At 57.2% G+C, this 56,358-nt stretch carries 57 protein-coding genes and 3 tRNA genes (1 of these 60 only partly in view); 42 read left to right on the forward strand and 18 right to left on the reverse strand.

All coding sequences use genetic code 11. From position 1 onward, the window contains the following. Positions 1–66: 66 nt before the first annotated feature. From E5C26_RS02895 to E5C26_RS02910, 4 genes are read right to left on the reverse strand one after another with little or no spacing between them, the layout of a single operon-like run. Complete coding sequence (locus E5C26_RS02895; protein WP_135314980.1) at positions 67–1,176, reverse strand: DmpA family aminopeptidase; 1,110 nt, start codon at positions 1,174–1,176, stop codon at positions 67–69. A gap of 2 nt (positions 1,177–1,178) precedes the next feature. Continuing rightward, positions 1,179–2,543: an APC family permease gene (locus tag E5C26_RS02900; protein ID WP_135314981.1), complete on the reverse strand. Its 1,365-nt coding sequence runs from the start codon at positions 2,541–2,543 to the stop codon at positions 1,179–1,181. Between the two features lie 3 nt (positions 2,544–2,546). After that, positions 2,547–4,055, reverse strand: a complete 1,509-nt coding sequence (locus E5C26_RS02905) for a CoA-acylating methylmalonate-semialdehyde dehydrogenase (RefSeq protein WP_135314982.1) — start codon at positions 4,053–4,055, stop codon at positions 2,547–2,549. A 15-nt stretch (positions 4,056–4,070) separates the two neighbouring features. Beyond that, entirely contained in the window at positions 4,071–5,411 is a 1,341-nt protein-coding gene (locus tag E5C26_RS02910) for an aspartate aminotransferase family protein (protein ID WP_135314983.1), read from the reverse strand. 135 nt (positions 5,412–5,546) lie between these two features. On the opposite strand from E5C26_RS02910, the gene E5C26_RS02915 reads away from it, so the two are divergent. Next, a complete protein-coding gene (locus E5C26_RS02915; RefSeq protein WP_135314984.1) occupies positions 5,547–6,476 on the forward strand; it encodes a LysR family transcriptional regulator in 930 nt (309 codons plus the stop codon). A 102-nt stretch (positions 6,477–6,578) separates the two neighbouring features. Then, positions 6,579–7,148: a GNAT family N-acetyltransferase gene (locus E5C26_RS02920; RefSeq protein ID WP_135314985.1), complete on the forward strand. Its 570-nt coding sequence runs from the start codon at positions 6,579–6,581 to the stop codon at positions 7,146–7,148. Between the two features lie 284 nt (positions 7,149–7,432). Here the strand turns inward: E5C26_RS02920 and E5C26_RS02925 are convergent, their stop codons facing one another. Then, a complete protein-coding gene (locus tag E5C26_RS02925; RefSeq protein ID WP_135314986.1) occupies positions 7,433–8,560 on the reverse strand; it encodes an iron-containing alcohol dehydrogenase in 1,128 nt (375 codons plus the stop codon). A 266-nt stretch (positions 8,561–8,826) separates the two neighbouring features. On the opposite strand from E5C26_RS02925, the gene E5C26_RS02930 reads away from it, so the two are divergent. From E5C26_RS02930 to E5C26_RS02940, 3 genes are all read left to right on the forward strand, one after another. Further along, a complete protein-coding gene (locus E5C26_RS02930) occupies positions 8,827–9,585 on the forward strand; it encodes a helix-turn-helix transcriptional regulator (RefSeq protein WP_135314987.1) in 759 nt (252 codons plus the stop codon). A gap of 100 nt (positions 9,586–9,685) precedes the next feature. Continuing rightward, positions 9,686–10,987 carry an NAD(P)/FAD-dependent oxidoreductase gene (locus E5C26_RS02935; protein WP_135314988.1) on the forward strand — a complete coding sequence of 434 codons (1,302 nt, stop codon included), beginning with the start codon at positions 9,686–9,688 and terminating at the stop codon, positions 10,985–10,987. 21 nt (positions 10,988–11,008) lie between these two features. Beyond that, entirely contained in the window at positions 11,009–11,374 is a 366-nt protein-coding gene (locus E5C26_RS02940) for a cupin domain-containing protein (RefSeq protein ID WP_135314989.1), read from the forward strand. A gap of 39 nt (positions 11,375–11,413) precedes the next feature. On the opposite strand, the gene E5C26_RS02945 is transcribed toward E5C26_RS02940, so the two are convergent. The 4 genes from E5C26_RS02945 to E5C26_RS02960 form a co-directional block, all read right to left on the reverse strand. Further along, the gene (locus E5C26_RS02945) at positions 11,414–12,220 is read right to left on the reverse strand and encodes an alpha/beta hydrolase (RefSeq protein WP_135314990.1); all 807 of its coding nucleotides are present in this window, start codon (positions 12,218–12,220) and stop codon (positions 11,414–11,416) included. An 89-nt stretch (positions 12,221–12,309) separates the two neighbouring features. Continuing rightward, positions 12,310–13,422 (reverse strand): class II histone deacetylase, encoded by a 1,113-nt coding sequence (locus E5C26_RS02950; protein ID WP_135314991.1) that lies wholly within the window; start codon positions 13,420–13,422, stop codon positions 12,310–12,312. Positions 13,423–13,435: 13 nt separating this feature from the next. Further along, a complete protein-coding gene (locus E5C26_RS02955) occupies positions 13,436–14,608 on the reverse strand; it encodes an MFS transporter (RefSeq protein WP_135314992.1) in 1,173 nt (390 codons plus the stop codon). A gap of 140 nt (positions 14,609–14,748) precedes the next feature. Then, on the reverse strand, positions 14,749–15,396 hold the full coding sequence (locus E5C26_RS02960) for a LuxR C-terminal-related transcriptional regulator (RefSeq protein ID WP_135314993.1): 648 nt from the start codon (positions 15,394–15,396) through the stop codon (positions 14,749–14,751). 502 nt (positions 15,397–15,898) lie between these two features. Here E5C26_RS02960 and E5C26_RS02965 point away from each other — a divergent pair. From E5C26_RS02965 to E5C26_RS02995, 7 genes are all read left to right on the forward strand, one after another. Next, complete coding sequence (locus E5C26_RS02965) at positions 15,899–17,611, forward strand: arylsulfatase (RefSeq protein ID WP_135315135.1); 1,713 nt, start codon at positions 15,899–15,901, stop codon at positions 17,609–17,611. After that, the gene (locus tag E5C26_RS02970) at positions 17,608–18,792 is read left to right on the forward strand and encodes an anaerobic sulfatase maturase (protein ID WP_135314994.1); all 1,185 of its coding nucleotides are present in this window, start codon (positions 17,608–17,610) and stop codon (positions 18,790–18,792) included. The genes E5C26_RS02965 and E5C26_RS02970 overlap by 4 nt, the downstream gene beginning before the upstream one ends. Before the next feature lie 132 nt (positions 18,793–18,924). Next, on the forward strand, positions 18,925–20,418 hold the full coding sequence (locus E5C26_RS02975) for an APC family permease (protein ID WP_135314995.1): 1,494 nt from the start codon (positions 18,925–18,927) through the stop codon (positions 20,416–20,418). Next, a complete protein-coding gene (locus tag E5C26_RS02980) occupies positions 20,393–20,980 on the forward strand; it encodes a DUF3156 family protein (RefSeq protein WP_135314996.1) in 588 nt (195 codons plus the stop codon). Before E5C26_RS02975 ends, E5C26_RS02980 begins: the two co-directional genes overlap by 26 nt. Next, positions 20,973–21,755 carry an SDR family NAD(P)-dependent oxidoreductase gene (locus tag E5C26_RS02985; protein WP_135314997.1) on the forward strand — a complete coding sequence of 261 codons (783 nt, stop codon included), beginning with the start codon at positions 20,973–20,975 and terminating at the stop codon, positions 21,753–21,755. Before E5C26_RS02980 ends, E5C26_RS02985 begins: the two co-directional genes overlap by 8 nt. A 10-nt stretch (positions 21,756–21,765) precedes the next feature. Then, entirely contained in the window at positions 21,766–22,563 is a 798-nt protein-coding gene (locus E5C26_RS02990; RefSeq protein WP_135314998.1) for a MoaF C-terminal domain-containing protein, read from the forward strand. A 4-nt stretch (positions 22,564–22,567) separates the two neighbouring features. Further along, entirely contained in the window at positions 22,568–23,350 is a 783-nt protein-coding gene (locus E5C26_RS02995) for an SDR family oxidoreductase (RefSeq protein WP_135314999.1), read from the forward strand. Positions 23,351–23,387: 37 nt separating this feature from the next. On the opposite strand, the gene hpaR is transcribed toward E5C26_RS02995, so the two are convergent. After that, positions 23,388–23,843: a homoprotocatechuate degradation operon regulator HpaR gene (hpaR, locus tag E5C26_RS03000; RefSeq protein WP_135315000.1), complete on the reverse strand. Its 456-nt coding sequence runs from the start codon at positions 23,841–23,843 to the stop codon at positions 23,388–23,390. A gap of 324 nt (positions 23,844–24,167) precedes the next feature. On the opposite strand from hpaR, the gene E5C26_RS03005 reads away from it, so the two are divergent. The 11 genes from E5C26_RS03005 to hpaC all read left to right on the forward strand — a co-directional run bounded on the left by E5C26_RS03005 (position 24,168) and on the right by hpaC (position 34,699). Continuing rightward, the gene (locus tag E5C26_RS03005; RefSeq protein ID WP_135315001.1) at positions 24,168–24,800 is read left to right on the forward strand and encodes a fumarylacetoacetate hydrolase family protein; all 633 of its coding nucleotides are present in this window, start codon (positions 24,168–24,170) and stop codon (positions 24,798–24,800) included. Next, positions 24,797–25,561: a fumarylacetoacetate hydrolase family protein gene (locus E5C26_RS03010; RefSeq protein WP_135315002.1), complete on the forward strand. Its 765-nt coding sequence runs from the start codon at positions 24,797–24,799 to the stop codon at positions 25,559–25,561. The genes E5C26_RS03005 and E5C26_RS03010 overlap by 4 nt, the downstream gene beginning before the upstream one ends. After that, positions 25,558–27,012, forward strand: coding sequence for a 5-carboxymethyl-2-hydroxymuconate semialdehyde dehydrogenase (gene hpaE, locus E5C26_RS03015; RefSeq protein WP_135315003.1), 1,455 nt, complete (start codon positions 25,558–25,560; stop codon positions 27,010–27,012). The genes E5C26_RS03010 and hpaE overlap by 4 nt, the downstream gene beginning before the upstream one ends. A gap of 183 nt (positions 27,013–27,195) precedes the next feature. After that, positions 27,196–28,053, forward strand: a complete 858-nt coding sequence (gene hpaD, locus E5C26_RS03020; RefSeq protein ID WP_135315004.1) for a 3,4-dihydroxyphenylacetate 2,3-dioxygenase — start codon at positions 27,196–27,198, stop codon at positions 28,051–28,053. A 9-nt stretch (positions 28,054–28,062) separates the two neighbouring features. Continuing rightward, on the forward strand, positions 28,063–28,449 hold the full coding sequence (locus tag E5C26_RS03025; RefSeq protein WP_135315005.1) for a 5-carboxymethyl-2-hydroxymuconate Delta-isomerase: 387 nt from the start codon (positions 28,063–28,065) through the stop codon (positions 28,447–28,449). A gap of 10 nt (positions 28,450–28,459) precedes the next feature. Continuing rightward, entirely contained in the window at positions 28,460–29,263 is an 804-nt protein-coding gene (gene hpaH / locus E5C26_RS03030; protein WP_012005083.1) for a 2-oxo-hept-4-ene-1,7-dioate hydratase, read from the forward strand. A 9-nt stretch (positions 29,264–29,272) separates the two neighbouring features. Further along, on the forward strand, positions 29,273–30,067 hold the full coding sequence (gene hpaI / locus E5C26_RS03035) for a 4-hydroxy-2-oxoheptanedioate aldolase (protein WP_135315006.1): 795 nt from the start codon (positions 29,273–29,275) through the stop codon (positions 30,065–30,067). A gap of 30 nt (positions 30,068–30,097) precedes the next feature. Next, positions 30,098–31,468, forward strand: a complete 1,371-nt coding sequence (gene hpaX / locus E5C26_RS03040; protein WP_135315007.1) for a 4-hydroxyphenylacetate permease — start codon at positions 30,098–30,100, stop codon at positions 31,466–31,468. 59 nt (positions 31,469–31,527) lie between these two features. Beyond that, positions 31,528–32,424 (forward strand): 4-hydroxyphenylacetate catabolism regulatory protein HpaA, encoded by an 897-nt coding sequence (hpaA, locus tag E5C26_RS03045; protein ID WP_135315008.1) that lies wholly within the window; start codon positions 31,528–31,530, stop codon positions 32,422–32,424. 179 nt (positions 32,425–32,603) lie between these two features. After that, the gene (hpaB, locus tag E5C26_RS03050) at positions 32,604–34,166 is read left to right on the forward strand and encodes a 4-hydroxyphenylacetate 3-monooxygenase, oxygenase component (RefSeq protein WP_135315009.1); all 1,563 of its coding nucleotides are present in this window, start codon (positions 32,604–32,606) and stop codon (positions 34,164–34,166) included. Between the two features lie 17 nt (positions 34,167–34,183). Then, positions 34,184–34,699 (forward strand): 4-hydroxyphenylacetate 3-monooxygenase, reductase component, encoded by a 516-nt coding sequence (gene hpaC / locus E5C26_RS03055; protein ID WP_017891532.1) that lies wholly within the window; start codon positions 34,184–34,186, stop codon positions 34,697–34,699. A gap of 38 nt (positions 34,700–34,737) precedes the next feature. Here hpaC and ampH read toward each other — a convergent pair whose 3' ends face one another. Then, positions 34,738–35,880 carry a D-alanyl-D-alanine-carboxypeptidase/endopeptidase AmpH gene (gene ampH / locus E5C26_RS03060; protein ID WP_135315010.1) on the reverse strand — a complete coding sequence of 381 codons (1,143 nt, stop codon included), beginning with the start codon at positions 35,878–35,880 and terminating at the stop codon, positions 34,738–34,740. Between the two features lie 160 nt (positions 35,881–36,040). Further along, positions 36,041–36,799: a FadR/GntR family transcriptional regulator gene (locus E5C26_RS03065; RefSeq protein WP_135315011.1), complete on the reverse strand. Its 759-nt coding sequence runs from the start codon at positions 36,797–36,799 to the stop codon at positions 36,041–36,043. A gap of 235 nt (positions 36,800–37,034) precedes the next feature. Here E5C26_RS03065 and E5C26_RS03070 point away from each other — a divergent pair, with 235 nt between their 5' ends. The 7 genes from E5C26_RS03070 to fucP are packed head-to-tail and all read left to right on the forward strand — an operon-like array spanning position 37,035 to position 43,204. Further along, positions 37,035–37,775: an SDR family oxidoreductase gene (locus tag E5C26_RS03070; protein WP_135315012.1), complete on the forward strand. Its 741-nt coding sequence runs from the start codon at positions 37,035–37,037 to the stop codon at positions 37,773–37,775. Positions 37,776–37,826: 51 nt separating this feature from the next. Next, positions 37,827–38,672, forward strand: a complete 846-nt coding sequence (locus E5C26_RS03075; RefSeq protein ID WP_135315013.1) for a fumarylacetoacetate hydrolase family protein — start codon at positions 37,827–37,829, stop codon at positions 38,670–38,672. Between the two features lie 13 nt (positions 38,673–38,685). After that, entirely contained in the window at positions 38,686–39,963 is a 1,278-nt protein-coding gene (locus E5C26_RS03080) for an L-fuconate dehydratase (RefSeq protein ID WP_135315014.1), read from the forward strand. 14 nt (positions 39,964–39,977) lie between these two features. Next, positions 39,978–40,841, forward strand: coding sequence for an amidohydrolase family protein (locus tag E5C26_RS03085; RefSeq protein WP_135315015.1), 864 nt, complete (start codon positions 39,978–39,980; stop codon positions 40,839–40,841). Next, positions 40,819–41,595 (forward strand): SDR family oxidoreductase, encoded by a 777-nt coding sequence (locus E5C26_RS03090; protein WP_135315016.1) that lies wholly within the window; start codon positions 40,819–40,821, stop codon positions 41,593–41,595. The genes E5C26_RS03085 and E5C26_RS03090 overlap by 23 nt, the downstream gene beginning before the upstream one ends. Continuing rightward, positions 41,592–41,951, forward strand: coding sequence for an L-rhamnose mutarotase (locus E5C26_RS03095; protein ID WP_135315017.1), 360 nt, complete (start codon positions 41,592–41,594; stop codon positions 41,949–41,951). The genes E5C26_RS03090 and E5C26_RS03095 overlap by 4 nt, the downstream gene beginning before the upstream one ends. Before the next feature lie 23 nt (positions 41,952–41,974). Continuing rightward, positions 41,975–43,204: an L-fucose:H+ symporter permease gene (fucP, locus tag E5C26_RS03100; protein ID WP_135315018.1), complete on the forward strand. Its 1,230-nt coding sequence runs from the start codon at positions 41,975–41,977 to the stop codon at positions 43,202–43,204. A gap of 18 nt (positions 43,205–43,222) precedes the next feature. Here the strand turns inward: fucP and E5C26_RS03105 are convergent, their stop codons facing one another. Then, on the reverse strand, positions 43,223–44,296 hold the full coding sequence (locus E5C26_RS03105; RefSeq protein ID WP_135315019.1) for a diguanylate cyclase: 1,074 nt from the start codon (positions 44,294–44,296) through the stop codon (positions 43,223–43,225). Between the two features lie 263 nt (positions 44,297–44,559). Between E5C26_RS03105 and E5C26_RS03110 the strand changes: the two genes are divergently transcribed. Continuing rightward, positions 44,560–44,844, forward strand: a complete 285-nt coding sequence (locus E5C26_RS03110; RefSeq protein WP_135315020.1) for a DUF1435 family protein — start codon at positions 44,560–44,562, stop codon at positions 44,842–44,844. An 82-nt stretch (positions 44,845–44,926) separates the two neighbouring features. Here the strand turns inward: E5C26_RS03110 and E5C26_RS03115 are convergent. The 4 genes from E5C26_RS03115 to E5C26_RS03130 form a co-directional block, all read right to left on the reverse strand. Then, positions 44,927–45,013 (reverse strand) — tRNA-Leu (locus E5C26_RS03115). A 43-nt stretch (positions 45,014–45,056) separates the two neighbouring features. Then, a tRNA-Leu gene (locus E5C26_RS03120) sits at positions 45,057–45,143 on the reverse strand. Between the two features lie 34 nt (positions 45,144–45,177). Continuing rightward, positions 45,178–45,264 (reverse strand) — tRNA-Leu (locus E5C26_RS03125). 72 nt (positions 45,265–45,336) lie between these two features. Further along, positions 45,337–46,281, reverse strand: coding sequence for a LysR family transcriptional regulator (locus tag E5C26_RS03130; RefSeq protein ID WP_135315021.1), 945 nt, complete (start codon positions 46,279–46,281; stop codon positions 45,337–45,339). Positions 46,282–46,411: 130 nt separating this feature from the next. On the opposite strand from E5C26_RS03130, the gene E5C26_RS03135 reads away from it, so the two are divergent. Next, a complete protein-coding gene (locus tag E5C26_RS03135; protein WP_135315022.1) occupies positions 46,412–47,404 on the forward strand; it encodes an aldo/keto reductase in 993 nt (330 codons plus the stop codon). 59 nt (positions 47,405–47,463) lie between these two features. Here the strand turns inward: E5C26_RS03135 and rsmC are convergent, their stop codons facing one another. Continuing rightward, the gene (rsmC, locus tag E5C26_RS03140) at positions 47,464–48,507 is read right to left on the reverse strand and encodes a 16S rRNA (guanine(1207)-N(2))-methyltransferase RsmC (RefSeq protein WP_135315023.1); all 1,044 of its coding nucleotides are present in this window, start codon (positions 48,505–48,507) and stop codon (positions 47,464–47,466) included. Positions 48,508–48,663: 156 nt separating this feature from the next. Between rsmC and E5C26_RS03145 the strand changes: the two genes are divergently transcribed. From E5C26_RS03145 to E5C26_RS03190, 10 genes are all read left to right on the forward strand, one after another. Next, positions 48,664–49,101: a DNA polymerase III subunit psi gene (locus E5C26_RS03145; RefSeq protein WP_017891542.1), complete on the forward strand. Its 438-nt coding sequence runs from the start codon at positions 48,664–48,666 to the stop codon at positions 49,099–49,101. After that, positions 49,046–49,489, forward strand: a complete 444-nt coding sequence (gene rimI, locus E5C26_RS03150) for a ribosomal protein S18-alanine N-acetyltransferase (protein WP_135315024.1) — start codon at positions 49,046–49,048, stop codon at positions 49,487–49,489. The genes E5C26_RS03145 and rimI overlap by 56 nt, the downstream gene beginning before the upstream one ends. A gap of 127 nt (positions 49,490–49,616) precedes the next feature. After that, entirely contained in the window at positions 49,617–49,922 is a 306-nt protein-coding gene (locus E5C26_RS03155; protein WP_135315025.1) for a helix-turn-helix domain-containing protein, read from the forward strand. A 3-nt stretch (positions 49,923–49,925) separates the two neighbouring features. Continuing rightward, positions 49,926–51,191 (forward strand): type II toxin-antitoxin system HipA family toxin, encoded by a 1,266-nt coding sequence (locus tag E5C26_RS03160; RefSeq protein ID WP_135315026.1) that lies wholly within the window; start codon positions 49,926–49,928, stop codon positions 51,189–51,191. 157 nt (positions 51,192–51,348) lie between these two features. After that, a complete protein-coding gene (gene prfC, locus E5C26_RS03165; RefSeq protein ID WP_135315027.1) occupies positions 51,349–52,938 on the forward strand; it encodes a peptide chain release factor 3 in 1,590 nt (529 codons plus the stop codon). 531 nt (positions 52,939–53,469) lie between these two features. Next, the gene (gene osmY / locus E5C26_RS03170) at positions 53,470–54,084 is read left to right on the forward strand and encodes a molecular chaperone OsmY (protein WP_135315028.1); all 615 of its coding nucleotides are present in this window, start codon (positions 53,470–53,472) and stop codon (positions 54,082–54,084) included. Positions 54,085–54,241: 157 nt separating this feature from the next. Beyond that, the gene (locus tag E5C26_RS03175) at positions 54,242–54,403 is read left to right on the forward strand and encodes a DUF1328 domain-containing protein (RefSeq protein ID WP_004857650.1); all 162 of its coding nucleotides are present in this window, start codon (positions 54,242–54,244) and stop codon (positions 54,401–54,403) included. Between the two features lie 58 nt (positions 54,404–54,461). Continuing rightward, a complete protein-coding gene (locus E5C26_RS03180; RefSeq protein WP_012005108.1) occupies positions 54,462–54,647 on the forward strand; it encodes a CsbD family protein in 186 nt (61 codons plus the stop codon). Positions 54,648–54,657: 10 nt separating this feature from the next. Continuing rightward, complete coding sequence (locus tag E5C26_RS03185) at positions 54,658–55,779, forward strand: patatin-like phospholipase family protein (protein WP_135315029.1); 1,122 nt, start codon at positions 54,658–54,660, stop codon at positions 55,777–55,779. Continuing rightward, positions 55,776–56,358, forward strand: the 5' portion of a protein-coding gene (locus E5C26_RS03190) for a TatD family hydrolase (protein WP_206194231.1). The gene runs 194 nt beyond the window's last position; the window shows 583 of its 777 coding nt (coding positions 1–583); the start codon lies at positions 55,776–55,778; its stop codon lies off the right edge, out of view. The genes E5C26_RS03185 and E5C26_RS03190 overlap by 4 nt, the downstream gene beginning before the upstream one ends.

Here is a 56,358-nt window from a genome sequence, read left to right on the forward strand (position 1 = left end):
CGATGTAACCCATTGATTATGCTACAGGGCGCGGCATGCAGCGCCCCTACCTTTGGCGTCGCCGGATTATGCGCGCCAGCCGGCTTGTTCCAGCGCGGTCAGTAACTGCTCCGCGCTTAGTCCTTCCGCCCGGTGGCCGTTACCGGAAATAGTATTGGCCGCCAGCAGCGCATTGATAATCGCCTCTTCCACCGCTTCGGCCGCCGCCGCAAACAGCGCGGAGATGTAATCGTTATTCACCATGCGCAGTGGGGTCGTAAAAGCCCCTTTATTGGCGTAGTCGGCGGGTGGCAGCCCGTCGTTGCCGGTGGCGAAAGCAATAAAGATATCGCCGCTTGAGTCTTCGGTGCCGCCGCCGGTACGCGCAATGCCGATGCTGGCGCGCTGGGCCAACCTTGTGCATTGGTGCGGCAATAGCGGCGCGTCGGTGGCCAGCGTGACGACGATTGATCCCATGCCCGGATGCGGCAATTGCGGGGTGAATGGCGAGTGAATATGGCCCAGATGGCGGCCTACCGGATAGCCGCCAACTAGCAGCGACGCACGTTTGCCGTGGTTGGCCTGCACGATGGCACCGACCGTCCAACCGCCGCTGTCGGCTGGCAGGCGACGGGATGCGGTGCCGATGCCCCCCTTGAATTCATGGCAGATCATGCCACTGCCGCCACCAACCGCGCCTTCCTGCGGCAAACCGTTATGTGCCGCTTGCTGCGCCTGCCGAACATGCTCGGGCTTGACGTGAAAGCCGTTGATATCGTTGAGCAGGCCGTCGAAGGTTTCCATCACCACCGGCATGTTCCAGTACACCGCCTTGTCGTCAGCGGGTAGCGCTTCACGTTCCAGCGCGATCAGCGTGTCGCGCACTACGCCGACGCTGTGGGTGTTGGTAAAGGCAATGGGGCTGGTGAGCAGACCTGCTTCGCGGATCCACTCCAGCCCGGTGGCATCGCCATTACCGTTGAGCACGTGTACTCCGGCAAAGCTGGGGGATTGCCGGGCCTGACCGGCACGCGGTTCGATCACGGTGACGCCGGTGCGCACGCTGCGGCCGTCGGCCAAATCGGCGTGAATACTGGCATGACCGACGCGGACGCCGGGCACGTCGGTAATGGCGTTCAGCGGGCCGCTAACGCCGTGGCCAATCTTAATCCCCAAATCCTGGGCGCGTGGCGACATGGTTATTCTCCTTCAATTGAGGGTTCAGCGAGCGGGACGGCCTGCCGGTTGCGCATGTAGCTCAGCACCAGACCGAAGCAGAAGATGCCGGCAATGATAATAAAGTCTTTCAGGCTGCTGGCGATCAAAATTGTCCATAACACATACAGACAGCCGATCAGCGCGATCGCCACCGGCAACGGCCACAGCGGCATCAGATACGGGTGGTGGAAGTGCACCCGGCGGCGGCTGATCAGCGCGGCGATGGCCATGATGATGTACACCAGCAGCAGCAGGATCACGGTAAAGGAGGTCAGGTCGCCAAGGTTGGAGCAGAAGGCCAGCAGCGCCGAAGGAATGCCGAACAGCAGGGTGGCGATCCACGGGGTGCCGAAGCGCGGGTGGATTTTTTTCAGCGCGCGGTTCACCTGCGGCAGCCAAAAACCGTCGCGTCCGCTGGAGAACATCATCCGGCTGAACTGCGCCACGATGGCGATAATGGCGTTGAACACCGACAGGTAAATCGCGCCGCTAACTACCCGCGCCAGCGTCGGCCCGCCCAGTTGGCTGACCACGTAGCCGACCGGATCGGCCTGTTTGGCCATTTCAACCAACGATGGCGCACCGATCAGCAGGGCAGTGAAGGGCAACAGCTCGACCAGCACCACAATCACCAGCGTCAGCATGATGGCGGTGGCCATGGGTTTCCCCTGCTCACGCATATCTTCCGCCATATACACCGCCGCGCCGTAGCCGTTATAGGAAAACAGCGCCACGCCGACCATGGCAACGATCAGCGGCACGGAAACCGGTGCCAGTTCACCTGCGGAACTGAGCATCACCGGCGAGGTGAGTATCTCCGCGCTTTGGTGCGGGTTGCTAAACCCCAACCAGGCGATTAAGCCCAGCACCGCGACTTCTACCACCAGAAAAGTCCCGGTCAACAGCGCGTTGGCCTTGATGTTGAAAATGGCGCAGGCACCGCCGATCAAAATGGTGATCATACCGGCGGTGGAGGCGTCGAACTGGGTGCCCAGCGCAGTATTTAAATAAGGCACTGCGCCGGTGGCTAATACCGCCGGTACAAACAGCGCGGCGCTGAGGATAAACAGATAGGTCTGCAGGCCGCACAGGGTGCCGAACAACCGTTTGATAATGCTGTACTCGCCGCCGGCGCTGGGGTGAGCGGCACCCAGTTCGGCGTAGCACAGCGCGATGGTGGCGGCGATAAAGGCGGCGATCAGGAACGAAATAAAGGCTCCGCTGCCGGCGCTGGCGATGGCCAGTGGGGCAATGACGAAGATCGAACTGGCCGGTGTGACGCCGGAGGCGGTGATCATCACCACGTCGAGGACGCTGAGATTGCCTTTGAATTTATGTTCTGTCATGGCTTAACCCTGCCCGGATGGGAAACTGAAGCTGGCATATTGGGCATCGCTGGATGAGGGCCAGCGCTGGGTGATGGTTTTGCGTTTGGTGTAAAAGCGCACCGCATCCGGGCCGTAGGCGTGCAGGTCACCGAACAGCGAGCGTTTCCAGCCGCCAAAAGAGTGGTAGGCCACCGGCACCGGCAGGGCGACGTTAATCCCCACCATGCCGACCTGAATATGGCTGGAGAAGTAGCGCGCCGCCTCGCCGTCGCGGGTGAACAGGCAGGTGCCGTTGCCGTATTCATGGGCATCAATCAGCGCCATCGCCTGTTTCAGCGAGCTGACTCGCACCACGCCCAACACCGGGCCGAAGATCTCTTCCTGATAAATCCGCATGCCGGGTTGTACGTGGTCAAACAGCGTCGGGCCGAGGAAATACCCCTGACGGGTTTGTCCGCTGTCGTCCCGCACCTGTAGCTCGCGGCCGTCGACTACCAGGCTGGCACCTTCATTAACGCCCTGGCTGATATAGCCTTTTACCTTTTGGTAATGATCGTGGGTCACCAGCGGCCCCATATCATTGCGGTTGTCGCTGCCTGGGCCCACCCGCATGTTGGTCATTTGCTGTTGCAGTCCGGCGATCAGTGCATCGGCGGTGTCATCGCCTACCGCCACCACCAGCGGGATCGCCATACATCGTTGCCCGCAGGAGCCGAATGCTGCGCCCATCAGTGCGCTGACACTACCGGCGATGTCGGCATCCGGCAATACCACGGCGTGATTTTTCGCGCCGCCGAGTGCCTGCACTCGTTTGTTTTGGCCGCAGCCGGTGTGATAAATATGCTCCGCTACTGGCGTCGATCCGACAAAACTCACCGCTTTAACACGGGGATCGTGCAGCAAAGTGTCTACCGCCTCGCGGTCGCCATTGACCAGATTCAGCACGCCCGGCGGCAGCCCGGCCTCTGACGCCAGTTGGGCGATATACAGCGTAGAGGAGGGCACGCGCTCCGAGGGTTTCAGCACAAAGGTATTGCCGCACACCACCGCCATCGGCCACATCCACAGCGGCACCATTGCCGGGAAGTTAAACGGCGTGATGCCCGCCACCACCCCCAGCGGCTGGAATTCGCTCCAGCTGTCGATACCCGGCCCGGCATCCTTGCTGTGCTCGCCTTTCAGCAACTCCGGCGCATAGCTGGCGTACTCGATATTTTCGATGCCACGCTGCAGTTCACCCATGGCATCGCTGAGCACCTTGCCGTGCTCGGCGGTAATCAACTGACAGATGTGGTCGGCGTGCTGTTCCAGCAGGGCTTTAAGGCGGATCATGATCCTGGCCCGCTTTAGCGGCGGGGTATCGCGCCAGGCCGGGTAGGCCTGTTCGGCAGCATCGATGGCGCTTTCCACCGTGGCCCGGTCGGCCAGCAACACTTCCTGTTGTGACTGCCCGGTCGCCGGGTCGAATACCGGCTGGCTGCGGCTGCCGCCGATGGCGGTCTGACCGTTGATCCAATGTGCAATAGGCATGGCATTCGCTCCTGATTATTCGGTTGCGTTGATGGCGTCGCCCAGGGCGTTGATCAACGAATCGATCTGCGCCTCGCTGCTGATAAACGGTGGGGCCAACTGCAGGGTGTCGCCGCCGTAGCGGACATAAAAGCCTTTTTCCCAGCAGCGCATCGCCACCTCATACGGCCTGCGGGCCACTTCCCCCGGTCGCGCCGCCAGCGTGATGCCGGCTGCCAGACCAAAGTTGCGAATGTCGGTGACGTGACGGCAACCCTGTAAACTATGCACTGCTTGCTCGAAAGAGGGCGTTAGTGCCTGCACCCGTTCAATCATCTGCTCGCGCTCAATGATATCCAGCGTCGCCAGCCCCACGGCGCAGCTGACCGGGTGGGCGGAATAGGTGTAGCCGTGCGGAAACTCGAGCAAATACTCAGGGTCATCGGTGGTCATAAAGGCTTGATAAATCTCTGGCCGTACCACCACCGCACCCATAGGTTGCGCGCCGTTGGTCACCTGTTTGGCGATATTCATGATGTCGGGCGTGACGCCGAAGGCTTCGGCCCCGGTCAGGGCGCCGCAGCGGCCGAAGGCGGTGATCACTTCGTCAAAAATCAGCAGGATGTTGTGTTGAGTGCAGATCTCGCGGATGCGTTGCAGGTAACCGACCGGTGGCACAATCACCCCGGCAGAGCCGGAGAACGGCTCGATAATCACCGCGGCAATGGTTGAGGCATCGCGTAGCGTGATGATCCGGTTCAGTTCTTCCGCCAGTTCGGCCCCCTGTTCGGGCATGCCGCGTGAAAAGGCGTTACCCGCCAGCAGGGTATGCGGCAGATGATCCGCTTCGGCGCTGGCGCCAAAGGCTTTCCGGTTGCCGGCGATGCCCCCTACCGCAATGCCACCGAAGTTAACGCCGTGGTAGCCCTTTTCGCGGCCGATAAAGCAGGTTTTGCCTGCCTGACCTTTAGCCCGCCAGTAGGCGCGTGCCATTTTTAGCGAGGTGTCCGCCGCTTCAGAGCCGGAGCCGGTGAAAAACACATAGTCCAGCCCGGCAGGCGTCATGGCTTTAATCTTGTTGGCCAGTTCGAAAGATAAGGCATGGCCAAACTGAAACGCCGGGGAATAATCCAGCCGGGAAAGCTGTCGGTAAGCGGCTTCGGCAATTTCCTGGCGGCCATGACCCAAGCCGCAGCACCATAGTCCGGATAAACCGTCAAAAATTTTGCGGCCGTCCTGGCTGGTATAATAAACGCCTTCTGCGTGGCTTATCATTCGTGGGTTGGCTTTAAAATTGCGGTTGCCGGTAAAGGGCATCCAATGGGCTTCTAACCATTCAGGATCGTTTTTATTTTCAGGGTAATTTAAATCAGCCATTTTTCCCTCCGAGGGGGAGAATCGATGAGGTTAATTAAATAATCTGACGTGTTAATGAATTGTTGCTTTAAATTGACTATGTGCCGCTTCTTCACTAATGTGAATAATCAAATATCGAAACTTACTTAAGGTTTTATGCAAGTAAAAAAGCGTGCGATTTTAGGGCAGTTATCGGATATGGATCTGCGCTTGCTGCGGGTGTTTAAGGTAGTGGTCGACTGTGGTGGCATGAGCGCCGCCGAACTGGAGCTGAATATCAGCCTGTCGACCATCAGCAAACATATCAAGGATCTGGAGCAGCGGCTGGGGCTGACGCTATGCCACCGCGGGCGCGAAGGGTTTGCGGTCACTGACGAAGGGCTGCTGATTTACCAGGAAACCATTAACCTGCTGGCGGCTACCGAGGCTTTTCGTCGTGGGGTGGATGACGTACACCAGCGCCTGGGCGGGCAACTGCACGTGGCGATATTCGATCATACCGTCAGCAATCCGCAGGCACATATTGGCCGGGCGATTGCCTTATTTAGCGAGCAGGCACCGGAGGTGTCTTTGCAAATGTATGTGGAGCCAATAAATACCATTGAACGTGGCGTTATTGACGGTCAATTTCAGATTGGCATTATTCCCATGCACCGCAGTGCGGAAAGTTTATCTTATAGTTCATTATTTAGTGAGAGGATGTTCTTATATTGCGGTGCGCAACATGAATTATTTTCCGCTAATCACGACGGGCTGAATTGGGATCTATTGCACAATTATGCCTTTGCCGGTTTGGGTTATCATTCGCCAAATATGGAACTGAGCTTGCAGCAACATTTGCAGCGCAAGGCGACGGGCTTTGCTCAGGAGTCTATCGCCACCTTGATCCTCTCCGGCAAGTACGTGGGTTTTCTGCCCGACCACTATGCGGCGTTTTTTGTCGCGCAGAATATGATGCGGGCGATCAAACCATCGCTGTTCTGCTATCACTGCGAGTATTCCAGTGTGCTGCGGCGTTCACCCAGCCCACAGCGGGTCGTCAAGCTGTTCCACGAATGCCTGCTGGCGACTCATGGAACGGCCTGAGTAATCTGCGTCCTGCCAAAAGCCCGCGAACAACCTATGCTTTGACATCCTCACAGGCGATTGAAATACAAGCAGTTAATTGAGTGACACAGGGACATGAAAATGAACACGGGAAAAATAAAGCTCTTCTCTACCGCCAGAACCGAGGTCTATTGTTTGACGGAAGATTTCGTCCCGGCGATGCAGACTTTCTTGCTGAGCAATAAACAGAAATTTGCGCCTTTTGAGCCACTGCGCACTGAGGACTATTATTCCCACGCCAGTATCAGCCAGCGCATTGCCGCATCCTGGCCCGATTATCAGGATAAGAAATGCCTGCTGTTGGTTTTCTCATTAAAGGGTTCGGATGAAATTGCAGGAAGCGTCAATTTTACCAACTTTGTCTACGGGGTTTTTCAGGCAGGTTATCTGGGATTCTCTCTGGATCAACAACATGAAGGACGAGGATTGATGTCTGAAGTGTTGGCAGCGGCCCTCGATTATGTCCATCAGCAGTATGGCTTACACCGTATTATGGCCAATCATCTGGCGGATAATCAGCGCAGCCAAAATACGCTGGCGAAACTGGGTTTTGTACAAGAAGGTTTTGCGCGGTCTTATCTGAAAATTAACGGTAAATGGCAGGATCATGTACTGAATTCGTATGTTTTTCCGGTGAGCGAGCACGAGTAATCATGGTGAGCAGCACCCGTCCTGGGTTTATTTGAAGCACGGACTTTTCAGGGGGCGTTGCCTGCTCGAACTGGAAATATACCGCCGTTACCTGTTGCATAAAGAGGGTATTGTCGAGCAGGCATTCGGTGCGACTCGCCTTTGAAAGGCTGTTTACTGGTCTTTCTTCTTGCCAAAAATCTTGATCAACACGCCGACCAGGATGCCGATGGCGATGCCGGTGAAAATCCAACTGACGATACCCATTTCCCATCTCCCGCTATTACTTTGGCCGAATTATATAATTATTCGACGCGGAAAGCGCCTTCGATCATTAGCTGCCGCTGCGGCGCGCTGTAGTCGATCAGCGAGTTTTTGCTGTTGGATTTTGCCAGCGTGACAGCCAGTTCATCGGCGGTGATCGGCAGGTCGTCCTGCCAGAAGCTGGCGATGGCGTTACGGGTAATAAAGTCGATCAGATAGCGTTCCGGGCTGTCCTGCTGGTCAGGGAACAGACGGGCGGCAAGTTCGGCCATCAGGGCTCGTTGCTGCGGTTGGTCGCTTTGCGCCAGCAGTTCGAGGAACGGCAACAACAGGCGGCCACAGACCTGGCCGTGGTGATAATCACGCAAGGCGCCTATCTCGCCGGCAATGCCGTGGATCACCCCCAAACCTGCGGCGCTCAGCGTCAGCCCGCCAAGGTAGGAGGCCTGCATGATGTCCTCGCGCGCCTGGGCACTGCGGTTGAGTGTCGGCCAGGCGAGCAGGAAATGGCGGATGCCGGTCAGCGACATTTCGCGCGTCATGGCGTTGGCGGTTTTGGACAAGTAGGCTTCGAACAAATGGGTGAAGGCATCGATGGCACAATAGGCCAGTACCTTGTCCGGCGCGCCTTCCAGCAGTTGCGGGTCCAGAATGGCGGTATGCGGCACAAAGTTGTTATGGCGCAGCGAGGCTTTTACCTTGCTCAGTTGAGTGTCGGTGATCACCGCATTCTGGGTGACTTCGCTGCCGGTACCGGCAGTGGTCGGAATGGCGATCAGCGGCAGCGTGGCTCCGCTGATTTTGGTATCACCGATCTTTTCCATATAGCGCAGGGTCGGCAGCGGGTGCTCCACCAGAGCGGCGAACGCCTTGGCGGCATCCAGCACGCTGCCACCGCCGATGGCGATGACACGCTGGGCTTTTCCACGCCAGCGTGCCACCCAGGCGTCTATCTCCTGCGGTGAGGCCTCGTGGCTAACGATCTCGGTGCCTATCAGCAGCGGCGTCAGCGCATCGGCCAGAGAAGAGTACACCGCGCCATTGAGGAATGAACGACAGCTAAACAGCAGCGTCGGCTGCGGCTCGGCGGTCAGTAACGGGATCAGTTGGCTGATACTGCCGTGGCCGAACCAGGTATGGCGGTTGGCGATCGTCAGGCTGGTAGTCATGGTCTCTCCTTGGCGCGCGAAAACCCCAGCATAATCCAGCCTCTGCGGCTGAACCACTGCTTTTCACTGCCTGAAAGGCCTTCCGTTAATATATTAACCTTGTGTCTCTGAGCCAGACGGCAATAACCGGGCGAAGGTGTGATTTGTTTAACATGTAAACAATTGTGCTGTTGCATTTGGCGCTATTGAGTGTTTTCTATAACAAGCAGGCCACGGCATAGCCGAAATAATGTGATTGTTAATTTATTAATGATGGCGAGGCGAAGATGAATATTCAGGTCGAAAGATTATCAGCGGTGATCGACGCGGTGGCGACGGCACGCTTCTATCCCACGATGTTGGCCTGGCTGGAAGGTTTCTTCGCCTTTGATAATGCCATTGTTTACGCTTTCGAACGTGGCCAGGCACCACGCTGCCTGATCAAAACCGAGCAGGAGAACAGCGACGCGGTCAATCAACTCTACCAGCAGGGCGCTTACCTGCAGGATCCGTTTTATCAGGCGCTGCACGGTGGGGGAGGCGGTGAGGTTTTGACCCTGCGCCAACTGGCCCCTTGCGGCTTCTACCATACGGATTACTACCGTAATTTTTATCGCAAGACCGGCTGGCATGACGAAGCCGGTGTGCTGTTGCCGCTGACGACGGAACGCGGGCTGGGGGTGTTTTTCGGCTCGGCGCGCCAGTCCGTGGGGGTACGCTCCCCGCAACTGGCAGACCTGCGCGATGCGCTGACGCTGTTGAAAAGTGTCGCTCGCCTGCATGGTGAGGTGATCGCCGCTCCTGCCACAACGGAAAAGGTTACGGACAGTGCCGTACAGGCGCGATATCTGCTAACCCCACGCGAGCGTGAGATTGCTGATTTGATCCTCGACGGCTGCGGCTCGCAGCAAATCGCCGACCGGCTGTTTATCAGTCTGGGCACGGTAAAAAACCACCGCAAGAACATCTACAGCAAGCTGGATATTGGTTCGCAGGCCGAACTGTTCAGCCTGCTGTTGGCCGTGCCGCTGCGTCGCAGTGCCTGAGTGTTAATTATTTGTTGCGAATGTCCCTAAGGGGACATGGTGGCCGCCGGGTCGCTTGCTGATAATCCGATGATAGAGCCAAGGTCATCGGGAGCATGCAGTGAATAATAATATCGAATCCTTAACCTATTACGCGGCAACCAAAAAGTACGATCTGCGCTTCCCGACGCTGGAAGAGGATCTGGACGTTGACGTGGTGATCATCGGCGGTGGCTTCTCCGGCATCAATACCGCGCTAGAGCTGGCGGAACGGGGTATCACCAATATCGCTATTCTGGAAGGCCGCCATTTGGGCTACGGCGGTACCGGCCGCAATGGCGGGCAGGTGATGGCCGGCATCGGCCACGATCTGGAGAAAATCAAACGTCACGTCGGCCCGGCCGGGCTGGAAACCATCTTTAAAATCAGCAATCTCGGTGCCGGGATCATTCGCGAACGCATCAAAAAATACCAAATCGATGCCGATTTCTGCTTTGGCTACGGCTACCTCGGCAGCAATGCGCGCCAGGAGAAAACCCTGCGCAGTTGGCTGAAGGAGTTCAAGGCGGTCTCGCCGGATGAAGAGATTGAACTCTATACCGGCGCTGAGGTGAAGCAGGTAGTGGGATCGGACGCCTACACTTGTGCATTGAAACACATGGGCGGCGGCCACGTGCATTCGCTCAATCTGCTTCTGGGCGAGGCCCAGGCACTGAGCGGCTACGGCGTGAAGATCTTCGAAAACAGCAGCGTACTCGACGTGGAGTATGGCCCGCGCATCAAGGTGCGCACCGCCATGGGTTCGGTGCGGGCGAATAAGATGCTGTGGGCCTGTAACGGTTTTCTCAACGGCATGGAGCCGTTCATCTACAACAAAACCATCAATACCTACGCTTTCCAACTGGCGACTGAACCGCTACCCGATGAGCTGATCCGTCAGATCAGCCCGATCCGCGGGGCTTACAGCGACATCCGTCCGGTGATCGACTATTACCGGGTGACCAACGAAAACCGACTGCTGTTCGGCAGCGCCACCCGGTTGATCGAATACATTCCGGCGGATCTTAAAGCCTGGAACCGCAACCTGATGCTGAAGGTGTTCCCCTATTTGCACGACGTCAAAATTGACCTGGCCTGGGGTGGGCCGCTGTGCTGCAGCGCCAACCTGTTCCCGCAGATCGGGACTTTGCCGCAGCACGACAACGTGTTCTACGTGCAGGGTTATTCCGGCTTTGGCGTAACCCCGAGCCATATCGTTTGCAAGGTGTTGGCGGAGGGCATGAGTGAAGGATCCGATCGATACGATCTTATGAGCTCGATCCCACACGTCAATATCTTCGGCAAGGACAAACTGCGGCGGGTGATGACCACCGCCGGCAAGGTGTGGCACCAGACATCCGGTTACTGGAAAGGCCGCCGCTAATTGTTATCACAGGAGAGAGAAATGAAACCATTACTGCTGAAACAACCGTTACCTGAACTGCTGGATATTGGCAGCGTCAGCAACCTGGGTGCCACCGTGATCGCTGGTGAGCCGAACGTCGGCGTGGCGGGCATTTTTGGCGAGCCGACCGACAACCTGAGCTGCGGTATCTTTAGCTGCACCCGTGGCACCTTCGTGATGGAGTATCCGTTCGCTGAACATGCCACAGTGTGGGAAGGTACCGCGACGCTGACCGATGAGAACACCGGTCAATCCGTGCAATATCAGGCGGGGGACTCGTGGTTTGTTGAAAAGGGCACCCCGGTGCGCTGGGAGATTACCTCCGATCGCTTTGTGAAACACTATCTGGCAATTGTCGAAGGTTGATGCCGAACGTCCCCCTTTCCGCCGGGAAAGGGGGACTCGCTAGCCCAGCACCCGCTCAATAAAACTACCGATCCGCCTTAATATCTGATCCTTGTTGGTCTCGTTAAAGCTTTCATGCCGTCCACCCGGATTGATCATGACTTCAAAATCTTTGCCTTTCAGCAGGTTAATGGCGGTCTGTGATTGCGCCATCAGCACCAGCCGGTCGTCATCACCATGTATCCACAGCGTAGGTAACGTACCAAAGCCTGGCCCGGCATTAATTTTGGCCAGGATTTGCTGCATGGCACGCAGCGTTGGGCGTTTGAAGGGGCCGTGCCACACCAGCGGATCGGCTTGATAGGCAATACCGACCGCCGGATCGCGCGACAGGGTGGCGGTATCGAGCGGCTCATCGGGGATCTTCGGCAGGTTAAACAGATCGGAAATCTGGGTTCTTTCGCCCAGCAATGGGCCGGAAAGCACCAGCGCACGCAGGTTATCGCCATAACGCTGGACATAGCGGGTGGCAATCATGCCGCCCATGGAATGGCCTATGACCACCAGCGGTACGCCAGGGTGCAAATGCTGAAAATGCGCGACTACGTGCTGAACGTCGTCGACCACGGCATCATAATCCTCGATTAATACCCGTTCACCCTGCGACAGCCCATGGCCCAGATGGTCGGGGCCGAAAACTCGGGCGCCCTGCGCCTCTAACGTGCGCGCCACGTACTGATAGCGGCCGAGATGTTCGCCATAACCGTGCACCAATAACGCCAGAAAGCGCGGCTGGTCATGGCCCCAGTCATGCACTGCGATATCGCCCTGGCTGCCTTTGATAAAGCTGATTTTTTGTTCAGACATATCATTGTTCTCATCGGAAGGGTCATATTCAGCGTAGCGGCAAAGCCAGAATTGCCAAGGGGCACAACGTGCTGTGCCCTGAAGAGAAATTACAGTTTGAACTGCTGTGCCAGCCGGTCGATAGCCTGGCGCTGGAACTGATTAAAGGCCTCGCGTGGCTGCTGTTGCTGGATAAAGGCCAGCAGCGGATCCTGCACTTCGGTGCGGATGCCGCTGAGCTGTTCCATCACTGCCAGGCCGCAGAACGGCACATAGGATTCGGCATAACCCCCTTCGTGTACCATCACCAGCTTGCCGTCGCACAGGCGATCGGCGGCGTCCTGCACCAAAGCGGTCATGCTGCGGAAGCTGTCGCTGTGCAACTGCATGCGCGCCAGGGGATCGATGGCGTTGGCATCGTAACCACAGGCGACAATGATCAGTTCCGGCTGGAATTGCTCCAGCGCCGGGATGACGATTTGGCGCATGGCATGCAGGTAACTGTCGTCACCGGCACCGGCCAACAGCGGAATATTGATGTTATAGCCTTCACCCGCGCCGGCACCTCGGTCCATTTCACCGGAGTACCCGGCGGGGAAGCAAGCGTCCTGATGCAGCGACAGCGTCAACACATCGTCCCGCTGCCAGTAAATATGCTGGGTACCATTGCCGTGATGCACGTCCCAGTCGAGCACCGCGACTTTGCCCAGGCCATATTTGGCCTTGGCACGCTCAATGGCTATCGGGATATTGGCCAAAAAGCAAAAGCCCATCGACTGGTCCGGCAGGCAGTGATGGCCGGGTGGACGCGACAGCGCATAGGCGTTGTCCAGCTCGCCGCGCAGCACGGCTTCGACCGCGGCACAAGCCAGCCCGGCAGACAGTTTGGCAATTTCATAGCTTCCTGGCCCCAGCGGCGCTTCCTCTCCCAGCATGCCGCCGCCGTTGTCGCTCAGCTGTTTGAAGCGTTGCAAATAGTCGGCCGGATGAATGCGCAGCAGATCTTCATCGGTCGCCAGTTCGGCGCTCAGCAGGGTGAGCTGGTGCGACAGACCGGATACGTCCATCAGGTTCTTCATGCGCCGTTTGGTCTCTGGCGACTCGGCATGGCCCGCTCCCGAGGGCGGCTGCACCCAGCCGCCGACCGGCAGTGTGGTGGCATGCAGGCCGGTGCTGTGCCAGAAACAGCGTTCATCAAACAAGAAACCGGTTTTTCTTTTCACCTTTTTACTCCTGTTAAACGGCGCGACGTGCGCGCGGTGAAGCCAACAAAATCAGCAGCAACGACAGTAGGGAGCAGCCCAGCGCACCGGCCAGCAGTGCATCGAAGCCGCCGAAAGACTCAATCAGATAACCGGCCAGCGTTGGGCCGATCGCCATTCCACCGCCAATCACCAGATTGATGTTGTTCATCAACTTGCCGTTGTTATCGAGCCCGGCGACACGCGCCAGAATAAACGGCAGAACAAAGGTCCAGGTGAACTTGAACAACACCGCGGCCACCGCAAAGCGCAGCAGCAGGGGCTCACGAGTCAGCAGTGCGATACCGGCGATTAACAAGCCATAACTCAGCCAAATCAGCCGGTTACCCGCGTGTCGTACCCGGATTAACGCCGCACCTCCGGCACCGGCGATGCCGAACAGCGTGGCCGCGGCCAGTACCTGTCCGCTATTGACAGGCGAAAGACCGGCGGCGGTGGCGATACTGCCGATAAAGGTCCAGACCGCACTCAGGCTGATGTAAAAAGTCAGTACCGCCAGCACGGCAAAGATTTTGTGGATCCTGGAGGAGGTGGCGTGATAGGCGGCGGATTGCACCGGGTGAAACCCGCTGGGGAAGGCGCCGATCAGGGGCAGGCAGCACAGCATGACCGTCGCCAGGATCAGATAGACCGCCATCAGCCCGAATTGGGCGAACAGCGGGGGCAGGATCAGCAGTCCGGCGGCACCCAGCGCCAGTTGGCCCAGTACCCACAGGGCATAGACCCGGCTGGGGTTGACGGTACCGGCAGCGCAGGTGATACACAGGATCATCAGCGTGCCGCCCGCCAGCGAGGCGATGAAGCGCAGCCCCAATAGCAGGCTGAAATCACTGACCAAAGCCGAAGCCAGATTACCGGCGATAAACACCCCGGCCGCCAGCGCTGCCACCCGACGCCAGTTAACGCGACCAATCCACCACCAGGCGGGCAGGGTAGCCAGGCTCATCGCCCCCAGTTCGGTGGAAAACAGGTGGCCGATTTGCGCCGGGGTCAGTTGCCACTGGCTGGCCAATTGTGCCGCGACTGCCGGCGCGGTCATCAGGATGCCCGGCGCAATGGCGGCAAAGATAATAATGGCGGTCAACAGCCGTGGCGGGCAGGGGAGAGCCGCCCCGGCTGTGGGTACGGAAACAGAATCACTGGACATAAAAATTATCTCCACCGGGCAAGTCTGGGTCAGATATATCCGCGGTACCCGGTTTTGGGCAGGCGGAAACCGCGCCATTAATGGCGAATAATTAACGCGTTTAATTTATCGGTTATAAGCCATTGCTATGGCTTAGGTTATTAGCCGTGAGCCATAAAGCTGCTGGCGACCAATTCGGTGCGATTGACGACTTCGGTTTTGGCAAAAATATTACGCATATGGGTTTTTACTGTTGAAAGGGAAATACCCAATTTCAGTGCTATGCGTTTATTACTGGCCCCTTCGCGCACCATATTGACGATCTCCTGCTCCTTGGCGGTCAGCAATTGGGCTTCCCCGCCGGGCAACAGATCGCGGGTCGCCAGTTCAATCAGCGGCATCACCGCCCGCAGGCGACCTCGTTCGAGTTCGGTAAACGGCGTATCGCGAATCAAAGACACCCCGGCGACAATACGCTTACGCTGGCGGATAAATATCTCCGTCATATCGCGCATATTATTGGGCAGCATAAAGTCATGATAATAATGGCGGTTATTGTTGATTGCCGCCGGGCTCATACCAACCATATTGATATCCTGCTGGTGGAAGTTGGCCGGTTTAAGCGGGTCAATCTGCTGGAAATGGTTCAAATACTGCTGATGGGTTTTATCGGAAATGCCATGCAAAATATAATGGTCTGGCCGCAGATCCGAGTTCACCAAATAAAAGACCCCGGCGGACACCGGGATCAGGTGCGCAATGGTGTTCAGGCAGCTAGTGATAAAGGCATCGGATGGTGTGGTGTGCATGATTCATTTCCTCCTTTTATCATTCAGACTGGAGAACTGCCGTGGTCAATATATGAACGATACAAGCATAGTTGTAGCAATTTCGCAACACAATAAAAACATATTAACAACGTGAGCCTGATTGCAATAAAATACATAAATAACAAGATGACACTTGGCCCATTATCACCGCCGGTACCCCACTTTCTGCCAGTTTCATTAATACATTAATGAAATGTTGGCGACGTTTTCCCGCTGAATTTACAGCGGTTTCCACTTTTCCCCCAGTACGGACACTTTAGCGTTCTGCGTGCTACATCTCGGCTTTATCGTTGCGGCTCCTCGTTCTTAAGAACGATAGCCAGGCTTTTCCATTGCTTTTTACACTGCAAAAAACCGCCCAGACTATTCTTGAAGATAACGGCAGCCGGTGGAAAAGGATAAGACGAAAAAACGATGACCTTTCTCGGGCTGAGGCGTTTGGTTGTTCAACCCGAATGACAATGCAGGGGACGAGGTGATGATGAAGAAGAAAACGCTGGCGGTGGCGCTGGGTAGCGCACTGTCGGGGATGGCGCATGCGGCTGATGCCGGGCGTCCCAACGTGCTGATCATTCTGGTCGATGACATGGGCTATTCCGATATCAGCCCTTTCGGCAGTGAGATCCCGACCCCCAACCTGCAGGCGCTGGCCGAGCGAGGGGTACGGATGAGCCAGTACTATACTTCGCCGATGTCTGCACCGGCGCGATCGATGCTGATGACCGGCAACACCAATCAGCAGGCCGGTATGGGCGGTATGTGGTGGTATGAAAGCACGGCGGCGCAGCCGGGTTATGAAATGCGGCTGACCGACCGGGTGACCACCCTGCCTGAACGTTTCCGGGACGCCGGCTATGCCACCATGATGGCGGGTAAATGGCATCTGGGCTATGTCGACGGTGCCAAACCAACCGATCGCGGTTTCGAGCGGGCTTTTGCCTTTATGGGGGGCGGTGCCAGCCATTTTAACGATGCAAAACCGCTAGGCACCGTCGAAACTTTCCATACCTTCTACACCCTGAACGGCAAGCGCGTCTCGCTGCCACAGGATTTTTATTCCAGCAAGGCTTACGCCACCCAGATGGAGCAGTGGATCAGCGATACGCCGAAGGAAAAGCCCATCTTCGCCTATCTGGCTTTCACCGCGCCGCACGATCCACTGCAGGCACCGGACGACTGGATCGCAAAATTTGACGGTAAGTATGACGCCGGTTACCAGCAGGCTTATCAGCAACGCATTCAGCGGCTGAAGGCTCTGGGGATCATTTCCAACCACACGCCGATGCCGACGCTGGCGCTGGATAAAGCCTGGCAGGACATGACGCCGGAGCAGCAGAAATACGCGGCGAAAACCATGCAGGTGTATGCGGCGATGATCGCCTATATGGACGATCAGGTCGGCGGGGTGCTGAAGACGCTGAAACAGACCGGGCGGGATAAAAACACGGTGATCATTTTCGCGACCGACAATGGTGCCAACCCGGCCAGCGGCTTTTACTACGGATCAAAACCGGAGTACTGGCGGCAGTTTGACAACAGCTACGCCAATATTGGCCGCAAGGGCTCTTTTATCTCGTACGGCCCGCACTGGGCTAACGTCAGCAATGCGCCTTACGCCAACTACCACAAAACCACCAGTGCGCAGGGCGGCATCAATACTGACTTCATCATTGCTGCACCGCAGTTGAAAGGGCGTGGTGGTATCGATAAAACGCCAATGGCGGTGTATGACATCGCCCCCACGCTGTACGACTACGCCGGCATTGATGCCACTAAACCACTGAAGGGAAAACCGACGCTGCCGATGGTGGGGGTCAGCTTCAAGCGCTATTTCAGCGGTGATGCCGATAGCGTGCCGCGTTCGACCTACGGCGTTGAGCTGCACAATCAGGCCGCCTACGTGGACGGCATCTGGAAGCTGCGGCGGCTGGTGAAAGCCGGACCGACGGCGCAAATGGCCCCCTGGGGACTGTTCAACCTGCAGGACGATCCCCTGGAAACCCATGATCTGGCTGCCGCCCATCCCGAGCGAGTTAAACGGCTGAGTGAGGAATACCGGCAGTACGCCGACAAAGGCATGGTGATTGAAGCCAAAGGCGAAGCGATTGATTACCTTGGGGTGGACGCTAAAACCGGCAACTATATTGGTTTGGATCCCGTCACCCATAAGCCCTTGCCGCAGGCGGCGGAATGAACCTGTCCCAGCTGCGGGCGCAGCAGATCCCCGTTGCCGTCGAACCGCGTGCGTCGGTGCCGTTCCACCTGTTGCTCAAGCCTATCGGCGCAGGCTGTAATCTGGCCTGCAACTATTGCTATTACCCGCAGCGACAGGGCGAGCGAACGCAAAAGATGGACGATGGGCTGCTGGAGGATTTTATCCGTCGCTACATCGCCGCCCAACCGCGTTACAGCCGCGAGATAAACTTTGTTTGGCAGGGCGGCGAGCCGCTGCTGGCCGGTATCGGTTTTTACAAACGGGCGTTGGCGCTGCAGCAAAAATATGCGCCACCGGGCGTCAGGGTCAGCAACAGCCTGCAGACCAACGGCACACTGCTGAACGCTGCCTGGTGCCGGTTGTTCAAACAGCATGATTTCATTATCGGCGTCAGTCTTGACGGCGACCGCCAGATTCAGGACGCGCACCGGCCGGATAAGCGGGGTGACAGTAGTTATGATGATGCACTGCGCGGTATCGCGCTGCTGCATCGGCATCACATCGAGTTCAACCTGCTGGTGGTGGTGCATGATGGCGTGGTGGAACGGGCACAGGCGATGTACGACCATTTTGTCGCCCTCGGCGCGCGCTACCTGCAGTTTCAGCCGCTGATGCTTGAAGGTGACGCCCCGGATGCCGGCTACGGATTGAGCGCCGCCAACTGGGGGCGCTTTATGCTGGCGATTTACCGTCGCTGGCGTGGACAGGGGCATTGGGGCAAGGTGTTTGTGATGAACATCGAACATGTTTACGCACAATACTTCACCCAGGTCAGCCCCAGTTGCGTGCATGCCGAACGCTGCGGCGGCAATCTGGTGATGGAGCCGGATGGCCGGCTCTACGCCTGCGATCATCTGATGGACGAGCAGCATTATCTGGGCCATTTCAGTCAGCAAACGCCCTTTGCGGATTATGTCTCGGCGGCAACCTCCATGGCGTTCGGCCAGGTCAAAAGCCTGCGCCGTGAATGCCAGAGTTGCAGCGTAAAAAGTGTTTGTCAGGGCGGCTGTCCGGCGCATCTCGGGGCCGACCGTTACAACCGGCTGTGTGCCGGCTATTACGCCTTCTTCTCAGCCCTGCTTGAGCCGCTGCGTACCTACCCGCGTAGCCCGCAGGGGGCCATGCAATGGCGCATCGCTGTGAGCGGCAGCACAGCTTGAGTGGCACTCGTTCTTAAGGACGATAGTCAGCATTTTCGTTTCCTCTCTATAGTGATATTGCCGCCACTGGCGACGTTACACCTGCAAATGCAACATCAGGGCAAAACGATAAAACTATAAGAGGAAATACCCATGAACCTGTCGTCGCGGCTTCACGCCCATCTTGAGCGGGGCAAGGTCGGATTCCCTACCACGCTGGCCAGTTCGGTCGGGGTGATTATGGCCAGTCCGGTGATCCTCACCGTCACCAGCGGTTTCGGTATCGGCGGTGATACCTTCGCGCTGGCGATGCTGATTGCCTTCATCATGATGCAGGCTCAGCTCACCACCTTCTCCGAGGCGGCGGCGATACTGCCGACCTCCGGCTCGGTGTATGACTATATCGCCTGTGGCATGGGGCGCTTTTTTGCCATTACCGGCGCGCTGTCGGCCTACCTGATCGTGCATATCTTTGCCGGTACCGCCGAAACCATTCTCTCCGGCATCATGGCGCTGGTGAATTTCGAGCACCTCAACACCCTGATGGAAACCCACAATGCCTCCTGGATGGTCGGGGTTGGGCTGGTGATTATGTTCGGCGTGCTCAACGCCTTCGGCATCGAGGCGTTCGGCAAAGCGGAGATTGTGTTGACCTTCGCCATGTGGAGCACGCTGGTGATCTTCGGCATTGCCGGGCTGTTGTCACCGCATGCGGTACCGCTGGAAGGCTGGTTCGGCAGCACGCTGAGCCTGAATGATCCGTTCGCGGTATTTAGCCTGATCGGTATGGCGATGTTTATGTTCGTCGGCTGCGAACTGGTCACGCCGATGGCGCCGGAGATCAAACGCTCCGCCAGCGTGATCCCGCGAGCCATGTCGCTGGGGCTATGCGGCGTGGCGGTTTGTATGGCCTTGTACGGCGCAGCGCTCAGCCACCAGGTGGAAAACGTGCTGGTGGATGCCGCCAATGGCGTGCATCTGCTGGACACGCCGATGGCCATTCCGGCCTTTGCCGGCCAGGTGATGGGGGAATTCGGCAAATATTGGCTGGGTATCGGGCTGCTGCTGGCCGGAGCAGCGACCATCAATACGCTGATGGCGGCGGTGCCACGTATTCTCTACGGCATGGCGCTGGATGGCGCGCTGCCACGCATTTTCGCTTATCTGCACCCACGGTTTAAAACCCCGGTAGTGGGGATCCTGGTGGCGGTGTTGATCCCCTGTGTGCACGCCTTTGCCATCCAGGGCAATCTCGACCGGATTATTCCGCTGGTGCTGGCAGCGGTGTGCGCCTGGGGTGTGGCTTACCTGCTGGTGACCTGCTCGGTGGTGATCCTGCGGATCCGCCGTCCGGATCTGCCGCGCGCTTATAAATCCCCCTGGTTCCCGCTGCCGCAAATCGTCTCCAGCGTCGGTATTGTGCTGGCAATTATCTATATCACTCCGCCAGGCATGAATCCGCGTGCCGTCTATATCCCGTTCAGCATCATGATTGGCCTGACCGCCGCTTACGCACTGTTTTGGACCCTGTGCGTGCAGAAGGTCAACCCGTTCAAACCGGTGCCGGTCGAGCAGGTGCTGGAAACCGCCTTCGCCAAAGCGGAAAACGAGGAGGCACAGTTTGATCGGCTTACTTCCCTCACTTAACCGCCTGTGGCAGCGCGCACCGGCGGGCTATCAGCCGGGAGTGACCCTCAGCCGCCTGGCGAACAATCTGCAACCCTACGCCTGCGAGCGCGTTGCGCCGTGCCTGCTGCGGCTGACGTTGCCACAGGGGCCGGTGGTCGACATCAGCGAACAGGTTAGCGCGCTGTTTATGGCACATATCGTCAGCCAGCGTTTTCAACGGCAGGGGGCCTGTACGCTGACAGAGCCGCTGACGCTGCGTATTACCGCCGGAGGTTGGCTGCGGCGACGCGGTGTGGTCTATCGCGCCAGCCGGAATGACGCAACGGCGCAACGGGTGATCGCCGCCCTGCAGCGTTATCCGCAGATCGGCCAAACGCTGGAGCAACTGGATTTTCGCCGCATTCAACTGACGGTGGTTGCCGGTCGTTGGCGGCTGGAGATCGAACATTTTGCCGCGTCTGAAGTGGTCAGCCGTTTGCCCGCCGGTCGCCGTTATCTGCGACTGGAGCCGGAGCAGCGGCGGTTACTGCTCAGCAGCTTGCTGATGATCGGCCAATTAATGGAGAGAATCGATGAGTAGAGTGGTGGTGATTACCGGTGGCGGCACCGGCGTGGGGGCGGCCTGCGCCCGCTTGCTGGCTGCGCAGGGCGATCGGGTGTTTATCATCGGTCGCCGCCGTGGCCCCTTGGCGGCGCTGGCGGACGAGATTGGCGCACAGGCGTTGGTGGGCGATGCCGCCAGCGGGGAATGTTGGCAAACCCAACTGTTGCCGGCCATTTTGCAGCAGGCCGGGCGTATCGACTGCCTGATCGGCTGTGCCGGTGGCATGGGGATGGGGCGCATTACCGAGATGAATGACGATGATTGGCGACAGGCGCTGGACAGTAATCTCAACAGCGCTTTTGCCAGCGCCCGCGCCTGCCTGCCGGAACTGGTGAAAACCGGCGGAAACCTGCTGTTTGTCGCCTCTATTGCCTCATTGGCCGCCGGGCCGGAAGTCTGCGGCTATATCACCGCCAAGCATGCACTGATCGGGCTGATGCGTTCCATCGCTCGCGATTATGGCCCCCAAGGCGTGCGTGCCAATGCGGTGTGCCCCGGCTGGGTGACGACGCCGATGGCGGATGAGGAGATGCAGCCGTTGATGGCGGCACATCAGCTGACGCTGGAACAAGCCTACCAACATGTCTGCCGCGACGTACCGTTACGCCGCCCGGCCAGTGCCGAAGAAATCGCCGGCATCTGCCGTTTTCTCTGTTCGGCAGAGGCATCCATTATTACCGGCGCGACGCTGGTGGCCGATGGCGGCTCCACTATTGTCGACGTGCCGACCCTGGCATTCACTTCCCTTTAAGGAGCATCAGATGAGTTCAGAAGCGATATTTATTCAGGTTGGCGCACTGGCGGAAGGCTTTGCGCCGCACAGCAATACGCTGGAACCGCAGCATGGCCTGAGCGGCACCACGCTGGCATTGCGCTTTACCGACGGGGAAACGCTGAGCTGTCATTTTGTCGATCAGCAGACGCTGAGCTGGGGCGAATACCGGGGCATCGCTTATCGCGCCACCAGCATTCGTCCCGGCATTCTGTTTATTGATTTTCTCGATCCTGCGCAGGATAACGCCAGTATTACGCTGGTGTGCGACCGCAACCAGGGCAATTTCACCGCGGTCTACGGCCAGTTGCCGGACGAACAGCAAACCCGTCTGGACGCCTTCAGCCGCGTAGAGCAAGGGTTGCCGCTGACGGCGGTCAATGCGGAGTTCCACTTTGGTACGCTGGATGACGCCAGCGTTGCGCCGCCGCATTTCACCGATGAGTTAATCGGCATGCGCAATATGTATACCTACAGCCCGACCGAGCGTTATGAACACATTTACCTGAACGACAATTTCTATGCCTGGCAGTGTCTGGACGGCGTGGAGAAAGGGCTGGCGGATGTCGATCGTTGTCACTACGTCAAGGTGGCCGAACAGCTCTATCTGTTCGTATGGCGCGAGAAGATCGTACCGACGCTGGGCGTGGTGATGATCGATCTGCAGGGCATGCGCACCGACGGCAAGATCCTCGGCTATCAGGGCAGCGATTTCAGTGCGCTGAGCAATTTTGCCGTCGGAGCCCATGCACAGGTGCTGAACACCACCCGTCATCCACGGGGATAGGCCGATGAAGACAACTTATGCGGCCGATGCCTTTAGCGGTCAGGTGGTGCTGGTGACCGGCGGCGCGCAGGGCATTGGGCTGGCGATTGTCAGTGCCTTTGCCCGGCTGGGGGCGACGGTGGTGATGGCGGATCTGCAACTGCAGAAGGCACAGGATGCCGCCGAGACGCTGCAGCAGCAGGGCTGGCGGGTGCAGGCGATGGCCTGTGACCTGGCCGACCCGGGGCAGATAGCCGAACTGGTGGCGGCAGTGGGGCAGAGGCATCAGCGGCTGGATGTGGTGGTTCACAACGCGGCCTATTTCCCGTTGACCCCCTTTGCTGAAATTGACGCGGCGTTATTGCAACGCACGCTGAGCGTCAATCTGATGGCGCCGTTCTTTCTGGCGCAGGCGGCGCAGGCATGGATGCAACGCCAGGGAGGCGGCTGCATTTTGGTGACGTCGTCGGTGACCGGGCCGCGTGTGGCTTATCCGGGGCTGGCGCACTATGCCGCTTCCAAGGCTGGGGTGAACGGTTTTATTCGCGCGGCGGCGTTGGAACTGGCGGCGGCAGGTATTCGGGTCAATGGCGTGGAGCCGGGAATGATCCGCACGCCGGCAATGGCCAATCTGGGGGGCGCAGAGGTCAATCAGGCGATTGCCGCAGCGGTGCCGCTCGGGCGGCTGGGGGAACCGGAAGATATCGCGGCGGCGATGGTGTTTCTCGCCTCACCGGCAGCGGCCTATATCACCGGCCAAACGCTGGTGGTGGACGGCGGCGCGCTACTGCCCGAGGCCCATCCGTAGGGGACGAACAGGTTCGTCCCGATTGATACGGACGGCCCTACGCTTTTTTGGTGGGATGGGCGGTCACGTTGGCGGGCAGTTGGTCACCAAGCCGGATCAGTTCGTCCAGCAGCGTCATCAGCTGTTCCATTTTCTGCTGTGAAAACGCGGCCTCAATTTCGCCGTACCCCTGTTCTACCTGATGGCGCGCCACTTCATACAGCTCCTGGCCCTGCTGGGTCAGCGACACATACAGCTTGCGCTGATCGTTAACCGGCTTCAGGCGGAAGATCAGCTTGTCGCGCTCCATGCGCGACAAAATGCCGGTCAGGCTGGGGCGCAGGATACAGGTTTCTGCCGCCAACTCGTGGAATTCAATTGAACGGCTGTTAGCCAACACGCGAATGATGCGCCACTGCTGCTCAGTCAGGTTATGGCTTTTCAGGATCGGGCGGAAAAACCCCATAGCGGTTTCACGCGCCTGCAGCAGAGCAATGGTTAAGGATTCATGCATAGATTTGGCCTTAGCTATCAAGGTGTTCGTTATTCCGGCGTCGATCGCAGGGAAGGCGTCGTCGGTCTGGATTTATTAATAACTTAATAGTAGCCAAGTTTACCCCGACGGATAAAGCGAAAATGTATTAACGGGTGGAAAAATCGCCTGAAAATGATTAATTCGTTGAATAACCACGCTAATGTTCGTGATTTGTGAATATTTTGTTATCGCGATCACAAATCAACTCTCCCGCGTTGCGTAAAAGCTGAACAGCGTATAAAAGTAATCATTAACATATTAATGAATGCCGGTTGTCATGTTCTGTCATTGAAAGGAGTTTGCATGAAAGGCACCGTTTTTTCCGTCGCGTTGAACCACCGCAGCCAGATGGACGCCTGGGATCAGGCGTTCCATCAGCCACCTTATAAAACCCCACCCAAGACCCCGGTGTGGTTTATCAAACCGCGTAACACCCACCTCGCCAACGGCGGGGCGATCCCGTTTCCTGCCGGTGAGCAAGTACAAAGCGGCGCAACACTGGCGGTGGTTATCGGCAACACCGCCCGCAAGGTTCCGGCTGCGCGGGTTGCCGACTATCTGGCCGGTTATGCGCTGGCCAATGACGTCAGCCTGCCGGAAAGCAGCTTTTACCGCCCAGCGATCAAAGCCAAATGCCGCGACGGTTTTTGCCCGCTGGGGGAGATTGGCCAATTGGCAACCAGCGACAAACTGGAAATTATCACCGAAATCAATGGTGTGGAGCAGGATCGCTGGTCGACGGCCGATCTGGTGCGTTCGGTGCCGGAACTGATCGCCGCCATCAGCGATTTTATTACCTTGCAACCGGGCGATGCCGTGCTGATCGGTACGCCGCACCAGCGGGTGGAGATCAAGCCGGGGGACGAAGTGACGGTACGCGCTGCCGGTCTGCCGACCCTGAGCAACCGCGTGACGCAGGCAGGAGAAGCATCATGAAACACGCCCGTATTCGCCATCACGGCCAAATCTTTAACGTCAGCGTTGACCAGCAATTGCGTGTCACGCTGCCGGACGGCAGCGTGCTCAATGAACTGGACGTCGAGTGGCTGCCACCGGCGCAGGGCACGGTGTTTGCCCTGGGCCTGAACTATGCCGACCACGCCAGCGAGCTGGAATTCAAGGCACCGGAAGAACCGCTGGTGTTCCTGAAAGCACCGAACACCCTGACCGGGCACCGTCAGGTATCGGTGCGCCCGGCCGAGGTCGAGTATATGCACTATGAAGCCGAGCTGGTGGCGGTGATCGGCAAAACGGCACGCAACGTCAGCCGTGAAAACGCCATGGACTACGTGGCGGGTTACACCCTGTGTAACGACTATGCCATCCGCGACTATCTGGAAAACTATTACCGTCCGAACCTGCGGGTGAAAAGCCGCGACACCCTGACGCCGATTGGGCCGTACATCGTCGATCGCGATGATATCGCCGATCCGCACCGTCTGGCGCTCAGCACTTACGTCAACGGTGAGCTGCGCCAGCGTGGCAGCACCGGCGACATGATTTTTGATATCCCCTATTTGATCAGTTACCTGAGCGATTTTATGACGCTGCAGCCGGGCGACATGATTGCCACCGGCACGCCGAAAGGGCTGGCCGACGTGCAGCCGGGTGACGAAGTGGTGGTGGAGATCGAGGGCATTGGCCGTCTGGTTAACCACATCATCAGTGAAAAAGATTACGAGGAAAGCCTGCGATGAAAACCATCAACCATTGGATTAACGGTAAAAACGTAGCCAGCAAAGAGTACTTCACCACCACCAACCCGGCCAACGGCGAGGTACTGGCGGAAGTGGCATCCGGCGGACAGCTGGAAATTGACCAGGCGGTGGCTGCCGCCAAGGCGGCTTTCCCGAAATGGGCCAATACGCCAATGAAAGAGCGTGCGCGTCTGATGCGTCGCCTGGGTGAATTGATCGACGAGAACGTACCGCAGATCGCCGAGATGGAAACCGCCGATACCGGTTTGCCAATCCACCAAACCAAAAACGTGCTGATCCCACGCGCCTCGCACAACTTTGAGTTTTTCGCCGAGATCTGCCAGCAGATGAACGGCCGCACCTATCCGGTGGACGACAAGATGCTCAACTACACGCTGATCCAGCCGGTCGGGGTGTGTGCGCTGGTGTCACCGTGGAACGTGCCATTCATGACCGCCACCTGGAAAACCGCGCCCTGCCTGGCGCTGGGCAACACCGCGGTGCTGAAAATGTCCGAGCTGTCGCCGCTGAGCGCCGATCGTCTGGGTGAACTGGCGCTGGAAGCCGGCATTCCGGCCGGGGTGCTCAACGTGGTGCAAGGTTACGGCGCGACTGCCGGTGATGCGCTGGTGCGCCATAAAGACGTACGTGCCGTGTCCTTTACCGGCGGTACCGCTACCGGTCGCCGGATTATTGAAAGCGCCGGGCTGAAGAAGTTCTCCATGGAGCTGGGCGGTAAATCGCCGGTGCTGATTTTTGAGGATGCCGACATCGAACGTGCGCTGGATGCCGCGTTGTTCACCATTTTCTCGATCAACGGTGAACGCTGCACCGCCGGGTCGCGCATCTTTATTCAGGAAAGCATCTACCCGGAATTCGTCAAACGCTTCGCCGAGCGCGCCAACCGCCTGCGGGTGGGGGATCCACAGGATCCCAACACTCAGGTCGGGGCGTTGATCAGCCCGCAGCACTGGGAAAAAGTTTCCGGCTATATCCGCCTTGGCATCGAAGAAGGGGCAACCCTGCTGGCGGGCGGCCCGGATAAACCGGCCGGTCTGAGCCACGGCAACTTCCTGCGCCCGACGGTGCTGGCGGATGTCGACAACCGGATGCGCATCGCTCAGGAGGAGATCTTCGGGCCGGTGGCCTGCCTGTTGCCGTTCAAAACAGAAGAAGACGGCCTGCGCATGGCCAACGACGTGGAATACGGCCTGGCGTCGTATATCTGGACGCAGGATGTGAGCAAGGTACTGCGTCTGGCCCGCAATATTGAAGCGGGCATGGTTTTCGTCAACACCCAAAACGTACGCGATCTGCGTCAGCCCTTCGGCGGCGTGAAATCGTCCGGCACCGGCCGCGAAGGCGGGGAATACAGCTTCGAAGTGTTCGCCGAGATGAAGAACGTGTGTATTTCCATGGGTGATCACCCGATCCCACGCTGGGGCGTTTAAATCAGCTCCATGCTTTAAAACTAAAACAGGCTATACCCAAAATCATTGGAGTTGCTCAAGGCGGATGGTAGGGGCGCTGCATGCTGCGCCCGTGTTAGCCGAGGCGAATATATTCGCCCCCTACGGTGACCGTAGGCAGCCAACAACGCAGCAATTCGAAAGATAAAGGGGATAGGAGGTTGTATGGGTAAGTTAGCTCTGGCCGCCAAGATTACGCATGTTCCATCGATGTATCTGTCGGAAATGCCTGGAAAAAACCACGGTTGCCGCCAGGCGGCGATCGACGGTCACAAAGAGATCAGCGCGCGCTGCCGTGAAATGGGCGTCGACACCATTATTGTGTTCGACACCCACTGGCTGGTGAACAGCGCCTATCACATTAACTGCAGCCCGCATTTTGAAGGGCTGTATACCAGCAATGAACTGCCGCACTTCATCCGCGACATGACCTACGAATACCAGGGCAACCCGGAACTGGGTCAGTTGATCGCTGCTGAAGCCTGCAAACTCGGGGTGCGCGCCAAAGCGCATGAGATCCCCAGCCTGAAGCTGGAGTACGGCACGCTGGTGCCGATGCGCTACATGAACAGCGACCAGCATTTCAAAGTGATCTCGATTTCGGCGTTTTGCACCGTGCATGACTTTGCCGACAGCCGCCGCCTGGGTGAGGCGATCAAGACCGCGATTGAGAAATACGACGGCACGGTGGCGGTATTGGCCAGCGGTTCGCTTTCACACCGTTTCATCGACGACCAGCGTGCCGAAGAGGGCATGAACAGCTACACCCGTCAGTTTGACCAGCAGATGGATGAACGGGTGGTCAAGCTGTGGGAAGAAGGGCGCTTCCGCGAGTTTTGCGAAATGCTGCCGGAGTACGCCGACTACTGCTACGGCGAGGGCAACATGCATGACACCGTGATGCTGCTTGGCCTGCTGGGTTGGGACAAGTATGACGGCAAGGTGGAGTTTGTTACCCCGCTGTTTGCCAGTTCCGGCACTGGGCAAGTGAACGCCATCTTCCCGTTGCCGGCCGAAGCCTGAGGATCACCGATGCCCCATTTTTACGCTGAATGTACCGACAACATCCGTGATGAAGCGGATTTGCCCGCGCTGTTCGCCAAGGTTAATCAGGCGCTGGCCGATACCGGCATTTTCCCTCTGGCCGGGGTGCGCAGCCGCGCTATCTGGCTGGATACCTGGCAGATGGCCGATGGCCAGCGGGACTACGCTTTCGTGCATATGACATTGAAGATCGGCCACGGGCGCAGTCTGGAAAGCCGTGAGCAGGTGGGGGCGATGCTGTTCACCCTGATCACCGAGCACTTCGCCGAACTGATGGCCAACCGCTTTTTGGCGTTGTCGTTCGCCATGGAAGAACTGCATCCGGTGCTGAACTACAAGCAAAACAATGTCCACGCACTATTTCGGAAAGAGTAAGGGGCCGTCCATGTTGAATAAAGAGCTGGTGAGCCGTGCTGTGCAGCGTTTGCATCAGGCGGAGCAGAACCGCGAGCAGATCCGTGCGCTGTCACTGGATCATCCCGAGATCACTATCGAAGACGCTTACGCCATTCAGCGACAGTGGGTGGCGCTGAAAATCGCCGAAGGCCGTACCTTGAAGGGCCATAAAATCGGCCTGACGTCACGTGCCATGCAGGTCAGTTCGCAAATTACCGAACCGGATTTTGGCGCACTGCTGGACGACATGTTTTTCAACGACGGCAGCGATATTCCGATCGATCGCTTTATCGTGCCGCGCGTCGAGGTAGAACTGGCATTCGTGCTGGCCAAGCCGCTGCGTGGGCCGAATTGCACGTTGTTCGACGTTTACAACGCCACCGATTACATCATTCCGGCGCTGGAGATCATCGATGCGCGCAGCCATAACGTCGATCCGGAAACTCAGCGTCCGCGCAAGGTGTTCGACACTATCTCCGATAACGCCGCCAATGCCGGTGTGGTGATGGGCGGGCGGCCGATTAAACCGGATGCGTTGGATCTGCGTTGGATCAGTGCGCTGCTGTACCGAAACGGCGTGATCGAAGAATCCGGCGTGGCGGCGGCGGTGTTGAACCATCCGGCCAACGGCGTGGCCTGGCTGGCCAACAAGCTGTTCCCGTATGACGTGGAACTGGAGGCCGGGCAGGTGATCCTCGGTGGCTCCTTTACCCGGCCGGTAGCCGCACGACGCGGTGACACCTTCCATGCCGATTACGGCCCGATGGGCTGCATCAGCTGCCGGTTTGTTTAGGAGAACATCATGTTAACCAACGTTTTCAAGCAGGCGCTGCAGGAAAAGCGCCCGCAGATCGGCCTGTGGTTGGGGCTGTGCAGTAGCTACAGTGCAGAACTGCTGGCCGGCTCCGGCTTTGACTGGCTGCTGATCGACGGCGAACACGCGCCCAACAACGTGCAAACAGTGCTGGGCCAGTTGCAGGCGATCGCACCTTACCCGAGCCAGCCGGTGGTGCGCCCGGCGTGGAATGACGCGGTACTGATTAAGCAACTGTTGGACGTCGGTGCCCAGACGCTGCTGATCCCAATGATTCAAAACGCCGAACAGGCGCGTGATGCAGTGCGTGCTACCCGTTATCCGCCGCATGGGATACGCGGAGTTGGCAGTGCGTTGGCGCGAGCGTCTCGCTGGAACCGGGTGCCGGATTATCTGCAGCAGGCCGACGCGCAGATGTGCGTATTGGTGCAGATCGAAACTCGCGAGGCGGTGAAAAATCTGGACGAGATCCTGCAGGTGGAAGGCGTCGACGGGGTGTTTATCGGCCCGGCGGATCTCAGTGCCGACATGGGATATGCCGGCAATCCACAGCAACCGGAGGTGCAACGCACCATCGACGATGCCATTGCGCGCATCAGCGCTGCCGGCAAGGCGCCGGGCATTCTGACCGCCAATCCTGAGTTGGCGCAGCATTATCTGGCGTCCGGCGCGCTGTTTGTCGCGGTAGGGGTGGATACCACCCTGTTGGCGCGGGCGGCGGAGTCCCTGGCCGGTCGCTTTAAGCAGCAACAGCCTCCCGAGCAATCCCCGGGCGTTTATTAGGTTGCAGGACGCAATCTTACTGGAGACACCATGAGCAACGTCGATTCGCTGCCGCCGGTCAACCCGGCGCAGCAACATAAAGCGTTAACCGCCACCGAACAATCGGTGATTAAAAAGTTATTTCGGCGACTGATTATTTTCCTGTTTGTGCTGTTTGTTTTCTCTTTCCTCGACCGCATCAATATCGGTTTCGCCGGGCTAACGATGGGCAAGGATCTCGGCCTCAGTTCGACCATGTTCGGTCTGGCGGCGACCCTGTTCTACGTCACCTACGTGATTTTCGGTATCCCGAGCAATATCATGCTGGGGATCGTCGGGGCGCGGCGTTGGATCGCCACCATCATGGTGCTGTGGGGCATTGCCTCAACCTGCACCCTGTTTGCCACCGGGCCAACCAGTCTGTATGTACTGCGGATGATCGTCGGCATTACCGAGGCCGGCTTCCTGCCGGGTATTTTGGTGTATCTCACCTACTGGTTCCCGGCATTTTACCGCGCCCGGGCCAACGCGCTGTTTATGATCGCCATGCCGGTGACCATGGCGATCGGCTCGCTGGTGTCCGGCTATATTCTGGCGCTGGACGGGCTGATGAACCTCAAGGGCTGGCAATGGCTGTTCCTGGTGGAAGGCATTCCTTCGGTGTTGCTGGGCGTGGTGGTGTGGTTCTACCTGGACGATACCCCGGCCAAGGCCAAGTGGCTGACCGATGAAGAAAAATCCAGCCTGAAAGCCATGATGGACGCCGACAAGCTGCAACTGGTGCAGCCCAATGGGCCGGGTAGCCATCGGGCTATGCAGCAGCGCAATCTGTGGCGAGAAATCTTCACCCCGATTGTGCTGATGTACACGTTGGCCTATTTCTGCCTGACCAACACCCTGAGCGCCATCAACATCTGGACACCGCAGATCCTGCAGAGCTTCAACCAGGGCAGCAGCAATATTGTGATTGGCATTTTGGCGGCGATCCCGCAGATCTGTACCATCGCCGGGATGATCTGGTGGAGCAAACGGTCGGATAGGTTACAGGAGCGAAAACACCACACCGCACTGCCGTATCTGTTTGCCGCCGCCGGTTGGCTACTGGCCTCGGCGACCGATCACAGCATGATCCAACTGCTGGGGATCGTGATGGCTTCTGTCGGCTCGTTCACCGCCATGGCCATCTTCTGGACTACGCCGGATCAGTCGATCAGCCTGGAGGCGCGGGCGATCGGGATCGCGGTGATCAACGCCACCGGCAATATAGGATCGGCGGTCAGTCCGTTGTTGATCGGCTGGTTCAAGGATCTGACCGGCAGCTTTAACTCCGGGCTGTATTTTGTTTCGGCATTGTTGATCCTGGGGGCGCTGATCGTCTGGCGTATTCCGATGCAAGGCTCGCGGCCACGGGCCACGCCATAATGGGGATAGTTTGCGGGCGCAGCATGCAGCGCCCTTTACCGGGGGAATGAGGTCAACAGATGCAGAAAAGTACCGGTTTTATCGCCAATATCGATATCTGCAAAGAGTACGATGCGCGTTATGCCACCGATGAAGTGCATTACGAAACCTTTGCCGGGCTGGCGGCCTTTTTTGGCCGCGATATGCAGGTGCACTGGCACGACCGTTACTTCCAGGTGCACTTTCTGGAGACCGGCAAGATTGAGCTGCAGTTGGACAGCCAGCATTATTCGGTGCAGGCGCCGTTGTTTATCCTCACGCCGCCCTCGGTGCCGCATGCGTTTTTCACCGAGCCGGACAGCGATGGCCACGTGCTGACAGTGCGTCAGGAGTTGATCTGGCCGCTGCTGGAACGGCTGTACCCCGGCAGCAATCTGGCGCTGGACATGCCGGGTATTTGCCTGTCGATGGCGGATGCGCCGCAAGAGCTGACGGCGCTTAGCCATTACTGGGCGTTGATCCGCCGTGAATTCAGCCAGTGCCTGCCCGGTCGCGAACAGACGCTGGCGCTGCTGGCGCAGGCGGTGTTCACCCTGCTGTTGCGCAATGCGTCGCTGGAGGACTCTGCTGCCAGTGGGGTACGCGGCGAGCTCAAATTATTCCAGCGTTTTAACAAGATGGTGGACGAGCGCTTCCGCGATCACCTGCCGGTGCCGGACTATGCCCAGGCGCTGGGCGTCACCGAGTCACGGCTCAATGACCTGTGTCGGCGTTTCGCCAACCAGCCCCCCAAACGACTGATATTCGATCGCTTGCTGCGTGAAGCCAAGCGCATGCTGCTGTTCAGTGCCTGCACGGTGCATGAAACCGCTTATAGCCTGGGTTTTAAGGATCCGGCTTATTTCGCCCGTTTTTTCAATCGGCTGGAAGGCTGTTCCCCCTCAAGCTACCGCGCCGCACAACATTCCCTTTCGTAAGCTGGATCACAGTTTGCAGCGATAGTGGCCAAGCTGCCTGAAAAGTACCGGCGATTGCCGCAAAAGTCTCTTCTCGAAATCGGCGTTGGGGGCTTCAATTAAGCAACCAAAAGAAAACATTATTTTAACAAGTGGCCGACTCCACGGCCCATAAAATGCCGATTACGAGGAAGACTTAAATGAAACCTGAAGACTTTCGTGCTGACAACAAACGCCCGTTCACCGGTGACGAATACCTGAAGAGTTTGCAGGACGGCCGCGAAATTTATATCTATGGCGAGCGGGTGAAGGACGTTACCACTCATCCGGCATTCCGCAACGCAGCGGCCTCGGTCGGCCAGTTGTACGACGCGTTGCACGATCCGGTTAGCCAGGACAGTCTGTGCTGGGGCACCGATACCGGCAACGGCGGCTACACCCACAAATTCTTCCGTTACGCCCGCAGCCCGGATGAGTTGCGTCAACAGCGTGACGCCATCGCCGACTGGTCACGCCAGAGCTACGGCTGGATGGGGCGCACCCCGGACTATAAGGCGGCCTTCGGCTCTGCGCTGGGTGCTAACCCGGAGTTTTACGGCCAGTTCGCCGACAACGCGCGCCACTGGTACAAACGCATTCAGGAAACCGGTCTGTATTTTAATCACGCCATCGTCAACCCGCCGATCGACCGCCACAAGCCGGTCAACGAAGTGAAAGACGTATTTATTCAGGTGGAAAAGGAAACCGACGCCGGCATTATCGTCAGCGGAGCCAAGGTGGTTGCGACCAACTCGGCGCTGACCCACTACAACTTTATCGGCTTCGGCTCGGCTCAGGTGATGGGCGACAACCCGGACTTTGCGCTGATGTTTGTTGCACCTATGGACGCCGAAGGGGTGAAGTTGATCTCTCGCGCCTCCTATGAGCTGGTCGCCGGTGCCACCGGATCGCCATTCGATTATCCGCTTTCGAGCCGTTTTGATGAGAACGATGCGATCCTGATTATGGATCATGTGCTGATCCCATGGGAAAACGTGCTGATCTACCGCGATTTCGATCGTTGCCGCCGCTGGAGCACCGAGGGTGGTTTCGCCCGCTTGTTCCCGCTGCAGGCCTGTGTTCGTCTGGCGGTGAAGATGGACTTTATTACCGCGCTGCTGCAAAAGAGCCTGGCCTGTACCGGCGTGCTGGAGTTCCGTGGCGTTCAGGCCGATCTCGGCGAAGTGGTGGCCTGGCGTAATCTGTTCTGGTCGCTGACCGATGCGATGTGCGCCGAGGCCACCAAGTGGGAAAACGGTGCCTATTTACCGGATTCCGCCGCGCTGCAGACATATCGCGTGATGGCGCCGATGGCCTACGCCAAGGTGAAAAACATCATCGAAAAGAACGTCACCAGCGGCCTGATTTATCTGCCGTCCAGCGTGCGCGACATGAATAACCCGGAAATCGACAAGTATCTGTCCCGCTATGTGCGTGGATCCAACGGGATGGATCACGTCGAACGCATCAAGATCCTCAAACTGATGTGGGATGCGATCGGCAGTGAGTTCGGCGGCCGTCACGAACTGTATGAAATCAACTATGCCGGCAGCCAGGACGAGATCCGCCTGCAATGCCTGCGTCAGGCGCAGGGATCCGGCACCATGGGCAAGATGATGGAAATGGTCGACAAATGCCTGTCCGACTATGACCAACACGGCTGGAAAGTGCCGCATCTGCATAACAATGACGATATTAATCAGTTGGATAAACTGCTTAAGTGATCCGCAAGGAGGTTTGTATGTCTCAGGAAAATGAACACCGTCTGCTGTTTCGCGACGCGATGGCCAGCCTGTCTGCCGCGGTGAATATCGTCACCACCGACGGCCCGGCAGGACGTTGCGGTATTACCGCCACCGCGGTGTGCTCGGTGACCGATACGCCGCCGACGCTGCTGGTGTGCATTAACCGCAACAGCGCGATGAACCCGGTTTTCCAGGCCAATCAACGGCTGTGCGTCAACGTGTTGAATCATGAGCAGGAGTTGATGGCACGCCACTTTGCCGGTATGACCGAGGTCAGCATGGAAGAGCGTTTCCGTCTGGATGACTGGCAGAGCGGTGCACTGGGGCAGCCGGTGTTGCGTAACACGCTGGCCAGCCTGGAAGGGGAGATCGAGCAGATCCAGAGCATCGGCACCCATCAGGTGTATCTGGTGCAGATCCGCCAGATCGTGGTCAGTGCGGCCGGTAACGGCCTGATCTACTTCAAGCGCAACTTCCATCCGGTGATGCACGAAAGGCTGGCTCTGGCCTGAAGGTAGTGGGGCGCAGTTCACCGCTGCGCCCGATAAAATCAACTTTTATTTGACGCCAAATCACTCACCAGCCGGTTCACCGGATCGCTCATGTTGGTGAACTTGCTCAGCTCCGAGCGGGTCACCACCACAAATACCCCGACGTTTTTCTGCGGGATCATCGCCATATAGGTAATAAAGCCGCCGCCACCGCCGGTTTTCTGAATAATCCCCGGCAGTTCGCCGTTTGGTGCCATATACACCCAGCCCAGACCCAGCGCACTGGCTTCACCCGGCACGTCCATGCCTTTTAGCGATACCAAGTCGTTGCGTTGGAAGTACATGGTCTGTTCGCTGGCGGCGGTCGATTTGCGTGAGCCGGAGACGTTGGAGGTGAGGAACTGTTGCATCCAGCGCTGCATGTCGCGGGGGGTGGAGTAAACGCCACCGCTGCCGGCTGCGGCAGTGGTATCACGGCAGGCGCTCGGGCCGGCGGAAGCCACCATCAGGCGTGAGCACTGCTCGGCACTTGGGGTGAGAGTGGTGTCGACCATGCCGAGCGGTGCGGTGATTTTTTCCTTCAGCAGGGCGGTGTAAGGTTTACCGGCCGCCCGCGACAGTGCATCCGCCAGCAGGTCGTACGCCAGGTTGGAATAAGAGGCGCGCACGCCCGGTGGCACAGTGACGTTGGCATGCTCCAGCCACTGCCAGCGCTGTGCCTTGGTCGGCCAGGTAAAGACCGGCGTTTTTGGCGGCTTCTTGCCCGGCTGCTCACGCGGCAGGGCGCTGGTGTGGGTGGCCAGGTTCAGCAAAGTGATCGGTTGGCGAGTGTTATAAGCCGGTACGTAAGCACCCTGCGGGGCATATTTGCGCAGCGGATCGTTGAGCTTGACCTGGCCTTCCGCCGCCATCTTGACCATCACTTCACTGGTCATCAGTTTGGTGATTGAGGCGATGCGGATCAGCGAGTCCGGACGCGGGCGCAGGTTGTTGCCGGGTTTGGTGTCGCCAAAACTGCGGTTCACCACCTGGTTACCGTCGATCACCACCAGTGCCATACCGGTGGCACCGCTGTTGTAGAAAATATGTTCGGCATACTGGTCGACGATTTGCGAGGCCAGCTGCGGAGCGGCGGCCTGCGCGGCCAGCGGGGCGGCACACAGGCTCAGCGCCAGCAATGAAGCGGAGAAAGAGTTCTTCAACGGTTGTTATCCATTTTAAAAGGCAACAGGGAGAGGCCGTGGCCGCAGTATGACCCGGTCTTATCTGTTGTCAGTGTAATGTGCCTCGGCCCTGGCTGCATGTGGAAAAAAGAGCGGTTTGATAAATAATTCTCCGCCGCCCCGATGCCGCCGGAATGCCCTATTGCGCGCGAGTAAAAATGGCGATCACTTCGTCCAGATGGGCTTTCATCGCCTTGCGCGCACCGCGCACGTCACGCGCTTCGATCGCCGCCAGAATGGCCTGGTGTTCCTGCTCGGAGCGGTGCGACATGTCGTCCGGCGTATAGTTGCGCTGCAGCACGCGGAACATGCTGCCGTAGCGGTGGCCGAGCAGGTGGCCGATAACAAAGGCATAGGCCGGGTTGCCGCTGGCCTGGGCGATGCGGATATGGAACAACCGGTCGCCGGGATGGGTGGCCGAACCTTCACGGTTATCACGGCAGTTTTGTTCATAGGCGGCGCGGATACCCGCCAACTCCTGGTCGGTGGCATGGCGTGCCGCCAGCGCGGCGGTTTCCGGCTCGATCAGTAAACGGGTTTGCAGCAGTGAAAAAGGCGGTAGCTCAGCGTTAAAATCCAGCTCGATATTCAACTCATCGTCGATTTCCGCCCACTGACCCCGTCCGGCCTGTGCCATCACCGGCTCCTGCGAAACCATGGTCGGCGTCTGTGCCCGGACAATCACGCCATTGCCGACTTTAACATCCACCAGACCAATCACTTCGAGTGCGATTAGCGCCTCACGCACGGAGGCGCGGCTGACCTGTAACTGCTGGGCCAGATCCCGCTCGGACGGCAGGCGGCTGCCCGGAGGAAATTCGTTATTATCGATGAGCCGCTTCAGTTGGTCGGCTATCTGTCTGTAAATACGTGGGTTTTCCAGTCGGGTGATCGGCATTTTTTACCTTAGGCTGTTCGATGTTAAGTGATGTTGCGCACAAATATTGCTCAAGCCGCTTGAGTAATCGTTATTCAAGTGTAAAAAATTGGTTAATCAAAATGCTGTTTTAAGTGTGTCTCATAACATTATCACCAAACCATAACGCGTAAAGCGTCTTTTGTCATGTTAAAGGCCTGACCTTTAATCGCCTTTAATGGCCTGACCATTAGGCCTTTAGGCCAAGGGGGAAAAAATGAATTTAACTGGAAAACGTGTGCTGATCACCGCTGCCGGACAGGGGATTGGCTTTAGCACCGCCAGGCTGTTTGCCGATGCGGGAGCCGAGGTGATCGCCACCGATATCAACACCGAACAACTTCAGGGGCTGGCCGGTATCCAGCCTATGACGCTCAACGTCACCGATCCTGCCGCGATCGCCGCGGCGGCGGAAACCCTCGGGCCGATTGACGTGCTGTTCAACTGTGCCGGTGTGGTGCACAGCGGCTCGATCCTCGAGTGCAGCGAACAGCAGTGGGCGTTCGCCCTCGATCTGAATGTGACGGCGATGTTCCGCATGATCCGTGCCTTTCTGCCCGGCATGCTGGCACGCAAAAACGGCTCGATTATCAATATGTCGTCGGTCGCCTCCAGCGTGAAAGGGGTGCCGAACCGCTTTGCCTACAGCGCCACCAAGGCGGCGGTGATTGGCCTGACGCGGTCGGTGGCGGCGGATTACGTCACTCAGGGCATTCGTTGCAACGCCATCTGTCCCGGTACGGTGGAATCACCGTCGCTGCGCCAGCGTATAGCCGAGCAGGCACGTGAGCAGGGCCTTAGCGAAGAAGAGGTGTATCAGGCGTTTGTTGCCCGTCAGCCGATTGGCCGCATCGGCACTACCGGCGAGATTGCCCAGTTGGCGCTGTATCTGGCGTCCGACGCCAGTTCCTATACCACAGGTACGGTACAGATTATCGATGGCGGCTGGAGTAACTGAGGCCCTGGCCCAGACAGCGATGCCCGACACATTTCCCACAGTGAGGACAGGATGAAACTTTTACGTTATGGCGCACCGGGGCAGGAACGCCCAGGGATATTGGACACTCAGGGTCAGATCCGTGACCTCTCGCAGCACATCGCCGATCTGAGTGGTGAAGCGCTGCTGCCCGCCGCGTTGGATCAACTGCGCGCGCTGGACATCAACCAACTGCCGAAGGTGGCTGGACAGCCGCGTTTGGGGGCCTGTGTGGGCCACATCGGCAAGTTTATCTGCATTGGTCTCAATTACGCCGACCATGCGGCGGAAACCGGCGCGGCGATCCCCTCGGAGCCAGTGGTGTTCAGCAAATGGACCAGCGCGGTGGTCGGGCCGAACGACGAGGTGCAGATCCCGCGTGACTCGCTCAAGACCGACTGGGAGGTGGAACTCGGCGTGATCATTGGTCAGGGTGGACGCTATATCAGCGAGCAGGATGCGATGCAGCACGTCGCCGGCTACTGCGTGATTAACGACGTCTCGGAGCGTGAATTCCAAATCGAACGCGGCGGCACCTGGGACAAGGGCAAGGGGTGCGACACCTTTGGCCCCACCGGCCCCTGGCTGGTGACCGCCGATGAAATTGCCGATCCCCATAGCCTGAATCTGTGGCTGGAAGTGGACGGCAAACGCTATCAGGACGGCAATACCAGCACCATGATTTTCCGCATTCCACAAATTATCAGCTATCTGAGCCGCTTTATGAGCCTGCAACCGGGCGATGTGATTTCCACCGGCACGCCGCCGGGCGTCGGCATGGGGCAAAAGCCCACACCTCTCTACCTGAAGGCCGGGCAGACGATGCGTCTGGGCATTGAGGGATTGGGTGAACAGCGTCAAACAACCGTACAAGCCTGATGGGGAGCATGCCATGACCACAATTACCGCACTGCGGGTTGAAGATATTCGCTTCCCCACCTCGCTGGCGCTGGATGGATCCGACGCGATGAATCCGGATCCGGACTATTCCGCCGCTTACGTGATCCTGGAGACCGATCGCGACGATCTGACCGGCCACGGGTTGACCTTTACTATTGGCCGCGGCAATGAGATCTGTTGCGCGGCGATCCGTGCGCTGGAACATCAGATCGTCGGGGTCCGGCTTGAAGAGATTGCCGCCGATATGAGTGCCTTCTGGCGACGTTTTACCGGTGACAGCCAGTTACGCTGGATCGGCCCGGACAAGGGGGCGATCCACCTGGCGACCGGGGCGGTGATCAACGCGGTTTGGGATCTGTGGGCCAAGGCCGAGGGCAAACCGGTATGGCGACTGGTGGCGGAGATGACGCCAGAGGAACTGGTGCGCTGCATCGATTTTCGCTACATCACTGACTGCATTACGCCGCAGGAAGCGCTTACCCTGCTCAAACAGCGGGCGCAAGGCAAGGAGCAGCGCCTGGAGCGACTGCTGCAGGACGGCTACCCCTGCTACACCACCTCCGCCGGTTGGCTGGGCTACCCGGACGAAAAGCTGCGCCGGTTGTGTCAGGAAGCGGTCGACGCCGGTTTCTCCTACCTGAAGCTGAAGGTTGGGCGCGATCTGGAAGATGATATCCGCCGAGTGCGCATCGCCCGCGAGGTGATCGGCCCCGATCGTCAACTGATGATCGACGCCAACCAGGTGTGGGAAGTCAACGACGCCATTCCCTGGGTGAAGCACCTGGCGTTCGCCAAACCCTGGTTTATCGAAGAACCGACCAGCCCGGACGACGTGGAAGGGCACCGCCGCATCCGCGAAGGGGTGCATCCGGTCAAGGTGGCCACCGGCGAGATGTGCCAAAACCGTATTCTGTTCAAGCAGTTCATTATGCGCGAAGCGATTGACGTGGTGCAGATTGACGCCTGCCGTCTCGGCGGGGTCAACGAAGTGCTGGCGGTGATGCTGATGGCGGCCAAATACCATCTGCCGGTGTGTCCGCATGCCGGTGGCGTGGGCCTGTGCGAATACGTTCAGCATCTGTCGATGATCGACTACCTGTGCATTGCCGGCACCCACGACGGCCGGGTGATCGAATACGTCGATCATCTTCATGAACATTTTGTCCATCCCTGTGAGGTCAAGGGGGCGGCCTATATGCCACCGCTCAATCCTGGCTATTCGATCGAGATGCATGCGGCGTCGCTCGAACAGTACCGGTTCCGCGGTTGAACGGGAAACACGCCATGCTGCGTATCGATGCTCACCAACATTACTGGCAATACCATCCGCAGCGCTATCCGTGGATCAGCGAACAGATGAGGGTGTTGCAACAGGATTTTGGCCCAAAGCAGCTCGAACCTCTGCTGCAACAGCAGGGTTTTGACGGTGCGCTGGTGGTGCAGGCCCGGCAGTGCGAGCAGGAAACCCAGACGCTGCTGACACTGGCGCAGCAAAGCCGTGGTGTGTGCGGGGTGGTGGGGTGGCTGGACATTACCGCGCCGCAATTGCCGCAGCGGCTTGAGGAATGGCGCCGGCAACCGCTGCTGCGTGGGTGGCGTCATCTGGTGCAAGACGAGCCGCAGCCGGACGCCTGGCTGGCGCGATCGGAGGTGCGACGCGGTATGCAGGCGTTGCAGCGACAGGGGTACGTTTACGACATTCTGGTCACTCATCGGCATTTATCGGCGGCCGCGCAGTTTGCCGCCGAACATGACAATTACTGGTTGGTGCTGGACCATCTTGGCAAACCGGATATCGCCCAGGGGGCAGAACATTGGGCACAGCAAATCAAGCCCCTGGCGGCGTTGCCGCACGTGGTCTGCAAGCTTTCAGGGTTAATCACCGAAGTCCCCGGTGGGCATTGGCAGGCCTCACAGCTACTGCCGTTTTTTGAGGCGGCGCTGGAGGCGTTCGGCCCACAACGACTGATGTTTGGTTCTGACTGGCCGGTGTGCCTGCTGGCGGGGGATTACAGCCAGGTCTATCAACTGAATGCGCAGGCCATCGCCATGCTGAGTCCTTCGCAGCAGGCGGAGATTTGGGGTGGCACGGCCTGCCGAATTTATGGGTTAACGGAGTCGGGTTATGGATCTGTATCTGAAAGATAAGGTGGTGATTGTTACCGGTGGCGGCTCCGGTATCGGTGCGGCGGTCTCCCTACTGCTGGCTGAAGAAGGGGCCATCCCGGTGATGGTCACTAACGCCATGCCGGAGGCCGAGTTTCTGACGCAGCTGCGTCGCTTACAGCCCCAGAGCACGGTGATCATCACCGATTTGTGTGAAGAACAGCAGTGTCGGCGGGCGGTAGCGCAAACGCAGGAAACCTTTGGCCGTATCGATGCCTTGGTGAATAACGCCGGAGTTAACGACGGGGTAGGGCTGGAGGCAGGGCGTGAGGCCTTTGTCGGATCGCTGGAGAAAAACCTGATTCATTACTACCTGATGGCCCACCTGTGCCAGTCGGCGTTGCAAACCAGTAAGGGGGCGATCGTCAATATCGCTTCCAAGACCGCATTGAGCGGGCAGGGCGGCACCAGTGGCTATACCGCCGCCAAGGGTGCGGTGCTGGCATTGACACGCGAGTGGGCGGTGTCGCTGCGCCATGAAGGGGTACGGGTCAATGCGGTGGTCCCGGCGGAGGTGATCACGCCGCAGTACCAACGCTGGATCAATACCTTTGAGCAGCCGGAACAGCAGCTCGAGAAAATTACCGCGCGCATTCCCTTCGAACAGCGGATGACCACACCGCAGGAAATTGCCAACACCGTGGTGTTTTTGATTTCTTCGCGTTCGTCGCACACCACCGGACAGTGGCTGTCGGTGGACGGGGGTTATCTGCATCTTGACCGGGCGATCACATGAGTGGCGCGACGGGGACGGGGCAGCGCTTTTGTCAGGCGCTCGATCTGGTCGACTCACCGGCGTTGATCGAGGAATACCTGACTTATCACCACCGCATCTGGCCAGAAATTGCCACTCACCTGCGTGAGCACGGCATCCTGGATATGGAGATTTACCGGCTGGGTACCCGGCTGTTCATGATTGTTGAAGTCAGTAGCGGATTCGATGCCGAGCGGTTTGACGCCGCCGGTTTGAGCAATCCCCACGTGCAGCGCTGGGAAGCCCTGATGTGGCACTACCAGGTGGCCACCCCCTGGACGCCGCAAGGCGAAAAATGGGTGGTGATGGAGCGGATATTCTCATTGAAACAACAATAACTTACCCTACCGAGGATAGTTCAATGCTTGCTGAAAAAACTGCTGCCCCACCTCAGGCGGGCGCCAAGGCGACGGCCAATCTGCGCTGGGCTTTTATCCTGGTCACCAGCCTGTTCTTTATGTGGGGGCTGTCATATGGCCTGTTGGACGTATTAAATAAGCACTTTCAGGAAACGCTGCATGTGACCAAAGCGCAGTCGGGATTGTTACAGGCGGCCTATTTTGGTGCCTACTTCCTGGTGGCGCTGCCCGCCGGCTATTTTATGGATAAAAAAGGCTACAAAGCCGGCATTCTGATCGGACTGTGCCTGTATGCGCTGGGGGCATTGCTGTTTGTGCCGGCGGCTTCCGCCAACAGTTTTGGCATGTTCCTGTTCGCGCTGTTTGTCATTGCCTGCGGACTGGGGTGCCTGGAAACCGCCGCCAACCCTTACGCCACGGTATTGGGGGACGTACAGGGTGCCGAAAGACGCTTGAACCTTTCCCAGTCGTTTAACGGGTTAGGGCAGTTTATCGGCCCGATGATCGGCGGCACGCTGTTTTTCTCTGCCACCCAGGGGGCAGGCAGCGGTGACCAAAGCGCGGTGAAGATGACCTATGTGGCTATCGCGGTGCTGGTGTTGCTGATTGCTTTTTTGTTCAGCCGCACCCGGTTGCCGGACATTCGCGAGGAAGAACGGCCGGAGCACGGTGAAATTGCTCAGGGGTTGTGGCAGCACAAGCACTTTGTTGGCGGGGTGATCACCCAGTTCTTCTACGTGGCGGCACAGGTCGGCGTCGGCGCGTTCTTTATTAACTACGCCACCGAACACTGGAGTGACGTTTCCAATCAAAGCGCGTCCTACCTGCTCTCCATCGCCATGATTTGCTTTATGGTCGGGCGCTTCTTCAGCACCTGGCTGATGGGCAGGGTCAAACCGGCCACGCTGTTGATGGTTTACTCGCTGGTTAACATTGTGCTGTGCGGTGTCGTCATGCTCAGTATGGATGGCATCTCGGTGGTGGCGCTGATCGCCGTATTCTTCTTTATGTCGATTATGTTCCCGACCATTTTCGCCCTCGGGGTGAAAAACATGGGCAAACACACCAAGCGCGCCAGCTCCTTTATGATCATGGCGATCGTTGGCGGTGCCATCATGCCTTACTTTATGGGAGCGCTGGCGGACAGGTATAGCACCGCGTTGTCGTATTGCCTGCCGCTGCTGTGCTTCGCCGTGGTGTTTGCTTACGGCTTACAGCAGCGCCGTCGCTAAGCACACAGACCCGCCGGCTTACACAGCGGCGGGCTCAATGGTGGGAGCCAGCTGAATATTATTGCGCCCGTTGTTTTTTGCCTGATATAACGCGGCATCGGCCGCGCGGATTGCCGAGGCGACATCAAGCTCGTGCAACACGGAAATTCCGGCACTGAGCGTGACCGTGGTGGTTTCAAACTGGTTAAAGCGATGGGGAATTTTGAGTTCCTGCACCCGCTGCCGCACCCGTTCAGCCACCTGGGTGGCGTAATCCTCATTCACATTGGTCAACAGCACCAGAAACTCCTCCCCACCGTAACGCACCACGATATCGCGTGAACGTACCGAATCGCGGATGGCGATGGCGACCTGCACCAGCGCCTGGTCACCCATGGTATGGCCATAATTATCGTTATAAGCCTTGAAGTGATCGATATCGAGCAGCAGCACGAAATGACAGTCTGACGCGGCTGCCGGCAACATATTGATTTTATTCTCCAGGCCGCGACGGTTATAAAGCCCGGTTAAGGGATCGATCATGCTTAAATTGCTGAATCTGTCTCGTTCGTTATACAGATTAGCCACCAGCGTTTGGGTAAAGTGTTCGCTGCGTTTCAGCATCAGGTGGTGGATAGAGAACGCGATAATCGGCAATACCGTGGTGAATACTATCCGCATGGTATTGTGCATCCCGTCCAGTAATAGAATCACTAATGCGGATGGAACGGCGTGCAGGCAGAAGGCGATAAAATTATCGGTTAAGGCAATGGCGCTGATAAAGAACATACTGAACAGGCTAATTAATAGAAAACTTTGGTTGTTCGGCGCACAGTGCTGACTTTTAAGGTAAATATGTGTTGCCCACAGCAGGCCCAGGACGCAGGAAAATAGATTCAGTTTTTTGACGTATAACCGTGGAGACTGCAAGGTAAATAAAAATGCTGCCAGACAAAATAGCGGTATACCTAATAAAGGCAGGGTAAAAGCGGGTTTGTTTTGAAACGGGACTAATAATGTAAATACGGAAGAGGCCGCGTTCATCAATAAAAATAAAAATAATGATAAGCGGTGTTTGCTGTTCAGCAGTTCCTGATAAGAACGCGCGTTCATACGGAATTCACTCTTTACAATATCGATCTGTCGAAAAGGTAAGGTTGCGAAAAATTCTGTCGGTGGGAATTAAACACTCGCATTGTATGGTTGTAGATTGTGATTATTAACATGCGAATTAGACTAGGAATTTTCTTATGGCAAATTATCATTTTTCAACCGTTATGTCATCCGCGTTTGACCGTCACGGCGAAAATGATGCGCAGTGAAAAAAAGTGTTATATGATATTGGTTCTCATTATCACTTGAAGGGTAGGGTTATCATGATTGCAGCCATGATTACCGCGTGTGGGCTGTGGGGCGTCAGTTGGTGCCTGGGCAACCGCCTGGCCAGCGCCTGGGGCGTTTTGCTGCCCTGCGCCTTGTTGCCGTTACTGGCATTGATCAACCTGGATATGATGCAACTGCGCACGCTGATTGTGATTGCCATGCTGGCCACATTGGTGATGCTGTTCAATAGTCGCTGGCGTCACTACCTGCTGTTGCCTTCCTGCATGGCATTGGCCGGCGGATTGGCGGCGATCGGTCTGAACTTCAATCTGGGCTGAAAACGCAAAACCACGCTTTCGCGTGTTCATCATTGTTCAATTGGGGATTGCTTTGGGGATATTACCGGAGAGAGTTATCGATTGGTGCGAAGAGAGGGACTTGAACCCTCACGTCCGTAAGAACACTAACACCTGAAGCTAGCGCGTCTACCAATTCCGCCACCTTCGCACAGCCGATATCTTTATTTTGCTTTCGATTTATATCACCAGCTTGGTGCGAAGAGAGGGACTTGAACCCTCACGTCCGTAAGAACACTAACACCTGAAGCTAGCGCGTCTACCAATTCCGCCACCTTCGCATTGATGCTGTGCAATATAAATCATGTGGTTATTTGGTGCGAAGAGAGGGACTTGAACCCTCACGTCCGTAAGGACACTAACACCTGAAGCTAGCGCGTCTACCAATTCCGCCACCTTCGCATTCCAAGAAACATTACCGGAGTAACGTACCACGGAGGCGAATTCTAGAGATTTTGGCGGGGACGTCAATAGTTATTTCCCCTGTTTGCGGGCGTTTGCTGGAAAAACGTCCGTTTTGGGCGGTTGATACTGTTCAAACAGCCAAATCAGCCAGTCAATCAATACCCTGACCCGGGGCGCAAGGAAACGGCCGGGGGGATACATGATGTAAATTGGCATCGGCGGCGGCGGGGTTTCCGCCAACACTTCGACTAATTCCCCTTTTTGCAGCCAGGGTGCCAGCGAGTAATGCGCCGCCTGTATCAGGCCCATGCCGGCACGACAGCCGCTGGTGTAGGCATCGGCACCGCTGACGCTCAGCGTGGCGGGCAATTCGCGTAATTCCACTTTGCCATTACGACAAAACTCCAGCGGGTAATTGCGGTTGCTGGCGAGGGAAAAATAGCCCACCGCCTGATGCTGTTGCAGTTGGTCAATCGACTGGGGCACGCCGAATTTCGCCAGGTAGCCGGGAGAGGCGCAGGTTAACTGTGGCAGCATGGCGATGCGCCGCGCCACCAGGCTGTCATCTTCGGTTTCCCAGGCGCGCAGCACGCAATCCACCCCCTCGCGCAGCAGATCAACATGAGTATCGTTGGCACCCAACGCCAGGGTCAGGTCCGGATAGCGCTGGTAAAAATCATCCAGTGCGGGGATCACGATTTCACGCGCCAGCGAATGGGGCATATCAATGCGTACCTTGCCGGAAGGCTGCAGTTTGTGGTGGCTGAACAGCGTGTCCGCCTCTTCCAGTGCCCCCAGCAACTGCACGCAGCGCTGATAATAAAGCGTGCCTTCGCTGGTCACCTGTACCTGACGGGTGGTGCGGATCAACAAACGGACGCCGAGGCGCTGCTCGAGCCGTTTGAGGGCATTGCTGACCGTGGCACGCGGTAACTGCAAACGCTCGGCTGCGCGGCTGAAACTACCCAGTTCGACGATGCGGGTGAAAATGCGCATGGCCTGGATCTGATCCATTTTTCCGCTCCACATTGTTAGCGATTTATGAACAGTGATGTGTAATCTGCATTATTTATCTTTTCAGGGTAAACAACCAGACTCTGTTGTACCAGCACACCGCTGATAAAAACCGCATGAGGGCAACACAATGCAACAACGTCAATTAGGTCCCAATGGCCCGACCGTTTCTGCTCTGGGGCTGGGCTGCATGGGGATGAGTGATTTCTATTCGACGGCGCAGGACGAGAAAGAGGCTATCGCCACACTGCACCGGGCATTGGAGCTGGGGGTCACCCTGCTCGATACCGCCGACATGTACGGCCCGCACACCAACGAACAGTTGATTGGTAAAGCGATCAAGGGCAAACGGCAGCAGGTTTTCCTGGCCACCAAATTCGGTATTGTGCGCGATCCGACCAATCCTGGCGCACGGGGGGTTAGCAGCCGGCCGGAGTATATCCGTCGTTCGGTAGAAGGCAGCCTGCAGCGGCTTGGGGTCGAGGTGATAGACCTTTATTACCAGCACCGCGTGGATCCTGAGGTACCGATTGAAGAGGTGGTGGGCACCATGGCTGACCTGATTAGCGAAGGTAAAATCCGCTATATCGGGCTGAGTGAGGCTTCGGTCGCCACGCTGGAGCGTGCGCATAAGGTGCATCCGATAACCGCATTGCAGACCGAGTATTCGTTATGGACGCGTGATGCCGAGCAAGGGGTATTGGCGGCCTGCGAGCGTCTGGGCATCGGCTTTGTGCCTTACAGCCCGTTGGGAAGAGGTTTTCTGACCGGAGCTATCCAACGGCCGGAAGATCTGGATGCCGACGACTTCCGCCGCAGCAATCCGCGTTTCCAGGGGGAAAACTTTGCCCGTAATCTGGAACTGGTGGCGAAAGTGACCGAGTTGGCCAAACAAAAAGGCGTGGCGCCTTCACAGTTGGCGCTGGCATGGGTGTTGGCGCAGGGCGAGCATATCGTGCCGATCCCGGGCACCAAACGCCGTCGTTATCTGGAAGAGAACATTGCGGCGGCAGAACTGACGCTGAGCCAGGCAGAACTGGCGGCGATTGAGGCGGTGTTCCCGTTGCAGGCGGCGGCGGGCGCACGCTATGGCGCTGAATCGATGACCTATATCAACGGTTAAAAAAAGGCGCGGCGTGTGAACGCTGCGCCCTGATATCCGCTATTCGCGGGCGGCGTTACTTATTTCTTCTTCTTGGCATCACGTGGTGCACGGGCAACGGTTGCCTGATACACCTTGAAGCGGCCGTTTTGTGCCAGCACTTCATGGCTGCCGAAAGTGGCATCCAGAATGTCCGGGTACGGCAGGAAGGCGTTGGCCACGATGCGCAGACGACCGCCGATAGGCAGGTGTTTTAACGCACCGCGGATCAGGGTTTCAGCCGCAGTCAGGCTGGTTTGCAGCCCATCATGGAACGGTGGGTTGGAGATGATCAGGTCGAAACGGCCGGTAATGTCGGAATAGACGTTACTGACGATCACTTCACCTTCAATGCCGTTGGCGGCCAGCGTCGCACGGCTCGATTCAATGGCTGCGGCGTTGACGTCGCTGAGAGTCAGCTTCATTTTTGGCGACATTTTGGACAGCACCGAGGCCATCACACCGGCACCACAACCCACGTCCAGCACTTTGCCTTTCATGTGTTTATCCAGCGTCGACAGCAGCAGTGAGCTACCAACATCCAGCCCGTCGCGGCTGAACACGCCCGGCAGGGTTTTCACTTCCAGATCGTGCAACTGATAGCTTTCCCACCAGTCTTCCAGGTTGAATTCGGTCTGGGTATCCAGGCGACCGTGATACAGGCCACAGCGGCGGGCGCTGTCGATTTTAACCAGTGTGGCGTAGTCTTCCACCATCTGATCGGCGCTGCGCACACCGCTGCGGTTCTCACCGACCACGAACACGTCGGCACCGACCGGCAGCAGTGCCAGAATGTTGCACAGCTGGAATTGCGCTTCCTGTTTGCTTTTTGGCCAGTAGTAGATCAGCGTATCGCACTCGGCGACGAACGCAGCGTCTACGGTCAGGCCGTACTGCACGTTGTCACCCATCGCCCGGTTCAGTAACTGCCAGTGATGGTATTGCTGGGTATGGACACGCACATCCGCGGCCTCAAATTGGGCCGGCAGGGCGTCCTGCAGGTCACCGGCGAACAGAACGCGGCGTTCGATAAACTCATCACTGTGGCGCAGCATGACTTCACTGGCGGGGGTTAATGCAGACATCAGGTTTTGGCTCCTAGAAATTAGACCGGGGATTATAGAGCTTTGTGGCGATATGTTCGACGGGTTTGTTGGCGCAGGCCGCGCGGGTTTGTTAGCATAGCGCGGCGCATGGCAGGCATGGCGCACCACAACGGGTAGATCCTGACAGGAATCGGCATGGCATCAAAACGCGACTGGCTGTTACAACAACTGGGTATTACGCAGTGGACATTGCGCCGCCCGGGCGTGTTGCAGGGCGAAGTAGCGGTCAGCCTGCCGCCCGAGGTGCGTTTACTGGTGGTGGCGCAGGCCTTGCCCGAGCATAACGATCCGCTGTTTTGCGACGTGCTGCGCAGTCTGGGGCTGACCCCGGCGCAAACCTATGGCCTGACGCCGGATCAGGTGGCGATGTTGCCTGAAGATACCGAATGCAACAGTTGGCGGTTGGGCGTTGCGGAGCCGCTTGCGGTGGCCGGCGCGCAGCTATACAGCCCGGCACTGGCCGAGCTTTCTCTCGATGCGAGTGCCAAACGCGCACTCTGGCAGCAGATTTGTCATCATGAACAAGATTTCTACCCTGACCGCGGCCGACCTGGCCACAGCCTTCAAGATTGAGCAAGCCAGCCACGCTTTTCCCTGGACACAAGCTACCTTTGCCAGTAATCAGGGCGATCGCTACCTTAACCTGAAACTGGAAGCCGACGGGCAGATGGCGGGTTTTGCCATCACTCAAATCGTGCTGGATGAAGCCACGTTGTTCAATATCGCCATTCATCCCGACTGGCAACGCCAGGGTTTTGGCCGCCAATTGCTGGAAGCGCTGATTGCACAGTTGGAACCCCGCGGCGTGTTTACGCTGTGGCTGGAAGTGCGAGCCTCTAACCGTGCGGCCATCGCGCTGTACGAAGATCTCGGCTTTAATGAAGTGACTATCCGCCGTAACTACTACCCTGCTGCCCATGGGCGCGAAGACGCTATTGTCATGGCGCTGCCGCTGGCTTGAATCCAAAAACAACTTTTTTATTGTTTTATCGTTAATTTACAATAAACAGGTTGTTTTCGCACCACTATACAACTAGTTTGTTGTTTATTGATGTAAATACAAGCAATGAGTTGTTTTGAGGTGATGAATGCGAAAATCATCAGAAATATCAAGGGTATTAAAAGATAAACGCGCTGAGCTGGGCTGGAACCAAAAAGACTTTTTGATGAAGATTGGCATGACCCAGCAGCAATATCAGCGTATTGAATCCGGTAGTGATATGCGGATGAGCACGCTGCTCCGTATATTGATGGCAATGGATTTGGAATGCGTTATCGTGCCGAAAAACAAGGTGCGTGAAGTGGAGTTATTGCTGCAAACGGAAACTGATAGAGTTTCAGAAGCGAATGGATTACCCAGTTTCGAAAGAAAGCTGAAAGATCTCGAGGACTAGCTGATGAATGGACAGCGGCAGGTTGAATCAGTACAGGCATTAGCCCTGGTTTTACACCATGTGCGTATTGGTGTGCTGGCGCATTATAGCGGCGGCAAAAATATCCTGACGTTTGATCCGCAATATCTTGCTTTGCCGGAGGCCATTCGTCCGTTGTTTACCCTAAGACAGCGGGCGCATCCGGGGTATCTTGAGCAAGTTTTGATGTCATCACAGCGCCTTCCGTCGGTTCTATCCAATTTGTTGCCTGAAGGGGCATTGCGGAGCTGGTTGGCTCAGTCATTGAAAACCCATGTTAATGAAGAATTCCCTTTGATGGCCTGGGCAGGAACCAACCTGCCGGGCGCACTTGAAGCTCGAGCACTTGCGGCGAGTGAGATCCCCGCCTGGGCGTTGACGTCGCGCGGTGAACTGGAGGCTGTGCAAATCGAAGTAGGGATGGACGCCCAAAAATTTTCTCTGGCAGGGGTGCAGATGAAGTTTTCCTCTTTACGTGAGGAGGGGCGTTTCAACATATCTTCTCAGGTGGGCTCTGACAGTTGGATCATCAAAACGCCCTCTACGGTTCATCGCAATCTGCCTGAAAATGAATATACGGCTATGCGGTTGGCGCAAGCCATCGGCGTGGAAATCCCGGATATTGAGTTGGTTGCGTTAGAGCAGTTGGATAATCTACCTGATATTCGCCTGGCCGATGAACATTATGCTTATGCCATCCGCCGTTTTGATCGCAGCGAAAGCGGACGAGTACATGCGGAAGACTTTGCACAGATATTTGAAATTTATGCGCATGATAAATATCGTGGCAAAAACTATGAGCAAATAGCGGCTTATCTTTACGAGTGGGGCAGTGATCCCTTGGCGGATGCGCAACAGATGGCTCGTCGCCTGTTGGCCAACATTCTGCTGGCTAATGGCGATGCTCATGTCAAAAACTGGTCAATGATTTATCCCAACCAAACCGATGTTCGGCTCTCTCCTGCCTACGACATCGTAACCACTTTGGCTTATATTCCGCGTGAGTCAGAAGTGGCGCTGAATATGGCAAGGGAGAAGCGTTGGTCAATGATTTCAATGCAAACTTTCGAGCATTGGGCGGGTCGTGTTGGGTTGCCCTGGTCCGCTATACGGGTGCATTTATTGGATGCCATCGACCAGGCGCGCACCCTATGGCCGGATCTATTGGCAACCCTACCTATGGCAGAAGAGCATAAAGCAATATTGCGCCAGCATTGGGCTGCGTTGTCGCCGGATTTCCGCCTGCATTGAGGTTTTAATCTATCTTCGCTGGATCCATTGATTGTCACCGGTTGGTAAATCAGCGAAAATACCCGGCTATTATCTTTTATTTACCGCTTTGCCTGGCGCCACGATCGGCGCGTTCTGATGCTTTCGCAGGGCGGACTAACTGTAGAATCTGAAAAACATGTCTCCTAGTGAATTTGCCCGCGAAGTCTCGAAAAGAAGAACTTTCGCCATCATCTCGCACCCCGATGCCGGTAAAACGACCATTACCGAAAAGGTGCTGTTATTCGGACAGGCTATCCAGACCGCCGGTACGGTAAAGGGCCGCGGCTCAAATCAGCATGCCAAATCCGACTGGATGGAAATGGAAAAGCAGCGTGGGATCTCAATCACCACCTCGGTGATGCAGTTCCCGTACCGCGAATGTCTGGTTAACCTGCTGGATACCCCGGGGCACGAAGACTTCTCCGAAGATACTTACCGTACCCTGACTGCGGTCGACTGCTGTCTGATGGTGATCGACGCCGCCAAAGGGGTTGAGGATCGTACCCGCAAGCTGATGGAAGTTACCCGTCTGCGCGATACGCCGATCCTGACCTTTATGAACAAATTGGACCGCGATATCCGCGATCCGATGGAAGTGATGGATGAAGTTGAGCGCGAGCTGAAAATCGCCTGCTCACCGATCACCTGGCCTATCGGCTGCGGCAAGCTGTTTAAAGGGGTTTATCATCTGTACAAGGATGAAACCTACCTTTATCAGACCGGTAAAGGTCACACCATCCAGGAAGTGCGTATTGTCAAAGGGTTGGATAACCCGGAGCTGGACGCCGCCGTGGGTGAAGACCTGGCCGCGCAGCTGCGTGAAGAACTGGAACTGGTGCAGGGCGCATCCCACGAGTTCGATCATGAAGCTTTCCTGAGCGGTGATTTGACGCCGGTATTCTTCGGTACCGCTTTGGGTAACTTTGGCGTAGACCATATGCTTGACGGCCTGGTGGCCTGGGCTCCAGCGCCGATGCCGCGTCAAAGCAGCACCCGTGAAGTGGTTGCGGCGGAAGAGAAATTCACCGGTTTCGTGTTCAAGATCCAGGCCAATATGGATCCTAAACACCGTGACCGCGTGGCCTTTATGCGTGTGGTCTCCGGCCGCTACGAGAAAGGCATGAAGCTGCGCCAGGTGCGCACCGGTAAAGACGTGGTGATCTCCGACGCCCTGACCTTTATGGCGGGTGACCGTTCGCACGTTGAAGAGGCTTATCCGGGCGATATCATTGGTCTGCATAACCACGGCACCATTCAGATCGGCGATACCTTCACCCAGGGTGAAGATATGAAGTTCACCGGTATTCCGAACTTCGCACCGGAGCTGTTCCGTCGCATTCGTCTGCGCGATCCGCTGAAGCAAAAACAGCTGCTGAAAGGCCTGGTGCAACTGTCCGAAGAAGGGGCCGTGCAGGTGTTCCGTCCGATCGCCAGCAACGATTTGATCGTCGGTGCGGTCGGTGTGCTGCAGTTCGAAGTGGTGGTTGCACGCCTGAAAAGCGAATACAACGTCGAAGCCTTGTACGAGTCGGTCAACGTTTCGACCGCCCGTTGGGTGGAATGCAGCGACGTGAAGAAGTTTGAAGAGTTCAAGCGCAAGTGTGAGCTTAACCTGGCGTTGGACGGCGGCGACAACCTGTCTTACATCGCGCCAACCATGGTTAACCTGAATATCACCCAGGAACGCTACCCTGAAGTGGTGTTCCGCAAGACACGCGAGCACTAACAGAACAGCAGGGCGCCTTAGGGCGCCCTGTGTTGTCTCCCCCATCAGAGTCTGCTAATTAGTTAATCCTCCTCACCAGTTATTGCATTCCTCATCGTCAACCGCGTTTTGCCGGGCAGCACCTGTTTTTTTTGTCATATGGTCTATATTTAACAGGGCATAACCGATCGGGTAAGCGTAATTCACTGCTTTTTGTCATAACTGCAGCGAGTTATTCGGAACTGTTGCCAATTAGAGACAGTGTGATGTCATGTAAATCAATAACATAGCGATAACATGGGTTTTACTGATAGGTGTTGTCGTCAATAGGCGACAGTTTTTAGCCTAAAATGTAAGCGATATTTATTTTGTTATTGATTTTAAATGATTTTTTAAAATTGGCACAGCCGTTGCAATACTCCTGATGTGGCAACAATCGTTTAACGTGAATGTTTGAACGTATAGAAATCGTGAAGTATTACTGAGTGGGCCGCGTTATGGCGGCTGAAGGATCCGTAACCATTTTGGATCCACAACCAAAGGAAGAGATCGATGAAAAATACTAAATTTGCACAATCACTGATGGCTGTTGTTTTGGGTTCCGTTCTGGTTAGTGGCAGCGCGCTGGCTGAAGATACCATGCTCAATAAAGCGTCAAGTGCCGCTGATAGCGCGGGTGCCAAAATCGATAGCTCCATGAAAAAAGTTGACGGCTACATGGATGACAGCGCAACAACGGCTAAAGTTAAAAGTGCGCTGGTCGATGACAAATCTATCGCCAGCTCTGATATCTCGGTGAAAACCGAAAAAGGCACCGTCACCCTGAGTGGTTTTGTCGGCAGCCAGGCGCAGGCCGAGCACGCGGTTGAAGTGGCCGGTAAAGTGGAAGGTGTCAAATCCGTCAGCGACAAGCTGCACGTGAAAGACGAAAGCAAACAGTCCATGAAGGCTTATGCCGGTGATACTGCGACCACCAGCGAACTGAAGGCCAAACTGCTGGCCGATGACATCGTCCCTTCACGCAACGTGAAAGTAGAAACCACCGACGGTGTGGTACAGCTTTCCGGTGAAGTGAAAACTCAGGCGCAGTCAGAACGTGCAGAAAACATTGCCAAGGCTATCGACGGTGTGAAAAGCGTTAAAAACGACCTGGTCGTTAAGCCATAAATTTTTTAGCAAGCGTAACAACAAGCACCAAATCCTGGGTTAGCCGTGAGGCTGACCCAGGATGCACCATCAAAAAAAGAAACTGACCGGCAGTCTGGATGCGCCCGAGAAGGGCACGGATTGCGATGCGTTTTTTCACTATGGTAAGGAGAAGCTTATGTTTCGTTGGGGCATTATCTTTTTAGTCATCGCATTGATTGCTGCAGCATTAGGTTTTGGTTCACTGGCGGGTACCGCCGCCTGGGCTGCAAAAATCGTCTTCGTCGTAGGGATCATTCTGTTCCTGGTCAGCCTGTTTACCGGCCGCCGACGCCCTTAGCTTTATCCTCAAAGTGTAACAAAGCTTAATCTGTTTTCTCGCAGTAGGGAGGTCAGTCATGAACAGCGACATCATCCTCGGACGCTGGAAACAGCTGAAGGGCCGGGTGTGTCAGAGGTTGGCGCAGTGGTCCGACAGCGACTGCATCTGGCTGATGGGCAGCAATGATTGCCTCTCTGGTGTACTGCAAGAGGATTACGGAAGAGAGCAAGACAAGGTATCCTCAGGTAAAACGTCTCACTGAGGATGCAGGGTTGGGATACAGAATACCCATCACGCTCGGCAATATCGAACCGCTGGCGTATAAACCTTACCGGCCCGGTAAAATGGCGCTGGTATGTGAAGGGGGCGGGCAGCGCGGCATTTTTACTGCCGGCGTGCTGGACGAGTTCCAGCGTGCCCGCTTTAATCCTTTTGATCTGATGATCGGCACTTCTGCCGGTGCGCAGAACCTCTCGGCCTTTATTTGTGGCCAGATGGGCTACGCGCGGCGGGTGATCACCCGCTACACCACTTCCGCTGAATTCTTTAACCCGTTGCGCTTTGTGCGCGGCGGGCATCTGATTGATCTCGACTGGCTAATCGATACCACTACGCAGCAATTGCCGCTGGCGATGGACGTTGCGGAAAAAAGCCTGATTGATGGTCGTGAATTCCTGATGTGCGCCTGTCGCAGTGATGACTTCGAGCCAACCTACCTGCCGGCGCAGCGCGAAAGCTGGCTGCCGGCCATCAAGGCATCCAGCGCCATCCCCGGTTTTTACCGCATGGGCGTGGAACTGGACGGCGTCAGTTATCAGGATGGTGGCATCAGCGATGCGATCCCGGTTGAAGAGGCCTATCGCCGTGGCGCGGATACCATAGTGGTGATCCGCACCGTGCCGTCGCAGATGTACTACACGCCACAGTGGATGAAACGCATGGAGCATTGGCTGAGCGAAAGCAGCCTGCAGCAGATGGTGCGCATCCTGCAACACCACGAGCAAAGTTACCACCGCATCCAGCAGTTTATTGAGAAGCCGCCCGGCAAGCTGCGCATCTTCGAGATTTTCCCGCCGAAGCCGTTGGCCAGTAATGCTCTGGGAAGCCGCGTCACGTCGCTTAATCAGGACTATCATCTGGGCCGTAAGTGCGGGCGTTACTTCCTGGCAACCGTCGGCCACTGGCTGGTAGAGCAGGACAAACTGGACGGCATGAAGGTGAAAAAGGCGCTGTCACGCCGTTTGATCCAACCGGAAAACGTGATCATGCCTTCACCTATCATTACCGACATCAGCCACCCGCGTGATCTTGCCAACCCGTCGGAAGCCAAGCTGGCGGCGATGGACATTATTTTGCCGGGTGAAGTCCCGCCGGGCGAGGGTGGCCTGCTGTGATGCACGACTTCACCGACACCCACTGCCATTTTGATTTCCCGCCGTTTAGTGGTCAGGAGCGCGAAAGCCTTGCACTGGCTGAACAGGCGGGCGTGCGACGGATTATCGTGCCTACGGTGACCGCCGATCGTTTTGTGCGGGTGTTGAAGCTGGCACGCGATTATCCACCGCTGTTTGCCGCCCTTGGGCTACACCCGCTGTATATTGCCGAGCACCATGAACCGGAGCTGGAGCAACTGGCAGGATTCCTGGCCAGCCGACCGCCGAAGCTGGTGGCGGTGGGGGAGATTGGCCTCGATCTGTATATGGAAAACCCGCAGTTTGAGCGGCAACAGCAAGTGTTAGCCGCGCAACTGAAACTGGCCAAGCAATATGATTTGCCGGTGATCCTGCATTCTCGCCGCAGTCACGATCAGCTGGCGGCGATGCTGCGTCGAGCGGAAGTACCGCGTCGTGGCGTGGTGCACGGCTTTGCCGGTAGCCTGTCGCAGGCGCAGGCGTTCATTCGCCTGGGGTATTACATTGGCGTGGGGGGCACCATCAGCTATGAGCGGGCGCAGAAAACCCGCAATGTGATGG

Origin of the sequence: Serratia proteamaculans, assembly GCF_004684015.1 — a bacterium.
Taxonomy (GTDB): domain Bacteria; phylum Pseudomonadota; class Gammaproteobacteria; order Enterobacterales; family Enterobacteriaceae; genus Serratia; species Serratia proteamaculans_F.

Bases quoted from the DNA above. Each gene is read 5' to 3' on its own strand.
- E5C26_RS02895 (WP_135314980.1), bottom strand. From the start codon at position 1,176: ATGTCGCCACGCGCCCAGGATTTGGGGATTAAGATTGGCCACGGCGTT.
- E5C26_RS02900 (WP_135314981.1), bottom strand. From the start codon at position 2,543: ATGACAGAACATAAATTCAAAGGCAATCTCAGCGTCCTCGACGTGGTG.
- E5C26_RS02905 (WP_135314982.1), bottom strand. From the start codon at position 4,055: ATGCCTATTGCACATTGGATCAACGGTCAGACCGCCATCGGCGGCAGC.
- E5C26_RS02910 (WP_135314983.1), bottom strand. From the start codon at position 5,411: ATGGCTGATTTAAATTACCCTGAAAATAAAAACGATCCTGAATGGTTA.
- E5C26_RS02915 (WP_135314984.1), top strand. From the start codon at position 5,547: ATGCAAGTAAAAAAGCGTGCGATTTTAGGGCAGTTATCGGATATGGAT.
- E5C26_RS02920 (WP_135314985.1), top strand. From the start codon at position 6,579: ATGAACACGGGAAAAATAAAGCTCTTCTCTACCGCCAGAACCGAGGTC.
- E5C26_RS02925 (WP_135314986.1), bottom strand. From the start codon at position 8,560: ATGACTACCAGCCTGACGATCGCCAACCGCCATACCTGGTTCGGCCAC.
- E5C26_RS02930 (WP_135314987.1), top strand. From the start codon at position 8,827: ATGAATATTCAGGTCGAAAGATTATCAGCGGTGATCGACGCGGTGGCG.
- E5C26_RS02940 (WP_135314989.1), top strand. From the start codon at position 11,009: ATGAAACCATTACTGCTGAAACAACCGTTACCTGAACTGCTGGATATT.
- E5C26_RS02945 (WP_135314990.1), bottom strand. From the start codon at position 12,220: ATGTCTGAACAAAAAATCAGCTTTATCAAAGGCAGCCAGGGCGATATC.
- E5C26_RS02955 (WP_135314992.1), bottom strand. From the start codon at position 14,608: ATGTCCAGTGATTCTGTTTCCGTACCCACAGCCGGGGCGGCTCTCCCC.
- E5C26_RS02960 (WP_135314993.1), bottom strand. From the start codon at position 15,396: ATGCACACCACACCATCCGATGCCTTTATCACTAGCTGCCTGAACACC.
- E5C26_RS02965 (WP_135315135.1), top strand. From the start codon at position 15,899: ATGAAGAAGAAAACGCTGGCGGTGGCGCTGGGTAGCGCACTGTCGGGG.
- E5C26_RS02970 (WP_135314994.1), top strand. From the start codon at position 17,608: ATGAACCTGTCCCAGCTGCGGGCGCAGCAGATCCCCGTTGCCGTCGAA.
- E5C26_RS02975 (WP_135314995.1), top strand. From the start codon at position 18,925: ATGAACCTGTCGTCGCGGCTTCACGCCCATCTTGAGCGGGGCAAGGTC.
- E5C26_RS02985 (WP_135314997.1), top strand. From the start codon at position 20,973: ATGAGTAGAGTGGTGGTGATTACCGGTGGCGGCACCGGCGTGGGGGCG.
- E5C26_RS02990 (WP_135314998.1), top strand. From the start codon at position 21,766: ATGAGTTCAGAAGCGATATTTATTCAGGTTGGCGCACTGGCGGAAGGC.
- E5C26_RS02995 (WP_135314999.1), top strand. From the start codon at position 22,568: ATGAAGACAACTTATGCGGCCGATGCCTTTAGCGGTCAGGTGGTGCTG.
- hpaR (WP_135315000.1), bottom strand. From the start codon at position 23,843: ATGCATGAATCCTTAACCATTGCTCTGCTGCAGGCGCGTGAAACCGCT.
- E5C26_RS03005 (WP_135315001.1), top strand. From the start codon at position 24,168: ATGAAAGGCACCGTTTTTTCCGTCGCGTTGAACCACCGCAGCCAGATG.
- E5C26_RS03010 (WP_135315002.1), top strand. From the start codon at position 24,797: ATGAAACACGCCCGTATTCGCCATCACGGCCAAATCTTTAACGTCAGC.
- hpaE (WP_135315003.1), top strand. From the start codon at position 25,558: ATGAAAACCATCAACCATTGGATTAACGGTAAAAACGTAGCCAGCAAA.
- hpaD (WP_135315004.1), top strand. From the start codon at position 27,196: ATGGGTAAGTTAGCTCTGGCCGCCAAGATTACGCATGTTCCATCGATG.
- E5C26_RS03025 (WP_135315005.1), top strand. From the start codon at position 28,063: ATGCCCCATTTTTACGCTGAATGTACCGACAACATCCGTGATGAAGCG.
- hpaH (WP_012005083.1), top strand. From the start codon at position 28,460: ATGTTGAATAAAGAGCTGGTGAGCCGTGCTGTGCAGCGTTTGCATCAG.
- hpaI (WP_135315006.1), top strand. From the start codon at position 29,273: ATGTTAACCAACGTTTTCAAGCAGGCGCTGCAGGAAAAGCGCCCGCAG.
- hpaX (WP_135315007.1), top strand. From the start codon at position 30,098: ATGAGCAACGTCGATTCGCTGCCGCCGGTCAACCCGGCGCAGCAACAT.
- hpaA (WP_135315008.1), top strand. From the start codon at position 31,528: ATGCAGAAAAGTACCGGTTTTATCGCCAATATCGATATCTGCAAAGAG.
- hpaB (WP_135315009.1), top strand. From the start codon at position 32,604: ATGAAACCTGAAGACTTTCGTGCTGACAACAAACGCCCGTTCACCGGT.
- hpaC (WP_017891532.1), top strand. From the start codon at position 34,184: ATGTCTCAGGAAAATGAACACCGTCTGCTGTTTCGCGACGCGATGGCC.
- E5C26_RS03065 (WP_135315011.1), bottom strand. From the start codon at position 36,799: ATGCCGATCACCCGACTGGAAAACCCACGTATTTACAGACAGATAGCC.
- E5C26_RS03070 (WP_135315012.1), top strand. From the start codon at position 37,035: ATGAATTTAACTGGAAAACGTGTGCTGATCACCGCTGCCGGACAGGGG.
- E5C26_RS03075 (WP_135315013.1), top strand. From the start codon at position 37,827: ATGAAACTTTTACGTTATGGCGCACCGGGGCAGGAACGCCCAGGGATA.
- E5C26_RS03080 (WP_135315014.1), top strand. From the start codon at position 38,686: ATGACCACAATTACCGCACTGCGGGTTGAAGATATTCGCTTCCCCACC.
- E5C26_RS03085 (WP_135315015.1), top strand. From the start codon at position 39,978: ATGCTGCGTATCGATGCTCACCAACATTACTGGCAATACCATCCGCAG.
- E5C26_RS03090 (WP_135315016.1), top strand. From the start codon at position 40,819: ATGGATCTGTATCTGAAAGATAAGGTGGTGATTGTTACCGGTGGCGGC.
- E5C26_RS03095 (WP_135315017.1), top strand. From the start codon at position 41,592: ATGAGTGGCGCGACGGGGACGGGGCAGCGCTTTTGTCAGGCGCTCGAT.
- fucP (WP_135315018.1), top strand. From the start codon at position 41,975: ATGCTTGCTGAAAAAACTGCTGCCCCACCTCAGGCGGGCGCCAAGGCG.
- E5C26_RS03105 (WP_135315019.1), bottom strand. From the start codon at position 44,296: ATGAACGCGCGTTCTTATCAGGAACTGCTGAACAGCAAACACCGCTTA.
- E5C26_RS03110 (WP_135315020.1), top strand. From the start codon at position 44,560: ATGATTGCAGCCATGATTACCGCGTGTGGGCTGTGGGGCGTCAGTTGG.
- E5C26_RS03130 (WP_135315021.1), bottom strand. From the start codon at position 46,281: ATGGATCAGATCCAGGCCATGCGCATTTTCACCCGCATCGTCGAACTG.
- E5C26_RS03135 (WP_135315022.1), top strand. From the start codon at position 46,412: ATGCAACAACGTCAATTAGGTCCCAATGGCCCGACCGTTTCTGCTCTG.
- rsmC (WP_135315023.1), bottom strand. From the start codon at position 48,507: ATGTCTGCATTAACCCCCGCCAGTGAAGTCATGCTGCGCCACAGTGAT.
- E5C26_RS03145 (WP_017891542.1), top strand. From the start codon at position 48,664: ATGGCATCAAAACGCGACTGGCTGTTACAACAACTGGGTATTACGCAG.
- rimI (WP_135315024.1), top strand. From the start codon at position 49,046: ATGAACAAGATTTCTACCCTGACCGCGGCCGACCTGGCCACAGCCTTC.
- E5C26_RS03155 (WP_135315025.1), top strand. From the start codon at position 49,617: ATGCGAAAATCATCAGAAATATCAAGGGTATTAAAAGATAAACGCGCT.
- E5C26_RS03160 (WP_135315026.1), top strand. From the start codon at position 49,926: ATGAATGGACAGCGGCAGGTTGAATCAGTACAGGCATTAGCCCTGGTT.
- prfC (WP_135315027.1), top strand. From the start codon at position 51,349: ATGTCTCCTAGTGAATTTGCCCGCGAAGTCTCGAAAAGAAGAACTTTC.
- osmY (WP_135315028.1), top strand. From the start codon at position 53,470: ATGAAAAATACTAAATTTGCACAATCACTGATGGCTGTTGTTTTGGGT.
- E5C26_RS03175 (WP_004857650.1), top strand. From the start codon at position 54,242: ATGTTTCGTTGGGGCATTATCTTTTTAGTCATCGCATTGATTGCTGCA.
- E5C26_RS03180 (WP_012005108.1), top strand. From the start codon at position 54,462: ATGAACAGCGACATCATCCTCGGACGCTGGAAACAGCTGAAGGGCCGG.